The sequence below is a fragment of the Mesorhizobium sp. C120A genome (assembly GCF_030323105.1).
Lineage (GTDB): Bacteria > Pseudomonadota > Alphaproteobacteria > Rhizobiales > Rhizobiaceae > Mesorhizobium.
On sequence record NZ_CP100476.1, the window covers coordinates 115,343 to 172,059 of the forward strand.

At 63.4% G+C, this 56,717-nt stretch carries 53 protein-coding genes, 1 tRNA gene and 1 pseudogene (2 of these 55 running past the window's edge); 33 read left to right on the plus strand and 22 right to left on the minus strand.

Translation table 11 applies throughout. The features are described from left to right. The 3 genes from mutS to NL532_RS00585 all read left to right on the plus strand — a co-directional run. Window positions 1-1,322 carry the 3' end of a DNA mismatch repair protein MutS gene (gene mutS / locus NL532_RS00575; RefSeq protein WP_023752996.1) on the plus strand. It extends 1,408 nt beyond the left edge of the window, so the window shows 1,322 of its 2,730 coding nt (coding positions 1,409-2,730); its start codon lies off the left edge, out of view; the stop codon is at window positions 1,320-1,322. Between the two features lie 73 nt (window positions 1,323-1,395). Then, complete coding sequence (locus NL532_RS00580) at window positions 1,396-1,860, plus strand: nuclear transport factor 2 family protein (RefSeq protein WP_023685130.1); 465 nt, start codon at window positions 1,396-1,398, stop codon at window positions 1,858-1,860. 66 nt (window positions 1,861-1,926) lie between these two features. Then, complete coding sequence (locus NL532_RS00585; RefSeq protein WP_023685131.1) at window positions 1,927-2,481, plus strand: TetR/AcrR family transcriptional regulator; 555 nt, start codon at window positions 1,927-1,929, stop codon at window positions 2,479-2,481. 4 nt (window positions 2,482-2,485) lie between these two features. On the opposite strand, the gene NL532_RS00590 is transcribed toward NL532_RS00585, so the two are convergent. The 4 genes from NL532_RS00590 to NL532_RS00605 form a co-directional block, all read right to left on the minus strand. Further along, the gene (locus NL532_RS00590; protein ID WP_245270186.1) at window positions 2,486-3,244 is read right to left on the minus strand and encodes an MBL fold metallo-hydrolase; all 759 of its coding nucleotides are present in this window, start codon (window positions 3,242-3,244) and stop codon (window positions 2,486-2,488) included. 52 nt (window positions 3,245-3,296) lie between these two features. Further along, window positions 3,297-4,142 (minus strand): aldo/keto reductase, encoded by an 846-nt coding sequence (locus tag NL532_RS00595; protein WP_023685133.1) that lies wholly within the window; start codon window positions 4,140-4,142, stop codon window positions 3,297-3,299. Between the two features lie 92 nt (window positions 4,143-4,234). Beyond that, window positions 4,235-4,618, minus strand: coding sequence for a CopM family metallochaperone (gene copM, locus NL532_RS00600; protein ID WP_023685134.1), 384 nt, complete (start codon window positions 4,616-4,618; stop codon window positions 4,235-4,237). A gap of 43 nt (window positions 4,619-4,661) precedes the next feature. Continuing rightward, entirely contained in the window at window positions 4,662-7,175 is a 2,514-nt protein-coding gene (locus tag NL532_RS00605; protein WP_023828573.1) for a heavy metal translocating P-type ATPase, read from the minus strand. Between the two features lie 176 nt (window positions 7,176-7,351). On the opposite strand from NL532_RS00605, the gene NL532_RS00610 reads away from it, so the two are divergent. From NL532_RS00610 to NL532_RS00635, 6 genes are all read left to right on the plus strand, one after another. Then, the gene (locus NL532_RS00610) at window positions 7,352-8,194 is read left to right on the plus strand and encodes a glycosyltransferase family 25 protein (RefSeq protein WP_023690024.1); all 843 of its coding nucleotides are present in this window, start codon (window positions 7,352-7,354) and stop codon (window positions 8,192-8,194) included. 33 nt (window positions 8,195-8,227) lie between these two features. Further along, the gene (locus tag NL532_RS00615; RefSeq protein ID WP_023690023.1) at window positions 8,228-11,023 is read left to right on the plus strand and encodes a [protein-PII] uridylyltransferase; all 2,796 of its coding nucleotides are present in this window, start codon (window positions 8,228-8,230) and stop codon (window positions 11,021-11,023) included. Window positions 11,024-11,099: 76 nt separating this feature from the next. Beyond that, entirely contained in the window at window positions 11,100-12,707 is a 1,608-nt protein-coding gene (gene murJ, locus NL532_RS00620; protein ID WP_023712866.1) for a murein biosynthesis integral membrane protein MurJ, read from the plus strand. Window positions 12,708-12,879: 172 nt separating this feature from the next. Then, on the plus strand, window positions 12,880-13,947 hold the full coding sequence (trpS, locus tag NL532_RS00625) for a tryptophan--tRNA ligase (protein WP_023672858.1): 1,068 nt from the start codon (window positions 12,880-12,882) through the stop codon (window positions 13,945-13,947). A gap of 101 nt (window positions 13,948-14,048) precedes the next feature. Beyond that, the gene (locus NL532_RS00630) at window positions 14,049-14,540 is read left to right on the plus strand and encodes a universal stress protein (RefSeq protein WP_023672856.1); all 492 of its coding nucleotides are present in this window, start codon (window positions 14,049-14,051) and stop codon (window positions 14,538-14,540) included. Between the two features lie 201 nt (window positions 14,541-14,741). After that, window positions 14,742-15,311 carry a NifU family protein gene (locus NL532_RS00635; protein WP_023685140.1) on the plus strand — a complete coding sequence of 190 codons (570 nt, stop codon included), beginning with the start codon at window positions 14,742-14,744 and terminating at the stop codon, window positions 15,309-15,311. 182 nt (window positions 15,312-15,493) lie between these two features. Here the strand turns inward: NL532_RS00635 and NL532_RS00640 are convergent, their stop codons facing one another. Beyond that, entirely contained in the window at window positions 15,494-16,111 is a 618-nt protein-coding gene (locus tag NL532_RS00640; RefSeq protein ID WP_023692663.1) for a L,D-transpeptidase, read from the minus strand. A 238-nt stretch (window positions 16,112-16,349) separates the two neighbouring features. On the opposite strand from NL532_RS00640, the gene cueR reads away from it, so the two are divergent. Next, a complete protein-coding gene (gene cueR / locus NL532_RS00645; RefSeq protein WP_023703112.1) occupies window positions 16,350-16,769 on the plus strand; it encodes a Cu(I)-responsive transcriptional regulator in 420 nt (139 codons plus the stop codon). Between the two features lie 259 nt (window positions 16,770-17,028). Here the strand turns inward: cueR and NL532_RS00650 are convergent, their stop codons facing one another. Continuing rightward, window positions 17,029-17,457 carry a hypothetical protein gene (locus NL532_RS00650; RefSeq protein WP_023828574.1) on the minus strand — a complete coding sequence of 143 codons (429 nt, stop codon included), beginning with the start codon at window positions 17,455-17,457 and terminating at the stop codon, window positions 17,029-17,031. Here NL532_RS00650 and NL532_RS00655 point away from each other — a divergent pair. Beyond that, a complete protein-coding gene (locus NL532_RS00655; RefSeq protein WP_023828575.1) occupies window positions 17,456-18,409 on the plus strand; it encodes an IS1595 family transposase in 954 nt (317 codons plus the stop codon). The two genes, NL532_RS00650 and NL532_RS00655, sit on opposite strands and share 2 nt — an antisense overlap. A gap of 329 nt (window positions 18,410-18,738) precedes the next feature. On the opposite strand, the gene NL532_RS00660 is transcribed toward NL532_RS00655, so the two are convergent. Further along, window positions 18,739-18,828: transfer RNA gene (locus NL532_RS00660), tRNA-Phe, on the minus strand. A 133-nt stretch (window positions 18,829-18,961) separates the two neighbouring features. On the opposite strand from NL532_RS00660, the gene NL532_RS00665 reads away from it, so the two are divergent. From NL532_RS00665 to NL532_RS00680, 4 genes are all read left to right on the plus strand, one after another. After that, window positions 18,962-19,486 (plus strand): hypothetical protein, encoded by a 525-nt coding sequence (locus NL532_RS00665; RefSeq protein ID WP_023828576.1) that lies wholly within the window; start codon window positions 18,962-18,964, stop codon window positions 19,484-19,486. Window positions 19,487-19,667: 181 nt separating this feature from the next. Further along, on the plus strand, window positions 19,668-19,853 hold the full coding sequence (locus tag NL532_RS00670; RefSeq protein WP_023828577.1) for a hypothetical protein: 186 nt from the start codon (window positions 19,668-19,670) through the stop codon (window positions 19,851-19,853). Beyond that, the gene (locus tag NL532_RS00675) at window positions 19,846-20,037 is read left to right on the plus strand and encodes a hypothetical protein (RefSeq protein ID WP_023828578.1); all 192 of its coding nucleotides are present in this window, start codon (window positions 19,846-19,848) and stop codon (window positions 20,035-20,037) included. Before NL532_RS00670 ends, NL532_RS00675 begins: the two co-directional genes overlap by 8 nt. A gap of 404 nt (window positions 20,038-20,441) precedes the next feature. Further along, complete coding sequence (locus NL532_RS00680) at window positions 20,442-20,942, plus strand: MmcB family DNA repair protein (protein ID WP_023819518.1); 501 nt, start codon at window positions 20,442-20,444, stop codon at window positions 20,940-20,942. A gap of 51 nt (window positions 20,943-20,993) precedes the next feature. Here the strand turns inward: NL532_RS00680 and nhaA are convergent, their stop codons facing one another. The 5 genes from nhaA to NL532_RS00705 form a co-directional block, all read right to left on the minus strand. Continuing rightward, the gene (gene nhaA, locus NL532_RS00685) at window positions 20,994-22,181 is read right to left on the minus strand and encodes a Na+/H+ antiporter NhaA (protein ID WP_023828580.1); all 1,188 of its coding nucleotides are present in this window, start codon (window positions 22,179-22,181) and stop codon (window positions 20,994-20,996) included. Window positions 22,182-22,551: 370 nt separating this feature from the next. Next, the gene (locus tag NL532_RS00690) at window positions 22,552-23,115 is read right to left on the minus strand and encodes an ActR/PrrA/RegA family redox response regulator transcription factor (protein WP_023672848.1); all 564 of its coding nucleotides are present in this window, start codon (window positions 23,113-23,115) and stop codon (window positions 22,552-22,554) included. A gap of 86 nt (window positions 23,116-23,201) precedes the next feature. Further along, window positions 23,202-24,527, minus strand: a complete 1,326-nt coding sequence (locus tag NL532_RS00695; protein WP_023729620.1) for an ActS/PrrB/RegB family redox-sensitive histidine kinase — start codon at window positions 24,525-24,527, stop codon at window positions 23,202-23,204. 32 nt (window positions 24,528-24,559) lie between these two features. Further along, window positions 24,560-27,022 (minus strand): ATP-dependent helicase HrpB, encoded by a 2,463-nt coding sequence (gene hrpB / locus NL532_RS00700; protein ID WP_286487869.1) that lies wholly within the window; start codon window positions 27,020-27,022, stop codon window positions 24,560-24,562. 77 nt (window positions 27,023-27,099) lie between these two features. After that, window positions 27,100-27,990 (minus strand): DMT family transporter, encoded by an 891-nt coding sequence (locus NL532_RS00705; protein ID WP_023828582.1) that lies wholly within the window; start codon window positions 27,988-27,990, stop codon window positions 27,100-27,102. Between the two features lie 26 nt (window positions 27,991-28,016). Between NL532_RS00705 and NL532_RS00710 the strand changes: the two genes are divergently transcribed. The 15 genes from NL532_RS00710 (at window position 28,017) to NL532_RS00780 (ending at window position 42,541) form a co-directional block, all read left to right on the plus strand. Continuing rightward, the gene (locus NL532_RS00710; RefSeq protein ID WP_023828583.1) at window positions 28,017-28,715 is read left to right on the plus strand and encodes a PIG-L deacetylase family protein; all 699 of its coding nucleotides are present in this window, start codon (window positions 28,017-28,019) and stop codon (window positions 28,713-28,715) included. Window positions 28,716-28,970: 255 nt separating this feature from the next. Beyond that, on the plus strand, window positions 28,971-30,302 hold the full coding sequence (locus NL532_RS00715) for an ABC transporter substrate-binding protein (protein WP_023684201.1): 1,332 nt from the start codon (window positions 28,971-28,973) through the stop codon (window positions 30,300-30,302). A 229-nt stretch (window positions 30,303-30,531) separates the two neighbouring features. After that, window positions 30,532-31,479 carry a carbohydrate ABC transporter permease gene (locus NL532_RS00720; RefSeq protein WP_031202816.1) on the plus strand — a complete coding sequence of 316 codons (948 nt, stop codon included), beginning with the start codon at window positions 30,532-30,534 and terminating at the stop codon, window positions 31,477-31,479. Continuing rightward, window positions 31,476-32,426, plus strand: a complete 951-nt coding sequence (locus NL532_RS00725; protein ID WP_023694180.1) for a carbohydrate ABC transporter permease — start codon at window positions 31,476-31,478, stop codon at window positions 32,424-32,426. The genes NL532_RS00720 and NL532_RS00725 overlap by 4 nt, the downstream gene beginning before the upstream one ends. Window positions 32,427-32,639: 213 nt before the next feature. Beyond that, a complete protein-coding gene (locus NL532_RS00730; RefSeq protein ID WP_023668776.1) occupies window positions 32,640-32,843 on the plus strand; it encodes a hypothetical protein in 204 nt (67 codons plus the stop codon). 2 nt (window positions 32,844-32,845) lie between these two features. Then, a complete protein-coding gene (locus NL532_RS00735) occupies window positions 32,846-33,958 on the plus strand; it encodes an ABC transporter ATP-binding protein (protein ID WP_023707800.1) in 1,113 nt (370 codons plus the stop codon). Continuing rightward, entirely contained in the window at window positions 33,951-34,964 is a 1,014-nt protein-coding gene (locus NL532_RS00740; protein WP_023806151.1) for an ABC transporter ATP-binding protein, read from the plus strand. The genes NL532_RS00735 and NL532_RS00740 overlap by 8 nt, the downstream gene beginning before the upstream one ends. Before the next feature lie 64 nt (window positions 34,965-35,028). Continuing rightward, on the plus strand, window positions 35,029-36,669 hold the full coding sequence (locus NL532_RS00745; RefSeq protein ID WP_023828585.1) for a dihydroxyacetone kinase subunit DhaK: 1,641 nt from the start codon (window positions 35,029-35,031) through the stop codon (window positions 36,667-36,669). Window positions 36,670-36,739: 70 nt separating this feature from the next. Continuing rightward, complete coding sequence (dhaL, locus tag NL532_RS00750; RefSeq protein WP_023668780.1) at window positions 36,740-37,342, plus strand: dihydroxyacetone kinase subunit DhaL; 603 nt, start codon at window positions 36,740-36,742, stop codon at window positions 37,340-37,342. Further along, window positions 37,339-37,728: a dihydroxyacetone kinase phosphoryl donor subunit DhaM gene (dhaM, locus tag NL532_RS00755; RefSeq protein ID WP_023668781.1), complete on the plus strand. Its 390-nt coding sequence runs from the start codon at window positions 37,339-37,341 to the stop codon at window positions 37,726-37,728. Before dhaL ends, dhaM begins: the two co-directional genes overlap by 4 nt. A gap of 21 nt (window positions 37,729-37,749) precedes the next feature. Then, window positions 37,750-38,052 (plus strand): HPr family phosphocarrier protein, encoded by a 303-nt coding sequence (locus NL532_RS00760; protein ID WP_023729629.1) that lies wholly within the window; start codon window positions 37,750-37,752, stop codon window positions 38,050-38,052. Then, a complete protein-coding gene (gene ptsP / locus NL532_RS00765) occupies window positions 38,036-39,622 on the plus strand; it encodes a phosphoenolpyruvate--protein phosphotransferase (RefSeq protein ID WP_023702322.1) in 1,587 nt (528 codons plus the stop codon). Before NL532_RS00760 ends, ptsP begins: the two co-directional genes overlap by 17 nt. Window positions 39,623-39,632: 10 nt before the next feature. Next, window positions 39,633-40,058 (plus strand): hypothetical protein, encoded by a 426-nt coding sequence (locus tag NL532_RS00770; RefSeq protein WP_023668784.1) that lies wholly within the window; start codon window positions 39,633-39,635, stop codon window positions 40,056-40,058. Between the two features lie 22 nt (window positions 40,059-40,080). Then, window positions 40,081-41,067, plus strand: coding sequence for a dihydroxyacetone kinase subunit DhaK (dhaK, locus tag NL532_RS00775; protein WP_023694188.1), 987 nt, complete (start codon window positions 40,081-40,083; stop codon window positions 41,065-41,067). A gap of 448 nt (window positions 41,068-41,515) precedes the next feature. Next, complete coding sequence (locus NL532_RS00780; protein ID WP_023668787.1) at window positions 41,516-42,541, plus strand: nucleotidyltransferase family protein; 1,026 nt, start codon at window positions 41,516-41,518, stop codon at window positions 42,539-42,541. An 8-nt stretch (window positions 42,542-42,549) separates the two neighbouring features. Here NL532_RS00780 and NL532_RS00785 read toward each other — a convergent pair whose 3' ends face one another. The 4 genes from NL532_RS00785 to NL532_RS00800 form a co-directional block, all read right to left on the minus strand. Beyond that, window positions 42,550-43,545: a phosphoenolpyruvate carboxykinase (ATP) gene (locus NL532_RS00785; protein WP_023694189.1), complete on the minus strand. Its 996-nt coding sequence runs from the start codon at window positions 43,543-43,545 to the stop codon at window positions 42,550-42,552. After that, window positions 43,542-43,976 carry a lasso peptide biosynthesis B2 protein gene (locus tag NL532_RS00790; RefSeq protein WP_023668789.1) on the minus strand — a complete coding sequence of 145 codons (435 nt, stop codon included), beginning with the start codon at window positions 43,974-43,976 and terminating at the stop codon, window positions 43,542-43,544. The genes NL532_RS00785 and NL532_RS00790 overlap by 4 nt, the downstream gene beginning before the upstream one ends. Beyond that, the gene (locus tag NL532_RS00795; protein ID WP_023684213.1) at window positions 43,976-44,263 is read right to left on the minus strand and encodes a PqqD family protein; all 288 of its coding nucleotides are present in this window, start codon (window positions 44,261-44,263) and stop codon (window positions 43,976-43,978) included. Before NL532_RS00795 ends, NL532_RS00790 begins: the two co-directional genes overlap by 1 nt. A gap of 545 nt (window positions 44,264-44,808) precedes the next feature. Beyond that, window positions 44,809-45,606: a DUF2259 domain-containing protein gene (locus NL532_RS00800; RefSeq protein ID WP_023689998.1), complete on the minus strand. Its 798-nt coding sequence runs from the start codon at window positions 45,604-45,606 to the stop codon at window positions 44,809-44,811. Between the two features lie 218 nt (window positions 45,607-45,824). Between NL532_RS00800 and NL532_RS00805 the strand changes: the two genes are divergently transcribed. Both NL532_RS00805 and NL532_RS00810 read left to right on the plus strand, forming a co-directional pair. Then, window positions 45,825-47,732, plus strand: coding sequence for a propionyl-CoA synthetase (locus NL532_RS00805; protein ID WP_023828586.1), 1,908 nt, complete (start codon window positions 45,825-45,827; stop codon window positions 47,730-47,732). Window positions 47,733-47,803: 71 nt separating this feature from the next. Beyond that, a complete protein-coding gene (locus tag NL532_RS00810) occupies window positions 47,804-48,505 on the plus strand; it encodes a metallophosphoesterase family protein (protein ID WP_348524264.1) in 702 nt (233 codons plus the stop codon). Between the two features lie 89 nt (window positions 48,506-48,594). Here the strand turns inward: NL532_RS00810 and NL532_RS00815 are convergent, their stop codons facing one another. From NL532_RS00815 to NL532_RS00840, 6 genes are all read right to left on the minus strand, one after another. Then, window positions 48,595-50,973, minus strand: coding sequence for a polysaccharide biosynthesis tyrosine autokinase (locus tag NL532_RS00815; RefSeq protein WP_023668794.1), 2,379 nt, complete (start codon window positions 50,971-50,973; stop codon window positions 48,595-48,597). Window positions 50,974-51,163: 190 nt separating this feature from the next. After that, window positions 51,164-52,060 carry a UTP--glucose-1-phosphate uridylyltransferase GalU gene (gene galU / locus NL532_RS00820; protein WP_023668795.1) on the minus strand — a complete coding sequence of 299 codons (897 nt, stop codon included), beginning with the start codon at window positions 52,058-52,060 and terminating at the stop codon, window positions 51,164-51,166. Between the two features lie 75 nt (window positions 52,061-52,135). Beyond that, a complete protein-coding gene (locus NL532_RS00825; RefSeq protein ID WP_023668796.1) occupies window positions 52,136-53,086 on the minus strand; it encodes a glycosyltransferase family 2 protein in 951 nt (316 codons plus the stop codon). Next, the gene (locus tag NL532_RS00830; protein WP_196813830.1) at window positions 53,076-54,020 is read right to left on the minus strand and encodes a glycosyltransferase family 2 protein; all 945 of its coding nucleotides are present in this window, start codon (window positions 54,018-54,020) and stop codon (window positions 53,076-53,078) included. Before NL532_RS00830 ends, NL532_RS00825 begins: the two co-directional genes overlap by 11 nt. Then, entirely contained in the window at window positions 54,020-55,015 is a 996-nt protein-coding gene (locus tag NL532_RS00835; protein WP_023828588.1) for a glycosyltransferase family 2 protein, read from the minus strand. Before NL532_RS00835 ends, NL532_RS00830 begins: the two co-directional genes overlap by 1 nt. A gap of 44 nt (window positions 55,016-55,059) precedes the next feature. After that, a complete protein-coding gene (locus tag NL532_RS00840) occupies window positions 55,060-56,232 on the minus strand; it encodes a glycosyltransferase (protein WP_023684222.1) in 1,173 nt (390 codons plus the stop codon). Between the two features lie 295 nt (window positions 56,233-56,527). On the opposite strand from NL532_RS00840, the pseudogene NL532_RS00845 reads away from it, so the two are divergent. After that, a pseudogene (locus tag NL532_RS00845) lies at window positions 56,528-56,717 on the plus strand (polysaccharide pyruvyl transferase family protein); its annotated part runs 860 nt beyond the window's last position; the annotation flags it as partial.

Sequence of the window (56,717 nt, forward strand, 5' to 3'; positions counted from 1 at the left end):
TGCGCGATGAGTCTCGCAAGGTGATCGCCGGGCTGGAGCGCTCGCTGATCGAGGAGACTGGCATCCGCTCGCTGAAGATCCGCCACAACAATGTGCTGGGCTATTACATCGAGGTGACCGCCAACCATCATTCGATCATGACCGGCAGCGATGGCGCCAAGGCACGCTTCATCCACCGCCAGACCATGGCCAATGCCATGCGTTTCACCACGACGGAACTTGCCGAACTCGAGACCAAAATCGCCAATGCCGCTGACCGGGCGCTGAGCATCGAGCTTGCCGCTTTCGATACGCTGACGGCTGAGGCGGTCGGCGAGGCGCAGAAGATCCGCGCCGGCGCCGATGCGCTCGCCGTACTCGACGTGTCGGCGGCGCTCGCGCTGTTGTCGGAGAGCGAAGCCTGGTGCCGGCCGCTGGTCGATTCCAGCCTCGCCTTCGACATCTCGGGCGGACGCCATCCGGTGGTCGAACAGGCGCTTCGCCGTTCGGGCGAAGGGCCGTTCGTCGCCAATGATTGCGATCTGTCGCCGCAAGACGGTGCCAAGGCCGGCGCCATCTGGCTGCTCACCGGTCCGAATATGGGCGGTAAGTCGACCTTCCTGCGGCAAAACGCACTGATCGCCATCCTTGCCCAGACCGGCTCCTTCGTGCCGGCGACATCGGCCCATATCGGCGTCGTCGACAGGCTGTTCTCGCGCGTCGGCGCCTCGGACGATCTGGCGCGTGGCCGCTCCACCTTTATGGTCGAGATGGTAGAGACGGCCGCGATCCTCAACCAGGCCGGTGAGCGGGCGCTGGTGATCCTCGACGAAATCGGCCGCGGCACCGCCACCTTCGATGGCCTGTCGATCGCCTGGGCGGCGGTCGAGTATCTGCACGAGAAGAACCGCTGCCGGGCGATCTTCGCCACTCATTTCCACGAAATGACGGCACTCTCCGGCAAGCTGCCGCGACTGCACAATGTCACGATGCGGGTCAAGGAGTGGGAAGGCGACGTCGTCTTCCTGCACGAGGTCGGCAAGGGTGCCGCCGATCGCTCCTATGGCGTTCAGGTCGCTCGCCTTGCCGGTCTGCCGGAAGCGGTGGTCGGCCGCGCCAAAGAGGTGCTGCATCAGCTCGAGGAAGGCGATGTCTCCGGCAAGGCCAACCGACTGGTCGACGATCTGCCGCTGTTTTCGGTGGCAATGAAGCGGGAAGCGGCAAAGCCTGCGGAGAGCGACGCATTGGGCGCAGCGCTGGGTGAGATCAATCCAGACGAGATGACGCCGCGCGAGGCGCTGGAAGCGCTCTACCGGCTGAAGGGGCTGGCGGGGAAAACCTAGCCCGATTTCGGCCTTGACCAATTGTACCGATTGGTACAATGCTCGCCATCGCCTTTGCCGATGGGAGAATGACATGAGCCGTCCGCCGCTGCCGCCCTTCACCGCCGAGACCGCCGCGCAGAAGGCTCGGCTTGCCGAAGACGCCTGGAACAGCCGCGATCCCGAACGGGTTTCGCTCGCCTATACGCAGGACAGCACCTGGCGCAACCGCGCCGAGTTCGTCTCGGGCAGAAATGAGATCGTCTCCTTCCTCACGCGCAAATGGGCTCGCGAGCTCGACTACCGCCTGATCAAGGAGGTCTGGACCTGGAACGACAACCGCATCGCGGTGCGCTTTGCCTATGAATGGCGCGACGACAGTGGCCACTGGTTCCGCTCCTACGGCAATGAGAATTGGGAATTCGACGCGGCCGGGCTGATGCGTAGGCGCGTCGCCAGCATCAACGACCTGCCGATCGCCGAGGGTGAGCGCAAATATCACTGGCCGCTCGGCCGCCGACCGGACGACCATCCCGGCCTGTCCGAACTCGGATTTTAGAATATGATCCCTAGAGCTGTGTCGCGGTTTTCGGCAAAGATCATGCTCAAGCGGAAAAACTAGCGCATGCGCAGGATCGCGCCCGATCGCGCCGATTTGCTCTCCATCATCGGCGAGGTTTTCCGCGAACACGGCTATGAAGGGGCGAGCCTGGCGCGGATCGGTGCGGCGACCGGCCTAGGCAAAGGCAGCCTTTACCACTTCTTCCCCGGCGGCAAGGAAGAGATGGCGGCGGCTGTCATTGCCCATATAGATGGCTGGTTCGAGGAGAATGTCTTCGTGCCGTTGCAGGACAGGGCCTACCCTCGCACGGGTATCGATCGGATGTTCGAAGCGACCGACAGCTATTTCCGCTCGGGACGCCGGGTGTGCCTGATCGGCGCCTTCGCGCTGGACGAATCCCGCGACCTCTTCGCCATTGCGATCAAAAGCTATTTCGGCCGCTGGGTGGCGCATCTTGCCGAAGCGCTGACCCGAAGCGGGCACAGCGCTGCCAGGGCGGACGAACTCGCCGAAGAAACGGTCGGCGCCATCCAGGGCGCGCTCACGCTGGCGCGCGCCTTCGACGACACCGCAGTGTTTTCGCGCGCGTTGCGACGGGCGCGGGCGGCGCTCGGCTAGAGTGCTACAAGGGCTCGAAGCGGAAAGCCGTCTCGGTTCGAAAAACCCGGCCGACGCCGGGCGAATCAAGATGCGCGCCGGCGACGTAGCAGTCGTTGTTGGCCGCAAGCGCCAGCATTTGCAACCGGCTTGCCCTCGCCTGCTGCTGGTCTGCGTCGAATTCCCACGTGATCTCGGGTCGAGCGAATTGAAGCGACGGCACATGTACGATGTCGCCCCAGATCAACAGTGTTTCGCCTGCGCTCACAACGCGAAAGCAAGTGTGGCCGGCTTCATGGCCAGCGGAGCCGATCGTATCGATGTCAGCGCTGACGCGCTGTCCAGCATCGAGAGGCTGGGCGCGATCGTGGAAGCATTCCAGCCTCGCCACGTCGCGAAACATGCCGAGCTCAGCGCGCGGGACAAGCAGGCGAGAGAGCTGCGGGAAGCCGTCGCCACAATCGGCAAGGATGAGCCCGTGTATATGGTCAAGATGGGTGTGGGTGAAAGCAACAGTCCGAATCCGGTCGGTGGCGATCTTCGCCTCGCGCAGCGCCTCGGGCAGGTGCCCCATTGTCGGGTGCCAGGCGTTCGAAGCCCCTGTGTCGATCAGCGTGATGTCGTCGCCGTCATCGATGGCGAAGGCGTTGACCGACAGCCTGAGCGCACCGTCGACGAGCGGTACATGCGAGGGCAGGTTGTCACCGAATGTCCGGTCTCCGGGCTGGCGCAACCGCCTGATTGGCATGTCGACGTAACCGTCGCGCAGCGACGTGACCGTCATGGCTCCGACTCTATACGCCGTATGATGATACCCGGTCGAAACCCGTTCCAATCTAGATCATCTCCAGCCCGCGCTTGCGCGTCGGCGGTGGAAAGGCGCGGTCGAGTTCGGCGAGGTCTTCGGCCGTCAGCTCGATGTCGAGCGCGGCAACATTCTGGCGGACATGCTCCTGGCTGCTCGCCTTCGGGATGGCGATGACACCGGGCTGCGCCATCACCCAGGCAAGCGCGATCTGTGCTGCCGTGGCGTTGTGGCGGGCGGCGATGGTTTCCAGCCTGGAATTGCGCGCCAGCGCGCCCTGCTCGACCGGCGAATAGGCCATCAGCGGGATGCCGCGCTGCCGGCTCCACGGTGCGAGATCGAATTCGGGGCCGCGCCGCGACAGATTGTAGAGCACCTGGTTGGTCTGGACATGATTGCCAGACGACAGGCCGGTCAGCTCCTCCATTTCGTCGGTGTCGAAATTGCTGACACCCCAGTGGCGTATCTTGCCGGCCTCCTTCAGCGCCTCGAAAGCCTCGACGGTTTCAGATAGAGGCACACTGCCCGGCCAGTGCAGGAGATAGAGATCGATGCGGTCGGTGCGCAGGCGCTTCAAGCTGTTTTCGCAGGCCCGCGCCACGCCGGCGCGCGAGGCATTGGACGGCAATACCTTGGAGACAAGAAAGAGTTCGTCGCGGCGCCCGGCAATGGCTTCCGCTACCACCTCCTCGGCGCCGCCGCTGGCATACATTTCAGCGGTGTCGATCAACGTGATGCCGAGGTCCAGCCCGAGCTTCAGGGCATTGACCTCGCCGGCGCGGCGGCGGGAATCCTCGCCCATCTTCCATGTGCCCTGTCCCAGCACCTGGACGGCCTCGCCCGAAGGCAGTGTGGTGGCTCTTATCGTCGATGGCATGTGGGCTCCTGGCGCCGTGTAATCGATGCGAATGGCATCACAAGCACGGAGAGAAATCCAGAATGAATCTCTCCGGCATGGCCGTTGCTGCCTTACTTCGCCGGATGGGCGGCGAGCCAGGCCTGCATCTTGGCGATCTCGGCTTCCTGCGCGGCGATGACATCTTCGGCCAGCTTGCGGATTTCGGGATCCTTGCCATTGGCGAGTTCCACCTTGGCCATGTCGATCGCGCCCCGATGATGCGGGATCATGCCGCGCACGAAATCGACATCGGCATTGCCGGAATATTCGATCATCATGTCGGTGTGCATCTTGTCCATCGCCGCCTTGTAGCCGTCGGTCGAAGGACCTTGCGCGCCCATCGCGCCCATGTCGTGTTTCATCTCTTCGGATTGCGCCGGGACGCTTTCGAGGAAAACGGCAAGCAGCATTCCCGCCGCCATCATCAAAAGCACGATTTTCTTAGCCAAGGTCATCCATGATCTCCTGTTGATTGAAATTCGTATCTGGGGGCTTTGCTCAGAGTTTCAACGTCCGCAGCCGCAATGCGTTGGCGATGACCGAAACCGAAGACAGGCTCATGGCCGCCGCCGCCAGCATCGGCGACAAAAGCGTGCCGGTGAGCGGATAGAGCACGCCCGCAGCAACCGGCACGCCAAGCACATTGTAGAGGAAGGCGAAAAACAGATTCTGGCGGATGTTGCGGATCGTCCCCTGCGCGAGCGTTCGCGCCCTGACGATGCCGTTGAGATCGCCCTTGACCAGCGTAATGCCGGCGCTCTCGACAGCGACATCGGCGCCGGTGCCCATGGCGATGCCGACATCGGCGCTGGCCAGGGCCGGCGCATCGTTGACGCCGTCGCCGGCCATGGCGATGCCGGCACCTTTCGCACGCAACTCCTCGACAAGGGCTGCCTTTTGTTCCGGCAGCAGGCCGGCGCGCACCTCGTCAATGCCAAGGCTTTTGGCGATGGCGCGCGCCGTGCGCTCGTTGTCGCCGGTCGCCATGATGATCCGCAAGCCTCTGTCGTGCAGCGCCCTGATCGCCTCGGCTGTCGTTGCCTTGACCGGATCGGCGACCGCGACAATGCCGGCCAGTCTTTTGTCCACCGCAACGAACATCGCCGTCTTGCCCTCGGCCTGCAGCGCCTCAGCTTTCGCCGAAAGGGAAGCGGTGTCCATGCCCACGTCGGCCATCATGGCGGCGTTGCCGAGAGAAACCTTCCTGCCAGACACCGTGCCGGATACGCCCTTGCCGGTGACGGCGTCGAAGCCGCTGGCCTCGATGAGCGTCAGCCCGCGTTCGCCGGCGCCGCCGACAATGGCCTCGGCCAGCGGATGCTCCGAGCCTTTTTCCAGCCCGGCGGCGAGCGCCAGCAACTCATTCTCGGACAGGCCGTCGGCAGCGACGACATCGGTCAAGCGAGGCTTGCCTTCGGTCAAGGTGCCGGTCTTGTCGACGATCAACGTGTCGACCGAAGCGAAGCGCTCGAGCGCGGCCGCGTCCTTGATCAGCACGCCCGCGTGCGCCCCGCGCCCGGTGGCGGTCATGATCGACATCGGCGTCGCCAGGCCGAGCGCGCAGGGGCAGGCGATGATCAGCACCGAGACCGCCGAGACGATGGCAAAGATCAAGCTGGGTTCGGGACCGAAGATCGCCCAGGCGGCAAAGGCCGCGAGCGCGACCAGCACGACGGCCGGCACGAAGTAGAAGGAGACGCGATCGGCCAGACCTTGAATCGGCGCGCGCGAACGCTGCGCCTTTGCGACCAGCTCGACGATGCGCGAAAGCGTCGTTTCGGAGCCGACCTTTTCGGCGCGCATGATCAGCGAACCGTTCTTGTTGAGCGTGCCGCCGGTCAAGGCATCGCCTTTCGTTTTTTCGACCGGCAGCGGCTCGCCCGAGATCATCGATTCGTCAACGGCGGAACGGCCTTCCGTTACAGTGCCGTCGACCGGCACGGCGTCGCCCGGACGGATGCGTAGGTGGTCGCCGGTCTTGACCGCAACGAGCGGCACGTCGGTGTCGGAGCCGTCCTCCCCGATCAGCCTTGCCGTCTTCGGCGCCAGGTCGAGCAGCGCACGGATGGCCGAGCCGGTCTTTTCGCGCGCCCGCAATTCGAGCACCTGACCGAGGAATACCAGCGCGACGATGACGGCGGCTGCCTCGAAATAGACCGGCACTGTGCCGCCATGACCGCGGAACTGGTGTGGAAAAATGTCCGGGAACAGAGTGGCCGCCACGCTGTAGAGATAGGCAGCGCCGACACCGAGCGAAATCAGCGTCCACATATTGGGGCTGCGGTTGACCAGCGACTCCCAGCCTCGGTGGAAGAACGGGAAGGCCGCCCACAGCACGACGGGGCTGGCCAGCGCCAATTCCAGCCAGACCATCGTTCGCCCGTCGACAAACGCCTGGAACGTCAGGCCGAGCATCGGCGCCATGGCAACGATCAGCAGCGGCAGGGACAGCACCGCGCTGACCCAGAACCGTCTGGTGAAGTCTACCAGTTCGGGGTTCGGGCCCTCATCGCCAGTGGGAACGCCCATCGGCTCAAGCGCCATGCCGCAGATCGGGCAGGAGCCGGGCTTGTCTCTTACCACTTCGGGATGCATCGGGCAGGTGTATTGCGTGCCTTTCCGCACTGGCGACGGCGTCGGCCTGTCACCGAGATAGTTTTGCGGCTCGGCCTCGAACTTCGCCCGGCAGCCGGCCGAGCAGAAATAGAAACCCTGGCCTTCGTGGCGGAAAAAATGCCTGGCGGTAGCGCGGTCGACACTCATGCCACAGACGGGGTCGGTGGCGGTCAGGTATTTTTCGGGCCCGGCGACGAATTTCGTACGGCAACCCTCGCTGCAGAAGTGAAAGAGACGGCCGCCATGCTCGGCCGTCGGCTTGCCCGCTGCCGGATCGACGCTCATGCCGCAGACCGGATCGCGCACCACTGCTTCGGCGGCCGGCTCAGCAGCCTTTGCCGTACAGCAGTTGCCATCGGCCGCGTGCGCGTGGTGGTGATGCTCGGAATGCGCCATCGAAAAGTGCCTTATATCTGTCTGGGTGAGGAGGTAGTGCTTCCAGTAACTGGAAGGTCAAGGGGCGATTTCCACTTTTCGATCGTGGCCGTCATCGCGCACATCGAGGGAAAATCGCTTACGCAACTTTGTTCCCATGCTATGGACGCGCGTCCCACTGCATCGATCCCACCCAAATGAAATGCCTGATTATCAATCTCGATCGGTCCCGCGATCGCCTCGCCCATGTAACGGCGGAGTTCGCGCGCATCGGCATCGCCTTCGAGCGGGTCGCCGCCATCGATGCGCGAGATCGGCCGGATCTGGCCGAAATGCCGCAGGGCAAGAAGCATTTGCGCCTGGCCGACGCCGAGATTGCCTGCCTGCTCAGCCACCAACAGTGTTGGTCGACGATCGCTGCAGGTGAGGATGCTTACGCGGCGATTTTCGAGGACGATGTCGTTTTCCCGGACAAAGCCGGCGCTTTGCTTGCCGATGCGGGCTGGATTCCCGCCGATGCGGACATCGTCAAGTTGGAAACGTTCTTCAACCGGACCGTAATTTCACGCAAGCAAGTTGCCTGCGGCCACGGTTTTTCTGCGAGCAGACTGCACGGGCTCCATATCGGTACGGCGGGATACATCCTGTCCAGACAGGCCGCGCGGGACCTTCTTGCGGCAACGAATGAGATCAGCATTCCCGTCGATCACCTCATCTTCAATCCGCGTTTTGCTACCTCGTCCGACAAGGTCATTTACCAACTCGTCCCAGCATTGTGCCTGCAGGCACAATTCCTCGGCGACAGTCCGGTGAGATTGCCAAGCCTGCTCAAGCAGGAGCGAACAGAGGAATGGGTGGCAAGCGGGATAGGTAAACGGCGCCCCAGGCCAATCACCGCCAAGGTAAGGATCGAGACCAGGCGGTTGACGCGGCAGATCGCCGATCTCTTCCGGCTCCGGCGCGAGATGATCATCCCTTTCTGGTATCGCGGCCGACGCGTCCGTCCGCCCCATACACAGCGCCGTGAAAACGCGCTATAGACGCCGCGCAAAGGCGAGGCCCACCGGCAATCCATGGCAAAAATCTCCCTCAAGCTCGACGCGCTGATCGACAGCGAGGCTTTGCGCCGCGACATGACGGCGCTGATCTCGGCCGCCAGCGGCATCGAGCCCGGCGCGCGCGTCGGTGCGCTCCGGCTGCTGAAGGATCGGCTGACCGAGGGCCGCAAGGTTGCCGAGCGCATGCTGATGGACGATGGCAGCGGCACGGCCTGCGCCGCCCGGCTGTCGCATCTGATGGACGAGATCATCCGCGCCCTCTACGAGTTCGCCGCGACCCACGTCTACCGGGTGAAAAGCCCCTCGACCGCAGAGCGCATGGCGGTCGTTGCCGTCGGCGGCTATGGCCGCGGCACGCTGGCGCCGGGCTCCGACATCGACCTGTTGTTCCTGCTGCCCTACAAGCAGACGCCGTGGGGCGAACAGATCGTCGAATATATGCTCTATATGCTGTGGGACCTCGGGTTGAAGGTTGGCCACGCCACCCGCAACATCGACGAGTGTCTCAGGCTGTCGCGCAGCGATATCACCATCCGCACCACGATCCTGGAAGCGCGGTTCCTGTGGGGCGAACAGAAGCTCTTCGACGAATTGCTCACCCGCTTCGACCATGAAGTGGTGCGCACCACCGGACCGGAATATGTGCAGGCCAAGCTCGCCGAACGCGACGATCGCCATGCCAAGGCCGGCGAAAGCCGCTATCTGGTCGAGCCCAACGTCAAGGACGGCAAGGGCGGCCTGCGCGATTTGCAGACGCTGTTCTGGATCGCCAAGTATTTTTATCGCGTGCGCACCGGCGAGGAATTGGTCGAGAAAGGTGTCTTCACCGAGGCCGAGTACCGCGAATTCCAGAAGGCCGAAGACTTCCTGTGGGCGGTGCGCTGCCACATGCATTTCCTCACCGGCAAGCCAGAGGAACGGCTGCATTTCGATATCCAGCGCGAGATCGCCGAACGGCTGGGCTACACCACCCATCCCGGTCTGTCGGCGGTCGAGCGCTTCATGAAGCATTACTTCCTCGTCGCCAAGGATGTCGGCGACCTCACCCGCATCTTCTGCGCCGCGCTCGAGGAAGAGCAGGCCAAGCATGTGCCCGGCTTCAACCGCATCTTCCTCACCTTCCAGCGCCGCAAGCGCAAGCTGGCAGGCACGTCGGACTTCATTGTCGACAATCACCGCATCAACGTCGCCGACGACAGCGTGTTCGAGCGCGACCCGGTCAATCTGCTCAGGCTGTTCTGGTTCGCCGACAAGCACGGGCTGGAGTTCCATCCCGATGCGCTGAAGCTGCTCACCCGCTCGCTCGGTCTGGTCAACAAGTCGCTGCGGCGCGACGAGGAGGCCAACCGGCTGTTCCTCGACATCCTGACCTCGGACCGCAATGCCGAGCTTAATTTGCGGCGCATGAACGAGGCCGGCCTGCTCGGCAGGCTGATCCCCGATTTCGGCAGAATAGTCGCCATGATGCAGTTCTCGATGTACCACCACTATACGGTGGACGAGCACCTGATCCGCTGCATCGGCGTCTTGGCCGAGATCGAGCGCGGCGACGGCGAAAAGGTGCATCCGCTCTCGCACACGCTGATGCCGGGGCTAGAGAAGAGCCGCGAGGCGCTCTATGTCGCGGTGCTGCTGCACGACATCGCCAAGGGCCGGCCGGAGGATCACTCAGAGGCCGGCGCCCGGATCGCGCGCCGCATCTGCCCGCATATGGGGCTGTCGGCGGCCGACACCGAGACAGTCGCCTGGCTGGTCGAGAACCATCTGGTGATGTCGATGACGGCGCAGACGCGCGACCTCAACGACCGCAAGACGATCGAGGATTTCGCCTCGATCGTGCAATCGGTTGAGCGGCTAAAAATGCTGTTGATCCTGACCGTCTGCGACATCAGGGGTGTCGGGCCGGGCGTGTGGAACGGCTGGAAGGGCCAGCTCCTGCGCACGCTCTACTACGAGACCGAACTGCTTTTGACCGGCGGCTTCTCGGAAGTGTCGCGCGCCAAGCGGACGGCGGCGGCGCGCGAGCGGCTGGCCGAGGCGCTGGCCGATTGGCCGGACAAGGCCCGCAAGCGCTATGTCGGCCTGCATTACGAGAACTATCTGCTGACGGTCGACCTCCCCGATCAGCTGCGCCATGCCGAATTCATTCGCGAAGCCGACGCGGCAGGCAAGAAGCTCGCCACCGTGGTCAGGACCCACCAATTCGAGGCGGTGACCGAGATCACCGTGTTGGCGCAGGATCATCCGCGCCTGCTTTCGGTCATTGCCGGCGCCTGCGCGGGAGCCGGCGGCAACATCGTCGACGCGCAGATCTTCACCACGTCCGACGGCCGCGCGCTGGACATCATCCTGATCTCACGGGAATTCGACCGCGATGAGGATGAGCGCCGTCGCGCCGAGCGCGTCGGCCGGCTGATCGAGGACGTGCTGTCGGGCAAGAGCTGGCTGCCGGAGATGATCGAGAAGCGCACCCGGCCGCGGCGCGGCGCCAAGGTGTTCAAGATTCCGCCGCGCGCCGAAATCCGCAACACGCTGTCGAACCGGTTTTCGGTGATCGAGGTCGAGGGACTGGACCGGCCTGGGCTGTTGTCGGAAATCACCAGTGCGTTGTCCGATCTCTCGCTCGACATCGCCTCGGCTCACATCACCACCTTCGGCGAGAAGGTGATCGACACTTTCTATGTCACCGACCTTACGGGGCAGAAGATCGACAACCCGGCACGCACCGCCACCATCCACGCCAGGCTGATCGCGGCGCTTGAAGGCGTTGTCCCAGAGCGCGGCGGCAAGGCCAAGGCGGCGGCCGAGTGACCATCACTTTGTCCCAATCACCCCCTTTGTCCCAATCATCCCCTTTGTCCCAACCATCCAGGCAATCTCCCCGCGCATGAGCCTCGTCAAGAAATTCGCCACGGTTGCGTCCGGCACGCTGATGAGCCGCGCCCTTGGCTTTGGCCGCGAGATGCTGATGGCTGCCGCACTCGGCACCGGGCCGGTGGCGGACGCCTTCAACGCCGCCTTCCAGTTTCCAAACACGTTTCGCCGGCTGTTTGCCGAAGGCGCTTTCAACGCCGCCTTCGTGCCGCTGTTTGCCAAGGAGATCGAGACCCACGGCACCGACGGCGCCAAGCGCTTTTCGGAGGAAGTGTTCGGCGTCCTGTTCACCGCACTTCTGGCGCTGACCATCGTCATGGAATTGGCGATGCCGCTGATCGTGCGCTATCTCGTGGCGCCGGGCTTTGCCGACACGCCGGGCAAATTCGAGACGACCGTCCTGCTGGCGACGATCATGTTCCCGTATCTCATCTGCATGTCGCTCGCAGCGATGATGGCCGGCATGCTAAATTCGCTGCGCCGCTATTTCGCGGCTGCCGTGGCGCCGGCTTTCCTCAACATCATCCTGATCAGCGTGCTCGGCTACGCCTGGTACCACGGCATGGATGCCCGTGAGGTCGGTTTCAGCCTGTCCTGGGGCGTGCTGGCGGCGGGGCTGGTGCAGCTTGCCATCGTCTGGGTGGCGGTGCGCAATGCCGGCATCGCCATCGGCTTTCGCCGGCCGAAGATGACGCCCAACGTCAAGCGCCTGCTGATCCTGGCGCTGCCGGCGGCGATCACCGGCGGCATCACCCAGATCAACCAGCTGATCGGCACGGCGATCGCGTCGGCGCAGGACAGCGCCGTGTCCTCGCTTGCTTACGCCGACCGCATCTACCAGCTGCCGCTCGGCGTCGTCGGCGTTGCCGTCGCCATCGTGCTGTTGCCGGAGCTGTCGCGGGCGCTGAAATCGGGCAATCTGGTCGAGGCGGCCAATCTGCAGAACCGCTCGGTCGAGTTCACGCTGTTCATGACCTTGCCGGCGGCGGCGGCCCTTTGGGTAATGGCGGAGCCGATCGTGCGGCTGGTCTATGAGCGCGGCGCCTTCGCCGCCAACGGCTCGACGCCGACCGTGGCCGCGATCCTGGCGATTTTCGGCCTCGGCCTGCCGGCCTTCGTGCTGATCAAGGCCTTCACTCCCGGCTATTTCGCCCGCGAGGATACGCGCACGCCGATGATGTTCGCCGCCATTTCGGTCGGCGTGAACGTGATCACGGCACTGACGCTGTTCCCGAGCATGGGCGCGCCCGGCATTGCGGTGGCCTCGGCCGTGGCCGGCTGGGTCAACGCTGTGATGCTGCTCGCCGTGCTGATCCGACGCGGCCATTGGGGCCGCGACGTGCCATTGCTGAAGCGCATTCCGCGCCTGGTGCTGTCGGCTGCGGTGATGGCGGTGGCGCTCTATTTCGCCGAGCACTGGCTGGCCGTCAGGCTCGGCCCCGGCTCGCCACTGGTGATCAAGGCCGTGACGCTTCTCTCATTGGTAGCCGGCGGGGCGCTGCTCTACTTCGTCACGGCTTTCGCCACCGGCGGCGCCGATTTCGGAATGATCCGGCGCAATGTGAAACGCGGCTCGGGCAAGGCAGCGGCGCCAGCGCCAAAGGCCGATCTGGACGAATAGTCCGGGCGAGCTAACAGCAACATCGGTCTTGATCCTCTCCGCCCCTTCGTCCATAAGCGCGCCGTCGCAAGACTTTCGCCGCGCGTGGTTTCCAGCCGCGTGATTGGCTCCGAAAAGTCTGCAACTTTTCGGAATCACGCTTATACGGCCCTCCACAAGCCATGAGGAACCCATGACCGCCTTCAAACAGCTCGTCTTTTCCGGGGTACAGCCGACCGGCAATCTGCATCTCGGCAACTATCTCGGCGCCATCAAGAAATTCGTCGCCCTGCAGGACACGTCAGACTGCATCTATTGCGTCGTCGACCTGCATTCGCTGACGGCACAACTCGTCCATGACGACCTCGCCGACCAGACCCGCTCGATTACCGCGGCCTTCCTTGCCTCCGGCATCGACCCGAAGAAGCACATCGTCTTCAACCAGTCGCGGGTGATGCAGCATGCCGAGCTTGCCTGGATCTTCAATTGCGTGGCGCGCATCGGCTGGATGAACAAGATGACGCAGTTCAAGGACAAGGCCGGCAAGGACCGCGAGAACGCCTCGCTGGGCCTGCTTGCCTATCCCTCGCTGATGGCGGCCGACATCCTGCTCTACCGCGCGACCCATGTGCCGGTGGGCGAGGACCAAAAGCAGCATCTGGAGCTGACCCGCGACATCGCGCAAAAGTTCAATAATGATTTTTCGAGCCGCATCGCCAGTCTTGGCGTCGGCGTCGAGATGCAGGTTGGCGAGGAGACGGTAAACGGGTTCTTCCCGATAACCGAACCGGTGATCGGCGGGCCGGCGGCGCGCATCATGAGCCTGCGCGACGGTTCGAAGAAAATGTCGAAGTCGGACCCGTCCGACCTGTCGCGCATCAATTTGACCGACGATGCCGACACCATCTCGAAGAAGATCCGCAAGGCCAAGACCGACCCGGAAGCGTTGCCAAGCGAAGTCGACGGACTGGAAAGCCGCCCGGAAGCGGAAAACCTGGTCGGCATCTATGCCGGGCTGGCCGAGATGTCGAAGGCGGACGTGCTGAAGGAATTCGGCGGCCAGCAGTTTTCCGTGTTCAAGCCGGCGCTCGCCGACCTTGCCGTGGAAAAACTGGCGCCGATCGCCGGCGAGATGCGCCGTATCGAGGGCGACCGCGCCTATGTCGACGCGGTGCTGAGAGACGGCGGCGAACGCGCCGGCGCGCTGGCTGAGACCACCATGAAGACGGTACGCGACATTATCGGCCTGTTGCAGGGCTGATCCTACCGTCAGTGCACCGCACCATTCTGGCCCAAGGCCGGCGGCTTGCCGCCGGTCTGTCGCGGTGGCAGATTGCGGCCGAAAACATCGAGTAGATAGACATGGTCTCCAAACGCCTCAGTCGCGAAGCCGGCCATCGCAGGAAATTCCTGACGATCATCGACGACACGCCGGAGTGCGAGCGCGCCGTCGCGTACGCCTCCAAGCGGGCGCAGAGCACCAGCGGCACGCTGGTGCTGCTCTACATCATCACACCGGACGACTTTCAGCACTGGCTGGGCGTCGAGAAGATCATGCGCGAGGAAGCCAACGCCACGGCGCGCGCGGCACTCGACGGCTACGCCAACAAGGTGCGCCAGAAGCTCGGCATCGAGCCCGAGATGGTGGTGCGCGAAGGCAAGCCGACCGAAGAGATCCACAAGCTGATCGAGGAAGACCAGGACATCGCCATCCTGGTGCTGGCGGCAGGTGCCGGCAAGGAAGGACCTGGGCCGCTGGTCGGGGCTGTTGCCGGCAAGGGCGCCGCCTTCCCTATTCCCGTCACAGTGGTGCCGCAGAACCTTTCCGACGAGGAGATCGACAGCCTCGCATAGAGAGTGATGCCGGAAAGTGTGAAGCGGTTCGGATAACATCACGATCCTGGATTTATAGCCCGCGCGGGATTCATCCCCAGCCAGCAAAGACATTCCGCCAGCCAGCCGTTTTGAGCGACGCGTTTCGCTTGAATGTCCAGCAGATTGAGCCTATTTAGAACTATTCCAAACTAGCTGCCCGACTGGGGCACGGAGACGGCCATGTTCATCCAGACCGAATCGACGCCGAACCCGGCAACGCTGAAGTTCCTGCCCGGCAAGGAAGTCCTTGTTGAAGGCACCGCCGATTTCCGCGACGCCGACAGTGCAGCCAGCGCCTCGCCGCTGGCCGGCCGGCTGTTCGAGATCCCCGGCGTGACCGGCGTCTTCTTCGGCTATGACTTCATCACCGTGACCAAGGACGGCCCGGACTGGCAGCACCTGAAGCCGGCGATCCTGGGCGCCATCATGGAGCATTTCATGTCGGGCGCGCCCGTGATGGTCAACGCCGGCCCCGCCGCCGAGACCAGCCAGACCGGCGAATTCTACGACAAGGCTGACGAGCAACTGGTCATCACCATCAAGGAACTGCTCGACACCAGGGTGCGCCCGGCGGTTGCCCAGGATGGCGGCGACATCACCTTCCGCGGCTTCGAGAACGGCACCGTGTTCCTGCACATGAAGGGCGCCTGCGCCGGCTGCCCGTCCTCGACGGCGACGCTGAAGCACGGCATCCAGAACCTGCTCCGCCACTTCGTGCCGGAAGTACAGCAGGTCGAGCAGGTCTCCTAAGACCCCTTCACGCATTCGAGCGAGCAACAAAAAACCGGGCCAGATTGCCCGGTTTTCTGTTTTGGACGTCCGTTGTTGCCTAGACGGTCCGCGTACGAAGGGTAACGCCTACTTTGACCATGATCTTCCCGAAAACCGGTTCCACTTTTCGCTTTCGTGGACCTCGGTTCCGGATCATGGTCCTACATCACGATGACCTTGGCGCCGACCGACGTGCGGTCGTAGAGGTCGATGATGTCCTGGTTCATCAGCCGGATGCAGCCTGACGACATCGCCTTGCCGATCGAATTCCATTCCGGACTGCCGTGCAGGCGGTAGCCCATATCACCGCCCTTGTTGAACAGATACATGGCGCGCGCGCCGAGCGGGTTCTTCAGGCCCGGCTCCATGCCGCTCGCGAACTTCGCTAGCTCCGGCTGGCGCTGGATCATCTGCCGCGGCGGCGTCCAGGTCGGCCATTCGCGCTTCAGCGCGATATGGGCGGTCCCGTGCCATTCAAAGCCTTCGCGGCCGACGCCGATGCCGTAGCGGATCGCCCGGCCGTCGCCTTCGACGAAGTAGAGAAACTTGTTCTGAGTATCGACGACAATGGTGCCCGGCTTTTCCGAGGTGTCGTAGTTTACCTCTTGCCGGTGGTACTTCAGCGGCACCCTCTCGATCGGGATGCGCGGCAGTTGGTAGCCTGCATCGTTCACCGAACCGTAGTTGTTGGTGAACAGCTGAGAGCCGATCGTGCTGCAACCCGAGATCGCGGCCGACAACGCAAGTGCGGCGACGATTGCAAATGACTTCATGCGCATGAAATGGTCCGATGCCCCACCAAGATGTCGCGACACGTTACGGCCGCTTTTCCTGAAATCATTCATGCTGGCATTTGCTTTGCTTGCCAAGCGCGCGATGCCTATATGCAGGAGCTTACGTGCCGGTAAGCCGGCAACTATGGCATTTCGGCAACAGGACTCACGGGATTGTGAAGGAAAAACAATGGTCGGTCCTGTCGGATAGCCTAGAATCAGGGAACCACATCGAGGAATAACAATGAATGTAGGCGATGCCGCGGCGCGGTCCGGACTGCCGGCCAAGACCATCCGCTACTATGAAGAGATCGGCCTGATCGCCCCGGCGCGCGCCGGCAATGGCTATCGCGATTATTCCAGCGACGACATCCATCGGCTAGCCTTCCTGCGCCGCGCTCGCAACCTCGGCTTTTCAATCGACGATTGCCGGCAGCTGATGGCGCTCTACCGGGACCGCAGCCGCGCCAGCCACGATGTGCGCGAGATCGCCGCCGCCCATGTCAGCGCCATCGAGGAAAAGGTGCGCGAGCTGCAGTCGATGCGCACGACCTTGCAGACGCTGATCCAGGCCTGCCATGGTGACGACCGGCCGGATTGCCCGATTTTGGATGACATTGCGGGGGCTGCGCTGCTCGAGAACAGGCCGGCTTCGGCCATATAGGTAGTATCTCGACTGACTAAAATACGGGAACGTCCAAGGCACAAGAACGGAACCAAAGCGGTTACATCAGACCTTTGCGTTCCCGGCGCAAGACTTTAGTCCGGCCGCCTTATAGCTAAGAACGGAAGTTGATCGGCGGACGCAGGGGCGTTCCGGAGCAATACCAGACCGCGCCGATACAGATATGGTGCGATCGCGGAAGGCGCTCGGATCAAGTCGTAGCCTCAGTTCTGTCAACCGTATAATTGCCGCCATTCCCCTACGGCTGGGTAGCGCTCGTGAGCAGTGGGTCATCTAGCTCTGCCTTTGTCTTCAGGACGGCATCAACGAGGGAACCGAACTCCTCGACGCTGAATGTGTAGCTATCCTGGACCGCTCCCATATGGCTGAGGCGGAAGCGTACGAATTTCCGGTTTTCGGCTGGGATGCGCTTCACCAGAAACATGAATGAATAGGGACCCGCGATCGCTGAGTACCGGCGCAACTCTTCGGTCGCGGGGAAAAGCCGGTTGATGAATCCCAAAAACCCCATGGTGTCTCCCCTCGTGCCAAGGACCGTGCTTCTTATCATTGCGAGAGAAAATTCGCCTATGGGTTTGTCAACCATACGATCGCCATGGTCACAGGCGATTATCCGGTTGACAAACCCAAAGTGATTACGTGGGGTAAGGGCATAGGAGATTTCCATGTCCGTTCTGTCCCGCCCCGAGTTCCACGACGAAGCCAAGGCTTTCGAGCATGTGGAAGGCATCTTGTGGCCGAATGGTCCGGTTTGCCCCAAGTGCGGCTCTGTTGATCGCCACTACGCATTGAAGGGCGTTCGCACCAAGCCGTCCAAGAAGAACCCCAATGGTGTCGAGCGTCACGGCCTGTACAAGTGCAGCGCTTGCCGCTCGCAGTTCACCGTCCGTATGGGTTCGATCTTTGAGGAAAGCCATATGCCGCTCACCAAGTGGCTTCAGGCTATCCACCTTATGTGTGCCTCTAAGAAGGGCATCAGCGCTCACCAGATGCACCGCATACTCGAATGCAAGTATGAGACCGCTTGGTTCCTGTGCCACCGCATTCGCCTTGCAATGGCATCTGGCGACTTCTCCCCGCTTGGCGGCAACGGCAAGACCGTAGAAGTTGACGAGACCTACATTGGCCGTCTCGCTAACGCTCCCGTCAAACGTGGCGGTGGCGCTCACAAGAACACGGTCGTTACGCTGGTAGAGCGTGGTGGCCGCGCCCGTTCCTTCCACGTCGATACGGCCCGCATGGGCAACGTGATGCCGATCGTTCGCGCCAACATCGCTCGCGAGAGCGCATTGATGAGCGACGAAAGCGGCATCTATCGCCGTGCCAGCCAGGATTTCGCCTCGCACGATGTCGTCACGCATACTAAGGACGAATACGTCCGCTACGAAGGCGAAAAGACCATCCACACGAACACAGTGGAAGGCTTCTATTCGATTTTCAAGCGCGGCATGAAGGGCGTCTATCAGCATTGCGGCGAACACCACCTGCATCGCTACCTTGCCGAGTTCGATTTCCGCTACAGCAACCGCATTGCCATGGGTGTTGATGACGGCACCCGCGCTTTCATCGCGTTGAAGGGTGCCGCTGGCAAGCGCCTCACCTATCATAGACCTGCTTGACGAGAAGCGGACGCACTTCCGAAAGCCGGTGCAGCTAGAACTCCCACTCTGGCGATATGCGCGCCACAAGCGACACCCAAACAAAAAGAGCTGACCGTGAGGCCAGCTCTTTCCGTTTTGGATCACTTACCGCCACCCAGCCTTGCGGCTGAGAAGATGCGAATCACCGCATCTATCCACAGAGTCCTCCTAGGAGGTTTGCGTACCCTGTAGGAACTTGAACAACATAATGCATAAAAGGTTGCGATTCAATTGAAATAGGCGGGCCGAGTTTGCGTGCCCGCCTATCTTGTAACCCTCCTTCGCAACGCGCCTTTCGTTGCAATCAGTGGCGGTAAGTGAGGGATTCGAACCCTCGGGAGACGCAAACCTCCGGTCGCTTTTCAGGCGACTGCCTTAAACCGCTCAGCCAACCTACCTGTCGTCATAATGGCGAGTCGTGGCCAAGAGTCAAGGCAGCCAAGAGAACAGAGAAGAACATTTCGTATCAGGAATGCCTTCCCATCCCATATCTCTTGCAATCGAGGCTTCCGGGTGCTAAACGCCTTTGCCATGAGCGAGACCATCGACATCGAGACGATTCGGCGCAAACGGGCCGACCTTGCAGACCTGCGCGAAAAGCTGGTGACCAAGATCGCGCGACTAGAGACAGAGATCGCGGAACTCAACGTGACTGAGCGCACAGTGGCGAAGCTATTGGGAATTGCCGCCCCGCTCGAAATTGATCATATCCTGCCGGCGAATATCGCTCGAACCCCTAAGCCGGACGACCTTCCAGCAATGCCGGAAATGATCACAGACGCCCTTGCCAAATACTATCGTCAAGGGCGTCGCGGTTTGACGCCGAAAGAGATAAGGGAAGAAATTGCTAGGGCGTTTTGGCCCGATGTGCCGAATGAGGCTGTAGGCCCGATCGCGTGGCGCATGTTCAAACGTGGGGAATTGGAAAAGACCCCGGATAACCTTTACGCGCTACCAAAAGATAAGGCCCCTGCCGTTGATGCAGAGGCCTCAAAAGTCACCGACGAACTGCCAGGTTCGTCAATCGAGAGCCAGTCAGATCTTCTGAAAAGCTGAACTTCCGCTGGTCGACGGCCAGACCCGGCACTGGACAGTTGCCGGGAGACTGGAGCTACCCATGCTCCACTTACCGCGCGCGGCGGGCTATTCCCAACCGCGCCTCATAAGATAGAGTTTGGGCGGGGAGTGATCCCCGCCCATTCGTTTAGCATACGCACGAATCGGAGTCTATATTCCTATGCCCAAGCCATCGGATATGCCGCAGATTGACAAATTTCGGGAAGCGTCTAAGGAACTTATGATCAACCAAACCGACGCCGCCTTTGAAGCCGTGGTGAATAAGATCGCCCACGCGCCGAAGCTTACTAAGCAGCAGATAAAGGAACTCGTGCGGCGGAAGCGCGAAGAGGCCAAGCGTGGCTGATGCAAACGAAGACAAAAGCAGCCAAGACGGAGCTGGACGATTTGCGATAGCCATCGGGGCAGGCACGCTGTTCGTAGATCGGATCATCACCTTCGAGAATAGCGACGCGGTGTTTTTTACGGCGCTGGCCTTGGTGATAGGTGGTGTTTGTATTATCCCGCTCTACCGCCGGCCCAAGACCTAGAAAGCCATGCCCCTACGGCTGGGTAGCTTTCGGAAATTGCGCACGGTATGGTTCGCGTTCCATATTCTTTGAGGCGCTCCGTGCCACTTCCGATGTTTCTTTTTGCTGCAACGCCAGTCTTGATATTTATATATTTCAGTCTTTTAGATAACAGAGCAAATAGGTGGGAAAAGAGCGAGAGGAAACCCCTGCTATACGTCTACATGGCACTTCATCTCGCCGTAATTATTGGAATAATTGTGTCCTTTTTGAGTTATATATTAAAGATTGATAGCGGGGCCTGAAGCTTCCCCTGTGCCGCCCTGTCAGGCATGTAATCCTATTTGACTTTGGGTTTGTCAACCGGATAATCGCCGTCCAAGCACGGGTTCAAACCATGAACAAAATCTGGCATGGTGGCTGCCATGCCGATCATCTCCCCGATTCTCCTCAATCCTCTCATCGACGGCCGCCAGTCCGAACGCGCCATGCTGGTGCGGCGTGGCGTGCAGCGGCTGCTGACGCAAATGGGCATGCATGTGCTGCCCGAACTGTCGCTGGCCACCGGGCGGCGCGCCGACCTTGTGGCGCTGACCCGGCAGGGCGGCATCTGGATCATCGAGATCAAATCCTCGATCGAGGATTTTCGCGTCGACCGCAAATGGCCGGATTATCGGCTGCACTCCGACCGCTTCTTCTTCGCCACCCATCCGGGCGTGCCCTCGGAGATCTTCCCGGAGGAATGCGGCTTCATCCTTTCCGACGGCTATGGCGCGGAGATCCTGCGCGATGCGCCGGAGCACCGGATGGCGGCGGCAACGCGCAAGGCGCTGATGCTGCGAATCGCGCGGGCGGGTGCGGCGCGGCTGCTGGCGGCGGAGCTGGCGGGTGTGGCGGTGCCGGCGCTGGCGGGGGAGAGCGAGTAGACGAAGCTCAAGTTCCTCGCCCACGAAGTGGGGAGAGGAACCCAAGAACACCTACTCCACCACCTCCTCCACCCCTGCCGCCGGCGCCATCAGGAGCACGGCGGCACCCAGCAGCGCTGCAACGAAGGACCCCGCCAGGATGCCGACCTTGACGGCGTCCTGCAGCGCCATGTCGTTGGCGAAGGCGAGCAGGCCGATGAACAGGCTCATGGTGAAGCCGATGCCGCAGAGCAGCGAAATGCCGATCATGTGCAGCCAGCCGGCATTGACCGGCAGGTCGGCGAAGCCGAGCCGGATGGCAAGCGCGGACGAGCCGAAGACGCCGACCAGCTTGCCCAGCACCAGGCCAGCGGCAACGCCGAGCGTCAGCGGCTCGACCAGGGCAGAGGCGCTGAGGCCGGCCAGCGACACGCCGGCATTGGCAAAGCCGAAGATCGGGATGACGAAGAAGGGCACGATCTTGTGCAGGCCGTGTTCGAGCCGGTGCAACGGCGAATGGTCGAGATCGTGGCCGCTACCGGCAGAGATTTTCAGCGGAATGGTGAGCGCCAGCGCGACGCCGGCCAGCGTGGCATGCACGCCCGATTTCAGAACCAGCACCCACAGCACGGCGCCGAGCACTAGGTAGGGCGTCAGCCTCGTCACCCGCATGCGGTTGAGCACGATGAGCACCGCGATGACGGCGAAGGCCGCACCGAGATAGGCCAGCGACAGGCCGCTTGTGTAGAAGATGGCGATGATGATGACGGCGCCGAGATCGTCGATGATGGCGAGCGCGGTGAGAAAGATCTTGAGCGACGCCGGCACGCGGTTGCCGAGCAGCGACAGTACGCCGAGCGCAAAGGCGATATCGGTGGCGGTCGGGATCGCCCAGCCGGAGAGCGCGGCGGCGTTGTTGCGGTTGATGGCGACATAGACCAGCGCGGGAACCAGCATGCCGCCGGCGGCGGCGACGCCCGGCAGCACGCGGCGCGGCCAGGTCGAGAGCTGACCGTCGAGCATCTCGCGCTTGATCTCGAGGCCGACCAGCAGGAAGAACACCGCCATCAGCCCATCGTTGATCCAGTGCGACACGCTGAGCGGGCCGAGATAGGCGTGGAGAGCGGCGAAATAGGTTTCGGCCAATGGTGAATTGGCGACGATCAGCGCAAGGGCTGCCGCAACCATCAGGATGATGCCGCCCGCCGCCTCGCCGTCGAGGAATTCGCGAAGGATGGATTTCGGCTGCTTGTCGCGCATGTGTGCTCCGTTGCCGGGTTTTCCGGCGGCGTTATTGCCGATGATGGGCAAAGGTCGATGGCACGGCAAGCGCAACTGTTTCCAGCGTTGGCGCCGCCCCTCATTGTCCTGCCGGACGCTCGTCATTCGAAAAGCCAAGCAGTTGGCTTTTCGTCCGCTTCGCGGACCATTCCTCAACTCCCCGCATAGCGACGGGGAGAAAGAGGCAGCTACAGCCTCGCCGTCGTCTCCTGCAACGCCGGCGATTGGCGAAACCGGCGATGAGAGCGCCCCTCTCCCCGTCTCTATACGGGGAGAGGATGCCGGCAGGCAGGTGAGGGGCAGCGCTGAGGTTCGGCAATTGGCGGCCGGCGCCGCCGGCGCGTGAACCTCAGCGTGGTGCGCGCTTGGCGAGTATGCGCTGCAGCGTGCGGCGATGCATGTTGAGCCGGCGCGCGGTTTCCGACACGTTGCGGTCGCACATTTCGTAGACGCGCTGGATGTGTTCCCAGCGCACGCGGTCGGCCGACATCGGATTTTCCGGGGGGGCGGCGCGCTCGCCGGCGGTGCGGGTGAGCGCTGCAAACACGTCGTCGGCGTCAGCCGGCTTCGACAGATAGTCGATGGCGCCGAGCTTCACCGCGGTCACCGCGGTGGCGATGTTGCCGTAGCCGGTCAGGATGACGGTGCGGGCATCGTCGCGCTTCTCGCGGATGGCGGCGACGACGTCGAGGCCGTTGCCGTCGCCAAGCCGCATGTCAACCACCGCATAGGCTGGCGGGTGGGCGCGCGCCTTGGCCACTGCCTCCTCGACGCTCTCGGCCGTCTCGACCACGAAACCCCTGGTTTCCATGGCGCGGGCCAGCCGCGTCAGGAACGGCTTGTCGTCGTCGACGATGAGCAGCGAGGTGTCCTCGCCTTCGACCATTGCGCCAATTGCTTCTTCGCCAGTCATTATCTTAAAAAATCCTGCTGCCTTAATTTTACGCAGATATAGTTCCTGAACGCCATTGTCCAATTTTGCCGCCTCCGCCAAGGCTTTTACGCGGTGTCGAACATCGAGATCCCCACCGATTCCGGGTTGAGGAAGACCGTGCGCGGCCACGATATCTGCACGATCGCGCCTTCGCCCAGTCCGCTCGAATTGCGGAAATCGAGCGTGGCGCCGGAGCGTTCGAGCAAGGTCTTGGCGATGAACAGCCCGAGACCCAGGCCACCGCCGGCCTCGTTGCCCTGGCGCGTCGACATATAGGGCTCGCCGATGCGGTCGATGATTTCGGGCGGAAAGCCCGGCCCGTCGTCGATGATCGAGAAGGTGACGTCGAGCTCGTCCCAGCTCCAGCGCACCGTCACACTGTTGCGGGCGAAGTCGACCGCGTTCTCGACGAGATTGCCGAGGCCGTAGATGACGCCGGGGTTGCGCCGTCCCACCGGTTCGGGGCCGACGCGCTCGCCCGGCCGAAGCTTGATCGAGATGCCGAAATCGCGGTGCGGCGCCGTCACCTCCTCGACCAGCGAGGTCAGCGGCAGACGCGACAGATGCGCCTCGCCCTCGGAGGACAGGCTGGTCAGCCGCTTCAGGATCTCGCGGCAGCGCTCGCTCTGCGAGCGCAACAGCTTCACATCCTCACCATATTTCGGATCGTTACCCAGCGCCTTCTCCATTTCCTTGGAGACAAGCGCGATGGTGGCGAGCGGCGTGCCGAGTTCGTGCGCGGCGGCGGCGGCGAGGCCATCGAGCGCCGACAGATGCTGCTCGCGCTGCAACACCAGTTCGGTGGCGGCAAGCGCATTGGCGAGCAGGCGGGCTTCCTCGGCAACGCGGAAGGCATAGATGGCAGTGAAGGCGATCGAGGAAAACACCGCCATCCATATGCCGGCGACATAGATGAATGGCATGGGCAGCGGCGCGCCCTCGTACCATGGCAGCGGCTGGTGGAAGAAGACCAGCAACGTGGCCGCCGCCATGACCAGCGCGCCGAGCACCGCAGTTAACCGCAGCGGCAGCGACGCCGCCGAGATGACGACGGGCACGGTCATCAGCACCGAGAACGGGTTGGTGAGGCCGCCAGTCAAAAAGAGCAGGCCGGCAAGCTGCAGGCTGTCGAAGGTCAGGATGAAAAAGGCTGAGAACGGGGTCAGCCGGTGCGCTGCCGGATAGCGGAAGGTCAGCACCAGGTTAAGCCAGGCCGAGCAGGCGACCAGCGCGAAGCAGAGGCTGACCGGCAGCGGGAATTTGAGCCCATAGGCGACGACCAGCACCGCCAGGCTCTGGCCCACGATGGCCAGCCAGCGCAGCCGGATCAGCGTGTTGAGGCGCAGCCGCTGGCTTTGCTGGAAGTCTGGCGCGTGCACGATGTTGATCATGGCCAAGGATTATAGCCGGGAAAGGACGAGCGCTAGGTCCCTCGCGGTTTGGCGCGGGCGGTGGCTGCAGCGAGCAGCGGATTTTCGGGCCAGACATGGCGGGGATAGCGGCCGCGCATGTCGGTGCGCACATCGGCCCAGGAGCCGCGCCAGAAGCCGGGCAGGTCGCGCGTCGTCTGGATCAGCCGGTGCGCCGGCGACAACAGCTCGAGCGTCAGCGGCACGGTGCCGTTGGCGATTGCCGGATGGCGGTCAAGGCCGAACAGTTCCTGCACGCGGATCGCCAGCACCGGCCATTCGCCGTCATAGCGGATCGGCACATGGCTGCCGGACGGCGCGTCGAAATGGGTCGGCGCCAGTGTGCCGATCTTGCGCTGCAAATCATGCGGCACCAGCGCCATCAGGCCCGACGACAGCGTGCCGGGGTCGATGGCGGCGAAGGACGCCTTGCCCGACAGGAACGGCAGCAGCCAGTCGTCGAGGCGTTCGAGCAGGGCGGCTTCCGAAACATCGGGCCAGGGCGCGCCGAGGCCGCGATGCAGCCAGCCTAGGCGCTGGCGCAGCGTCTCGCCGTCCTTGCCCCATTCCAGCAGCGACAGGCCGTGCTCGCGCAAGGCATCCAGGATGGCGCGGTCGGCGTCTGTTCCAGTTGGTGCGGGCAGCATGCGCTCCGACAAAGTGATGGCGCCGAGCCTGGCGGTCTCGCGCACGCGCACCGCGCGCCGCTCGCGGTCGAAGCTTGTCTCGCGGCGCGTCTCGATCCTGTCGGAGAGTGCGGCGCGGATGTCGGCCTCGTCAACGGCTGCCGCCGCCGTGATGCGGGCATTTTGCGCCTTACCATGCAGATCGGCGACGACCAGCCAGGTCTCACCGGCCAGCGGATCGGCGGCGTCGAGCATGGCGCCGGAGCCGTTGGCGAGCACGAAACGCCCGCGCTCGCCCCGCGCTCTGGCGACACGGTCCGGCCAGGCGTGGATGAGGAGAAGACCGGCAGAAGCGGCTTCGCTGCTCTTGGAGCCGCCCGCCTGCTTCCCCAATCGCCCGGCAAGCTGCCTTGCCGCAACGGCGCGCGGCGACTTTTCGGTGCGGAAGCGCATCAGGCGCCATTCGAGGTCGGCGCCGTCGCCGCCGAGACCACGCTCGGTGAGCAGGACGGCTAGCATCGCAGCTTCGAGCGCGTGGCCGCCGCCAGCGGCTTCAGCGACCATGTGTGCGAGGCGCACGGGCAGCGCCAGCTTGCGCATCGCGCCGCCCGCCTCCGTCAGCCGGCCGGCCGCGTCGATGGCGTGCAGCGCCAGGAGCAGGGCCTGCGCCTCGTTGAGCGCGGGAATGGGCGGCGGATCGAGGAAGGACAGGCTTGCGGGATCGGCGACGCCGAAGGCGGCGCAATCGAGCAGCAGGGCGGACAGGTCGGCTTCGAGAATCTCGGGTGGGGTGAAGGCGGGAAGGGCCGCCGTCTGCTCGGCCCGCCAGAGGCGGATGGCGACGCCTGGCTGTGTACGCCCGGCGCGGCCGGCGCGCTGATCGGCGGACGCCCTGGAAACGCGCACCGTCTCCAGCCGGGTCAGACCGCTTGCCGGCTCGTAGCGCGGCAGCCTCGACAGGCCGGAATCGATGACGACGCGCACGCCGTCGATGGTGATCGAGGTCTCGGCGATCGACGTCGCCAGCACCACCTTGCGGCGGCCCGGCAGCGCCGGTTTGATGGCGGCATCCTGCGCCCTGTTGTCGAGCTGGCCGTAGAGCGGCACGATGTCGGTGTCGGCGCCGAGCCGGCCCTGCAGCCGCTCGGCGGTGCGCTCGATCTCGCGCTGTCCCGGCAGGAAGGCGAGCACGCTGCCGCTCTCGCCGGCAAGAGCGGAGCGGATCGCCTTGGCCATGGCGTCTTCGATGGGAACGCCGGCTGGCCGCTCGTCGTATCTGACATCTACTGGGAACGCACGGCCTTGGCTTTCGATCACCGGGGCGCCGGACAGGAGTTTCGCGACGCGCGCGCCATCGAGCGTTGCCGACATCACCAGCAGCCGCAAATCCGGCCGCAGCGCGCCCTGCACGTCGAGCGCCAGCGCCAGGCCGAAATCGCCGTCGAGCGAGCGCTCGTGGAATTCGTCGAAAATCACCGCCGAGACGCCGGGCAGCTCGGGATCGTCTAGGATCATGCGCGCCAGGACGCCTTCGGTGACGACCAGGATTTTTGTCCGGGCCGATGTGCGGTTTTCCATGCGCATGGCATAGCCGACAGTGGCGCCGGGCTCTTCATCAAGCAATTGGGCCATGCGGCGGGCGGCGGCGCGGGCGGCGAGCCGGCGCGGTTCGAGCAGGACGATCTTGCCGGCGACCAGCCAGGGCGCATCGAGCAGCGCCAGCGGCACCAGCGTCGTCTTGCCGGCGCCGGGCGGCGCCACCAGGACGGCGCTGTTCTGCCTAGTCAGCGCTTCGCCAAGCGCCGGCAGCACGGCGGTAACAGGAAGCTCCGGCAGGGTTCTTTTGCTCATCGTCTCAACGGTATGCAGCCAGGTGACCGCATATCAGCCGCGGATGCCGCCGCGCAACCTCGCGCGTTGCGGCCAGTTCAAAGCCTCGTGCGCGCAAACGGGTTCCAGCGCACCGTGCCCAGCCGCACCTCCTCGCGCACCATGGTGAGCAGGCCAGACGCGCCAACGACGGCCAAGCCGACCAGCGATATCCAGTCCGGATACTCCTGGAAGAACAGCGCGCCGAGGATGACCGCCCAGACGATCTGCGAATAATGCGTCGGCGCCATGCGGTTGGCCGGCGCGTATTTGGCGGCCAGCAGCTGCAGCAATTGGCCGCCGGCGGTAAAGGCGCCGCCCAGCACCAGCCACAGCAGTTGCATGGCGTTGGAGAGGGTGAACGATGTAGCGATGGTGCCGGCCCCGTTGAACAGCAGCCCGTAACCGATGAGCACGCCGAGCATGGTGGTGCGCTTTTCCTGCTGGGCGAGCGACCGCATCAGGATGACGCTGGCCGCGGCGAGGAAGGCCACCGTGAAGGCGGCAAGGTGTCCGAGATGCAACTCGCGAAAACCTGGCCGCACCACCAGCATGACACCTGCAAAGCCGGCAACCACCGCCAGCCAGCGCCATGGACCGACCTTTTCTTTCAGGATGACGGTCGAGAGAATGGTAACGCAAAGCGGCGCCAGGAAGATCAGTGCATAGGTCTCGGCCAGCGGAATGGTGGTGAAGGCGTAGACGCTGAGCACGCCCGAGGCGATGCCGGCCCAGGCGCGGGCCTGCACCGCCCATGGCCGCCCGGTGCGCCAGAAGTCGCGCCAGCGCTCATCGACTGGGCGGCTGAAAAACAGGAAGCAGCCGGCAAACAGCGTGATGAAGAAGCCGATCTCGAAGACGGTGAACTGTCCGCCAAGGCTCTTGATAACGGCATCGCTGCACGAATAGCTTGCATAGGCGATGAGGGCGAGCAGGATTCCGTTCGTCACGTTTTTCCATTTCCGGGGAGAGTGCAGTGAAGGTATTGGCGCTCGGCGCGCATCCCGACGACATCGAGATATTCATGTTCGGTACGCTGGCTGCCTATGCCACGCAAGGCGCAGAACTGACTTTTGCCGTGGCCACGGATGGCGCCAGGGGCGGCATGGGCGACCCGAGCGTTTTGGCTAGTGTCCGCCGCGACGAGGCGGCGGCCGCTGCGGCGCTGCTCGGCGCAACCCTTCGCTTTCTCGACTTTCCCGACGGCGAACTGGTGGCTGATGCGGCACTGATCGCTTCGCTGAAAGCGCTGATACGCGAGACCGCGGCGGATCTGGTTATCACGCATGCCCCCAACGACTATCACGCCGACCATCGCGCTTTGTCGGACGGCGTGCGCATCGCGGCCTCGTTCGGCGTCCCCGTGCTGCATGCCGACACGATGGGCGGCACCGGCTTTGCGCCGACGCATTATGTCGACATTTCCGCCTACGGCGATATCAAGACGCAGGCGATCCGCGCGCACCAGTCGCAGTGGCCGGAGCAATATGTCGACAGAGCGCGCGTCCAGAATGAGTTTCGCGCCGGGCAATGCAACAGCGTTCCCGGCGCCCTGGCCGAGGCCTTCCGATTCGAGCCGACATTTCCCTTCGCCGATATCCGCGCGCTGCTGCCGCCCGCGCCCCCTGTTCGGCCGGTGACGCCGCAGACGAAAAATATAGGCGACCCCGGCTAAGCAACTTCCGGGCGAGCCGTCCGGCAATCATTTCCCAACGATTTCAATTCGCGGTTTCGCCATGTTGCGGCGCAGCGACGAATTCGCTTGCCTTGTTTAGTAAAAATTGCATCACTAAACAAATTACTAAACATCTGCGGTGCACCGCGCCGCCCTGGCGACGCATAGCGCGCCGTGTTTAGGCCCTCGGAGGAGCGAGGGTTGAGGGGTTCTTGAAACGGCCATCCGGGCGCGTTTCGCAAATGGGAGGAAGGCATGAAATCGAGCTTGAAACTGGCGTTGGGGCTGGCCTCGGCGATTACCGCGTCGACAGCCGTCTCGAACGCGGCGCACGCTGAAGACCTGACGCTTTGCTGGGCCGCCTGGGATCCGGCAAACGCGCTGGTCGAACTGTCCAAGGATTTTACCAAGGAAACTGGCATCGGCATGAAATTCGAATTCGTGCCGTGGACCAACTATGCCGACCGCTTCCTCAACGAGCTCAACTCGCACGGCAAACTTTGCGACCTGATCATCGGCGACAGCCAGTGGATCGGCGGCTCGGCCGAGAACGGCCACTACGTCAAGCTGAACGACTTCTTCGACAAGGAGAAGATCAGCATGGACGACTTCGTGCCGGCAACCGTCGTCGGCTATTCCGAATGGCCGAAGAACACGCCGAACTACTGGGCGCTGCCGGCCATGGGCGACGTCGTCGGCTGGACCTACCGCAAGGACTGGTTCTCCAAGCCGGAACTGCAGAAGGAATTCAAGGAAAAGTATGGTTGGGACCTCGGCCCACCGACCACCTTCGACCAGCTGAAGCAGGTCGCCGAGTTCTTCCAGAAGCGCGAGATCGACGGCAAGACCGTCTATGGCGCTTCGATCTACACCGAGCGTGGCTCGGAAGGCATCACCATGGGCGCCATGGACGTGCTCTACAGCTACGGCTTCCAGTATGAAAACCCCAAGAAGCCCTACGAGATGGAAGGCTTCGTCAATTCGCCAGACGCGGTCAAAGGCCTGGAGTTCTACAAGTCGCTCTACGATTGCTGCACGCCTCCGGGTGCCTCGAACAGCTATATGGGCGAAGGCGTCGACGCCTTCAAATCCGGTCAGGTGGCCATGCACATGAACTTCGCCTTCACTTGGCCCGGCCTGCAGAAGGACGAGAATGTCGGCGGTGACAAGATCGGCTACTTCGTCAATCCGAAGGGTCCCGGCGGCGCCCAGTTTGCGCAGCTTGGCGGCCAGGGCATTTCGGTCGTGTCCTATTCAGACAAGCAGGAATCGGCGCTGAAATACATCAAGTGGTTCGCCAACAAGGATGTGCAGGCCAAATGGTGGTCGCTCGGCGGCTATTCCTGCCTGAACGCGGTGGTCAAGGACCCGGCCTTCCCGTCCAGCCAGCCCTATGCACAGACCTTCCTCGACTCGATGGCGATCGTGAAGGACTTCTGGGCCGAGCCGAGCTACGCACCGCTGCTGCAGGCGTCGCAGAAGCGCTTCCACGACTATGTCGTTGCCGGCCAGGGTTCGGCCAAGGACGCGCTTGACGGCCTGGTCAAGGACTGGACGCAAGTGTTCCAGGACGACGGCAAGATGTAACCGGACCAACGGCTCCTCCCGAGCCTGACCCCAGAGGCGGATGATTTTCAGGCCGAATCGATCAGAAATCATCCGCCTCAGGGCTAAAAAGAGAGAGAGCATGATGTCGTCCGAAAACCGCTTCACACTTTTCGGCTTCATGCTCTTGGTCCCGTGCCGCCCTTGGCACGGGACGCAGTTCAGATAAATTCCAGTGTCGAGACTTGACGTGACCGAAGCAGGACTCACCATGCTCAATCGGACTGCGGAGAACGTTGCCCGGGCGACCCCGGAGCCGTTGGCCCGCAAGGTCCGGGGCATCAGCGACAGGGGCCTCGCCTGGCTGTTCATCTCGCCGACGATCCTGTTGCTCTTGGCCATCAACATCTTCCCGCTGTTCTGGGCGATCTACCTGTCCTTCACCAACTTCCGCGCGAACCGCCCGAACGAGGTGGTGAAAAACCTCGGCTTCGCCAACTACCAGCGCATCCTCGGCGACCAGGACATCTGGATCGCCATGCAGACGACGGCGCATTTCGTGTTCTGGACGATCCTGCTGCAGACGCTGATCGGTTTCACGCTGGCATGGCTGATCGACAGGAAGTTTCGCGGCCACGCCTTCTGGACGACCATCATCCTGGTGCCGATGATGCTGTCGCCGGCGGTGGTCGGCAATTTCTGGCGTTTCCTCTACGAGCCGCAGATCGGCCTGTTCGCCTACGCCATCTCGTTCGTCACCCGGATACCACCGACCGACATCCAGATGCTGTCCAACGTGTCGCTGGCGCCGTGGTCGATCATCATCGTCGACACCTGGATGTGGACGCCCTATGTCATGCTGATCTGTCTCGCCGGCCTGCGCTCCATCCCCGAATACATCTATGAAGCCGCCGAGGTCGACCGCGCGTCCAACTGGCGGCAGTTCTGGTCGATCACGCTGCCCATGGCGCTGCCCTTCATCATGCTGGCGGTGCTGTTTCGCGGCATCGAGAACTTCAAGATGTTCGACATGGTCAACCTGCTGACCGGTGGCGGGCCGGGCTCGACCACCGAGGTCGCCTCGATCACGCTGAAGCGGCAGGCCTTCGAGAGCTGGCGCACCGGATATTCCTCGGCCTTCGCCATCATCCTGTTCGTCGCGGTGTTTGGGCTGGCCAACATCTACGTCAAGGCGCTGAACAAGGTGAAGCAGAGATGAGCCTGACCACCGCCCACTCCGTCGTCGCCCCCTCGGCCAATTCGAAGCGGATCGCCGGCACGATCATCGTGCTCTACGCGCTGATCTCGATCGTGCCGTTGCTGTGGATCTTCGCCACCAGCTTCAAGACGCCGCCGGATTCGATCGCCTATCCGCCCAAGATTCTGTTCCAGCCGAGCATCGAGGGCTATTGCAACCTGTTCACGACGCGCACCAGGCAAACGCCCGACTACATCAACTCGCTCGGACCCGCGACCGGTTTCTGCGACGAGACCTCGCGCAAGCGCAACATGGTGATTGCCGGCCCGTCCAACTTCCTGCCGCGCTTCGTCAACTCACTGATCATCGCCTTCGGTTCCACCTTCTGCGCCGTATTCCTCGGCACGCTCTCGGCCTACGGTTTCTCGCGCTTCAAGGTGCCGCTGGCCGATGACCTTCTGTTCTTCATCCTGTCGACGCGCTTCATGCCACCGATCGCGGTCGCCATTCCCATCTACCTGATGTACCGCGAGCTCGGCCTGTCCGACACCGCGCTCGGCATGATCCTGCTCTACACCGCGGTCAACGTGTCGCTCGCGGTGTGGCTGCTGAAAGGCTTCATCGACGAGATCCCGCGCGAGTATGAAGAAGCGGCGATGATCGACGGCTATACCAGGCTGCAGGCCTTCTGGCGCACCGTGCTGCCGCAAGCGACCACCGGCATCGCCGCGACCGCCATCTTCTGCCTGATCTTTGCCTGGAACGAATATGCATTCGCGGCCCTGCTGACCTCCGGCACGGCGCAGACCGCACCGCCCTTCATCCCGACCATTATCGGTGAAGGCGGCCAGGACTGGCCGGCGGTGGCGGCGGGCACGACGATCTTCCTGGTGCCGATCCTGGTCTTCACCATCCTGCTACGCAAGCAGTTGCTGCGCGGCATCACTTTCGGCGCGGTTCGCAAATGAGTGGTGTGCCAGGTCGACCCCCACTCCGTCGAGCTTCGCTCGACACCTCCCCCCCGATCGACGGGGGAGAGGAAGGGCGCGAACTTCATTCAACCAGACTCCCTTCCTCTCCCTCCGGAGGGGGAGAGGTGGCGCTGCGAAGCAGCGACGGAGTGGGGGAACCACCTGGCAACCGTCTCGCCCCGTTGCCGGGCAGAAGGAAGGAAGCTGCGCATGACGCGCCCAGCCATCTCCAAAAAGTCATCCTGGCCTCGCTGGGCCCGGCGCGGCCTGATGGAAAACATCGCCACGACGCTGATCGCCATTGGATTCCTGATGCTGTTCCAGCCCTTCGCGCTGGCGCTCTACACCTACTCCTTCATCACCATGCTCGCCGGCACGGTGATGTTCATCATCGTCTCGAAGTTCCCGGAATAATCATGGCCGAAATCCGCGTCCAACATTTGAGAAAGGCCTTCGGCGATTTCGTCGCGGTGCAGGATTCCAGCTTCGTCGTCGAAGATGGTGAGTTCTTCGTCATGCTTGGTCCCTCGGGCTGCGGCAAGACGACGACGCTGCGCATGGTCGCCGGCCTCGAATTGCCGACCGGCGGCCAGATCCTGCTCGGCGGCGAGGACGTCACCATGCGCCGGGCGCGTGAACGCGACATCGCCTTCGTCTTCCAGCTGTTCGCGCTCTATCCGCATATGAACGTGCGCAAGAACATCGGCTTCCCGCTTCTCGCGCAAGGCATGCCCTCGGCCGAGATTCGAAGCCGTGTCGAGGAAACGGCGAAGCTGCTGCGCATCGACCATCTGCTCAACAAATCGGTCTCGGGCCTTGCCGGCGGTGACCGCCAGCGCGTGGCGCTCGGTCGCGCCATCGTGCGACGGCCAAAATGCTTCCTGATGGACGAGCCGCTCGGCACGCTCGACACCGAATTCCGCGATCTGATGGTGCATGAGCTGCGCGAGCTGCACAACCGCATCCACGCCACCACCGTCTATGTCACGCACGACCAGATGGAAGCGATGTCGATGGCCGACAAGATCGCCGTCATGAACCATGGCGTCATCGAACAGTTCGGCAGCCCGCGCGAAATCTACGACCGCCCGGCAACCATGTTCGTCGCCGACTTCATCGGCTCGCCGCCGATGAATTTCCTGGGCTTCGGTGGCGGGCTGGCGAAGGGGGCGAAGGAAATCGTCGTCCAGGGCGCCAAGGTGGCGGTGCCGGAAGTGCGCGAGGAAATTGCGCCCGCCGACATGGCGCTCGGCATCCGTCCCGAGCACATCCGTTTCGACGATGCGTCGAAACTGCGCGGCACCATCTACGGCACCGAATATCTCGGCACGACGCAGATCGTGGCGGTGGAGACGGCGGACGGCATCATCAAGGCGCGGGTGCCGGCCGAAATCCGGCTCGCTGCCGGCGATCATGTCGGGCTGACGTTGAACAGCGCGCGGCTGTCGCTGTTCGACAAGGGCTCGGGTCGGGCGGTGCGCACCGCGATCCACGATACCGCCTCTCAAGGGAGAGCGCAGCATGGCTGACGTGCACATCAAGGGCGTGACCAAAAGCTTCGGCGACCATGTCGCCGTCGATGGCCTCGACCTTAACATCGCCGATGGCGAATTCGTCGTGCTGCTCGGCCCGACCGGCGCCGGCAAGACGACGACGCTGAGATTGATCGCCGGACTGGAGCGGCCGGATGGCGGCACGATCCATATTGGCGACCACGATGCGACGACGCTGTCGCCGGCCGAGCGCGACACCGCTTTCGTCTTCCAGCAATATTCGCTCTACCCGCATCTGTCAGTCTACGACAACCTCGCCTTCCCGCTGCGCTCGCCGGCGCGGAAAGTACCGGAGGACCAGATTCGCCGCCGCGTCGAAGAGGTGGCAAAGATGGTGCGCATCCACCACAAGCTCGCCAACCGCTCGACCAAGCTTTCGGGTGGCGAAATGCAGCGCGTCGCCATTGGGCGCGCGCTGGTGCGCAAGCCGTCGATCTATTTGATGGACGAGCCGCTGTCGTCGCTCGACGCCAAATTGCGCGCCGATCTCAGGCTCGAACTCAAGCGCATCCAAGCCGAGCTCGGCGCCACCATGCTCTATGTCACGCACGACCAGATCGAGGCGATGACCATGGCGGACCGCATCGGCATCCTCAACAATGGCGTGCTGGTGCAGATCGGCACGCCGCGCACCATCTATTCCGAGCCGGCAAACCTTCATGTCGCCGCACGGCTCGGCCAGCCGGCGATCAATCTGCTGCCAGCGGGACTGCTGCCTGATGGTGGGGCGCCGACCGGAACCAAGACCATCGGCGCGCGCACCGAGCATCTGTCGATCGAGAAGACCGCAAACGGCCATGCCGACGGCGTCGTCGACTGGGTCGAACATCTCGGGGACCAGAACCATCTGCATGTTACGGTCGGCCCGAAGAAACTGGTGACGCTCACCGACCCCGATACGGATCTGGCCGAGGGCGACAAAGTGGTGATCCGCTACCGCTCGCCACTTTATTTCGGCGCCGACGGACAAAGACTGATGTGAGGTTTTCGGTGTCTCGCCAAGGGCACGGCACCGGCTTCTGATTGACGAATACAGGACGAATTCGATGAAGCACTTTTTCAACCGCAGGGAAACGATCGTCACCGAGGCGCTGGACGGGCTGTTGCGGACTATCGGTTCCGGCGATCTCGCGCGCCTCGACGGTTACCCCGAGATCAAGGTCGTGCTGCGCGCCGACTGGGACAAGGCGAAAGTTGCCGTCGTCTCCGGTGGCGGCGCCGGACACGAACCGTCCCATGCCGGCTTTGTCGGCAAGGGCATGCTGACGGCGGCGGTTTCGGGCGAGATCTTTGCCTCGCCCAGCGTCGAGGCGGTGCTGGCGGCCATCCGCGCGGTGACCGGCCCCGCCGGCTGCCTGCTGATCGTCAAGAACTACACCGGCGACCGGCTCAATTTCGGCCTGGCGGCCGAGAAGGCGCGCGCCGAGGGGTTTCGCGTCGAGATGGCGATCGTTGCCGACGACATCGCCCTACCGGGTATCAACCAGCCGCGCGGCGTCGCCGGCACCTTGTTCGTGCACAAGATCGCCGGCCATTTGTCGGAGACCGGTCAGGACTTGGCAGCCGTTGCTACAGCCGCTCGCGCGGCGGCGAAGGACATCGTCTCGCTCGGCATGTCGCTGTCGTCCTGCTCGATCCCCGGCCAGCCACATGAAGAGCGGTTCGGCGAAAATGACGGCGAACTCGGCCTCGGCATCCATGGCGAGCCGGGCGTCGAGCGCATCGCCGTGCAGAGCGCCGACAGACTTGTGGCGATCATGGCGGAGCGGCTGGCCGCGCGGCTCGACCCGAACGCCAGCCACGCGTTGCTCATCAACAATCTCGGCTCGGTGCCGCCGCTCGAAATGTCGCTGGTCGCCAATGCCGTGCTGGCCTCGCCGCTGGCCAAGACCGTGAAGCTTGCGATCGGCCCCGGACCGCTGATGACGGCGCTCAACATGAACGGTTTTTCGCTGTCGCTGATCAAGCTCGATGCGGCGCGCGAGGCAGCCTTGCTGGCGCCTGTCGGCCCACATGCCTGGATGCCGGCCAAAACCGTCGTCGCGCCGGCTATCGTGCCTATGGCGAAAGCGGCTGGAAACAGCGCAGCCCAAAGGGCCAGCCAGGATTCCGGCACCAGGCGTTTGATCATCACGGTCTGCGAACGGCTGATCGCGCTCGAAGAGACACTGAACGGGCTCGACGCCAAGGCGGGCGATGGCGATACCGGTTCGACGGTTGCGACCGGCGCGCGCAGCGTGCTGGAACGGCTCGATGCGCTGCCGCTGGCCGACCCTGCCGCCACGCTTGCGGCTATAGGCGATAGTCTGGGCGTCGCAATGGGCGGCTCCTCAGGCGTCTTGCTGTCGATCTTCTTCACGGCGGCGGCTCAGGCTTCGAACGGCGGAGCAACCCTGTCCAAGGCGCTGCTTGCCGGGCTTGACCGGATGACCTTCTATGGCGGCGCCAGGGTCGGCGACCGCACCATGGTCGATGCCTTGGAGCCGGGGCTGAAGGCGCTCGATGCCAAGGGGCTGGATGCCGCGGCTACAGCGGCACGGCACGGCGCCGAGGCGACCGCGGCCATGGAGAAGGCGAAGGCCGGGCGCTCCGCCTATGTCGGCACCAAATTGCAGGGCGTAGTCGACCCTGGCGCCCATGCCGTGGCCGAAGTGTTCGCGGCCGCCGCGCTGCATGCAACGGCCTGACGGCATGCTTAGATTGTCGAATGAAAACTCTTGCGATACTGCCGGCAGGATCGAAACCGGGAATCTGGACATGGCAGCGTTCGACCTTGCCAGGCTGATCACCGCCGCCGCGGACACGATCGCCGCTCACTCGGAAGAGTTGACCGCGCTCGACCAGGCGATCGGCGACGGTGACCATGGGCTGAACATGAAGCGCGGGTTTGAGGCCTTGCGTGCCGATGCCGAGGCGTTTTCGGCCAAGCCGCTGCCCGAGGCGCTGAAGGCGATCGGCACCAAGCTGGTGATGACGGTTGGCGGTGCATCCGGGCCGCTCTTCGGTACATTGTTCCTGGCGCTGGGCAAGGAGATTTCGGGAGAGCCGGATCGTGCCAATCTGGCGGCTGCTTTCGGCAAGGCAATCGAAGCTGTGGCCGCCAGAGGCAAATCCCAGGTCGGTCAAAAGACCATGCTCGATGTGCTGCAACCTGTGCAGGACGCGTTGGTCGAAGGAAAGACGGCCATGGAAATTGCAGATATCGCCGACATGGCTGCCGAGGCGACCGTGCCGATGAAGGCAACACGCGGTCGCGCCTCATTCCTCGGCGACCGCTCAATCGGTCATATGGATGCCGGCGGACGCTCTGTGGCGCTGCTGGTGCGGACCGTCGCCGAAACCGTCGAGGGCCAAGCATGAGCAATGTCGGCATCGTCATCGTCTCGCATTCCCCGCTGGTTGCCGAAGGCACGGCCGACATGGTGCGGCAGATGGTGGGCGACGAAGTGCCGCTTGCATGGTGCGGCGGAAACGGCCATGGCGGGCTCGGCACCAGCGTCGAAGCGATCATAGGCGCCATCGACAAGGCGTGGTCGGAGGCGGGCGTCGCCATACTGGTCGATCTCGGCGGCGCCGAGACCAATTCGGAAATGGCGGTGGAAATGATCGGCGAGCCGCGGGCGCAGAAGATCATCGTCTGCAACGCGCCGATCGTCGAAGGCGCGGTGATGGCGGCGACCGAGTCCTCCGGCGGCGCCTCGCTGAAGGAAGTGGTGGCGACGGCGCATGAATTGTCGCCGTCGTGAGTGAACGGGAATTTTGACCTGATGTCCGCCTTTGCCGAAGCGACCGTCCTGATCACCCACGAGGTGGGTCTGCATGCGCGCCCTTCGGTGAAGTTCACCAAGCTTGCCAAGAGCTTTGCGGCCGAGGTGGAGATTGCGCTTTCTGCCAACGGCCCATGGTTCGACGCCAAGAGCATCGTCAAGGTGATGGCGGCCAGGGCGCCGAAAGGCACCATGCTGCACATCCGGGCCACAGGCGACGGCGCCGATGATGCCGTGAGAGCGCTGGTCGAGCTGGTGCGGCGCGATTTCGACGAAGGCGCGGGCCATGCCCGAACCGCTTAGGCTGCAAGGCATTTCGGCCTCCGCCGGCTACGCCGAGGGGCCGCTGTTCAATCTCGACAACGGCACCGCGCACTACTCACGGAAGGCGACAGCCGGCGAGGAAAAGGCTGCATTGGAAGCAGCTATCGCCAGTTCGGCTGACCGGCTCGCGACCCTGATTGAAACCGCCGATGAGGAGGCCGCCGGCATTCTCGAATTCCAGCTCGCCATGCTTGAGGACGATGCCCTGACCGGCCCGGCTTTTGCCGCGATCGCGTCCGGCATGCCGGCTGACATGGCCTGGCGACAGGCGCTGGACGCCGAGATCTCCGGCTACGAAACGTCAGACCAGGACTATTTCCGGGCTCGCGCCGCCGATATCAGCGATATCCGCGACCGCGTGCTGCGCGCCCTTACCGAGGAGCAGGAGAGCGCTCCACCAGCGGGCGCCATTCTCTATGGCGAGGACATCGCGCCGACGCGCTTTCTCGAGACCGACTGGAGCACCGGCGGCGGCATCGCGCTGAGGGCCGGCAGCGCCGCCAGCCACGTCGCCATGCTGGCGCGCTCGCGCGGCGTGCCGATGGTGGTGGGGCTTGGCGCTTCGCCGGCTAATCCCGTCGGTCTGGCTCTGCTCGATGCGGAGCATGGCGGTATCGTGCTTTCGCCGACCACGACCGAGATCGAAGCGTTCCACCGGTCCTCGTCCTCGTTTGTGGCACATCGAGACAAGGCCGGAGTCTATCTCGCGAAACCGGCGGTAACCCGGGCCGGGACGACAGTGCGCGTGCAGGTCAACATCGCCGATCCGTCCGAGGTCGACGGCATCGACATTTCGACCTGCGACGGGGTCGGGCTGATGCGCACCGAATTCCTGTTCGGCAAGGCGCCGCCGGACGAGGAGACGCAATACCAGGCCTATCGCAAGGTGCTGGAATGGGCAGGCGACAAGCCGGTGACCATCCGTACCGTCGACGCCGGCGGCGACAAGCCGGTGCCGGGCTTCACCGTCGAGGAGAGCAACCCGTTCCTCGGGCTGCGTGGCATCAGGCTGTCGCTGGCAAGGCCGGAGGTGTTTCGCGTACAGATCCGGGCGCTGCTGCGCGCGGCGGTGCACGGCAATCTGAAGGTGATGTTTCCGATGATCGCCGTCGCGGAGGAATACCAACGCGCCGCCGCTCTGTTCGTGGAGGAGCAGGCCGGGCTTGCCGCGCGCGGCATCGCGCAAAAAATGCCGCCGCTCGGCATCATGGTCGAGGTGCCTTCGGTGGCGATCGCGCCGGAGGCGTTCGCCGATGTCGCCTTCTTCTCGATCGGTTCGAACGATCTGACCCAATATGTAATGGCGGCTGCCCGCGATAACGCAGCCGTGGCGCATCTTAATTCTGTCCGCCATCCCGCCGTGTTGCGGCTGATCGGCTCGGTTGCCGCTTTTGGCCTGCGCGCGAAAATCCCAGTCAGCCTGTGCGGCGATGCCGGCGGCGATCCGGCATCGATCCCGGCACTGCTCGAGGCCGGCCTGCGGGATCTCTCGGTGGCTCCCGCCCAACTCGCCATGGCCAAGGCGGCCATCTCGGATGCATCGGTCTAGGATGACTGAGATGGCCGACAAGACACCAGAAGCCGGCTCCGAAGAGGCGATCCGCGCCTACAAGACGATCCTGTCGCAGGTCATCGACCAGCGACCGTCGGGTATGCGACAACGCCTTGCCGACGCGCTTGGCAAGCACCGCAGCTTCGTCACCCAGATTTCCAGCGCGGCCTATTCGACCCCGATCCCGTCAAAACATCTGCCGGCTATTTTTTCGGTCTGCCATTTCAGTCCGGCCGAGCGCGATCAGTTTCTGGCTGCCTATCATCTGGCGCATCCCGGCAAGATGTCGGTTGCGGCAGGCATGCGCAAGACCCGGCATGTCTCGCTGATCGTGCCCGATTTCGGCGACGACAAGCAGAATGCAGCGCTCGACAAGGCGATCAACGAATTCATCCAGAAGATCACCAGCATCACCGGCAGGAGTGGTGGCTGATCGTGTTGTGTCGGGAGGACACATGAAGAAGTTTATGAATTCCGTCGACACGGTGCTGACCGAAAGCCTCAACGGCTTCGTTGCAGCTCATGCCGACATCCTGGTGCTGGGCGAGGAGCACAAATTCATTCGCCGCAAGGTGATGAAGCCGGGGAAGGTGGCGCTGATCTCGGGCGGCGGTTCCGGCCACGAGCCGTTGCATGCCGGCTTTGTCGGTCACGGCATGCTGGACGCCGCCTGCCCCGGCCAGGTCTTCACCTCGCCAACGCCGGACCAGATACTGGCGGCGGCCGCCGCCGTCGATACCGGCGCCGGCTGCCTGTTCATCGTCAAGAACTATGAAGGCGACGTGATGAATTTCGACATGGCCGGCGAAATGGCCGACGGCGTCCTGCAGGTGGTGATCAATGATGACGTCGCCGTCGAGAATTCGTCCTTTACGACCGGCCGGCGCGGCGTCGCCGGCACGCTGGTGGTGGAGAAGATCGTCGGCGCCGCCGCCGAGCAAGGCATGGCGCTGGCGGATCTCAAGGCGCTCGGCGGTCGCATCAACAGCGCGACGCGTTCGATGGGCGTGGCGCTGACCAGTTGCACGGTGCCGGCGGCCGGCAGGCCGACCTTCGAGATTGGTGATGGCGAGATGGAATTCGGCGTCGGCATTCATGGCGAGCCCGGCCGGCGTCGCGACACGTTGAAAAGCGCCGATGCGATCGCCGAAGAGATTTGCGCCGCGATCCTGGGCGATCTCGGCGACAGGGCGAAAGGCCCGGCACTGTTGTTCATCAACGGCTTTGGCGGCACGCCGCTGATGGAGCTCTATCTGATGTACAACAGCGCCCGAAACATCTTCGAAAAACAGGGCGTGACGGTGACCCGCTCGCTGGTCGGGTCCTACGTGACATCGCTCGACATGGCCGGCTGCTCGATCACGCTGACCATGCTGGATGACGAGGTAACGTCAATGTGGGACGCGCCGGTGCACACAGCCGCGCTGCGCTGGGGACTGTAACGGAGGGGCCTTGCCCATATCCCGAACAGGCGGCTTATGAACTTGCCTTAGCCTGCGGGACCGGACGGACCGTTACCCGCAGTCACGCCGACAGATTGCCCGCCTGCAGCGCGGCTTGCCTTGCGGCCGACCGCTCCGGCTTCATCCAAACCGAAGCCGTAGAAGTCTTATCGCGGTATCGGCAGCGACGGCCCGGCCACCACGCTGGACAACTTTCCTGCCTTGCGCAGCACGGGCGCTTCATACTTTTTCTTGGCCATTCCAAACACCCTTTTCAGTCAAGTGCAAAAGAATGGACCGAAACCGTGGAAAGTCAATTCATGAGCTGGTTCTGCCACCACACGCTGGCTTCATGCATGCTTTTCTGCAACATACGCTCCTCTGAGTTGGTTGTTTGACGCAATTCCGGACGGGAATTGCTGATGTGGGCGAACGCAATCCGGGTTTGATGCTGCCATCTCTTGCGCCTGCCGATGAAAAACTGCTGCTGACCTTCGCCGACCCGGAGGCGACGGTTGCCATTGGCCGTGACGTTGCTGCCGAAAGCTTGCTGGCACTGCTCGCCAATGCCGAGTTCCACGGCGTGCTGCCGATCATGCTGCGCAAGCTCAGCGAGATCGGCGACGCCCAACTGCCTGCGGACGCAGCCTTGCGGCAAAAGCTGTCGGAACTGCGTGATCGCTCGACGCTGGCGACCGGCCAATCGATGCTGCTGCAATATCATGGCGACCGCATCATGAAGGCATTGGCGGCGAAAAATGTTCCGGCCCGCATCGTCAAGGGTCCGGTCTTCGCACGCAAACTTTACCGCCACGCCGCTGACCGGCCGTTCACCGACATCGACATTCTGGTCGAGCCGGCCAGCATCATTGAAGCCAACACGGTGATTGCCGGATGCGGCTTCGAGCTCTGGAGCGGCGAGGCGCAGTCGCAGGATCTGCAGGAGTTCAAGTGGCTGGAGAAGGAGAATACCAGCCTGCTGATCGAACTGCACGGCAACCTGGTGCATGATTCCGGCATGCGGCGGCGGCTGTCGCTGGGCTTTCGCGAATTGCAGATCATCGACGGCAGCGAGGCCGACACGCCGGCCGCGCTGCTGACCATCGCCATTGTCCACGCCGCCGGCGGGCACAAGTTCCACCGGCTGCAGCTTTGCGTCGATGTGCTGCAGGGCGTGCGCGCGCTGCGGTCGCCCGCGGATGAAGACCGGCTTTTCGAGGCGGCGCGCATCAGCGGCATCGAGCTCGAACTGGCGACGGTTCTCAATGTGACGGGGCGGCTGTTTGATGCACCGCGCGCGATCGAACTGGCCGACCGCATCAAGCCCGACCTCTCGATATTTTTGGCCAAATGGCTGATCACCGGCGATACGCTGCTCGGCGTCAATTCCAGGGACAAGATGCATTCGCGCCTGCGCCGCGACGCCTTCCGCTGGATCCAGCGCCTCGCCAGGCCAAAGCCGCATTCTGCCTGAAGTGTGCTTTAGTCCCGCGCCGCCAGCGCCGAGCGGATCAGCGGGGCCGCCTCGGCCGGGTTCGCGCCGACTTCCAGGGTAAATGTCGGGACGGCTTTGACCAGCGTTGCGATGGTTGCCATGCGGCGCTTCTGCGCCGGCAAAAGGCCGGTCATGCCGGTCCTGACATTGTCGGTGGCAAGCGCCACCATGGCGTCTGTCCTGGTCATGGGCACGAGCCGGGTTTGCGCGTCCGCCGAGCGGGCGAGATGAAACAGTGCCGCAACCGGTCTGCCGACAGTTTCCTCGATGCGGATGATCTCGGCGAGACGTTCCAGCGAGACGGCCTGCTCGCCATTGGCGTCCCATTTGTCGCCAAGGCAAGGCGCCACGAAGGGCAGCATTGCCGCGGTGTGGCGGTGGACCTTCACCTTGCGCGGCAAGCCCCAGGCCGTGATGCCGCCACCGGCCAAAACCTTGAGGATCATGGCGTCATCCGAGCACAGGCCGAAACCTTGCGACGCCAGCGCCAGCGACGTCGTTGACTTGCCGGTGCCGCTCGGCGCATGGATCAGCACGAGCGCCTCGCGGCCGGGCAATGTCAGGCCGGCGGTGTGCAGCATGTGCTGGTCGCCGGCATCAAGTGCTGCATCCAGCACCATCATCAGCACCGTCCATTTGACCTTGGCATCGGGATGGACTCGTATCTCGGCCCAGCCTCCATCGGCATTGATCGAGACGGTCTGCAGGCCGGGAAAGACCAGATGAACGGTGCCGCCACCGTCGATCAGCCGGCAATGGCCGTCCTCCGGCACCTCGCCGTCGAAAGCGAGTTTTCCGGCAGGCGATTCCGGTAACTCCCGCGTCTCGACGATGTCGACGCGGAAATCGGGCTCGACCGGCCCGCTCACGCGCAACGTGCCGAGCAAGAGGTCGAAGCTCGGCCAGAGATCGGCCCGCGAGGCCGATATGCTGATGACCTGGCCCTGGAGATCATAGCAGAAGGTGGTCGCCGGACCGGTCAAGCAGCGTGCGCCTTTCCGGCATCGGCGTGATGGCGATAGATCTGCACCATGCCGGGGAGGCTGTCCGAGACCACCGGGCGGCCATCGAGACAGACCCAGCAATGGGCAGACATACGCGGCGCCTGCATCGACTTCGGATCGACGCCGAAGCGCAGATCCGGATCGAAGCCGGCAAAGCGCAGGAAGCGGTGGGCGAGCAGGCCCTCGCGCAGGCATCTGCGGTCGCGCATCAGCCAGGGGTGCCGGACGGTCCGGTTGACGGCAGCGACGATGTAGGCTGACGACAGGCCGCGATAAGGGGTGGGTGCGCTGAGCGGCGCCCATTTCAGCACCGATTCGAAGCTGCGGCGGCCGATCAGGGTCGGCATCAGCCGCGCGCTTGCCCATAAATGGACACGAAACAAAGCGCGCAGGAGAACGCCGTCCACCATCAGGGAGCCGGGTCGGCGAGAATGCCTTCGCTCACCAGTTCGGCGGCCAGCGCCGCCATGTCCTGGTCGAGCGTGCCCTTGTCGACCTCGAACTCGTCAGACAACAGGACGACGATCTGGTCAAGGCTGCGGGCGCCGTCCACCTTGTCGAGAAAGGCTTCGGTGGTGCCGTTGCAGGTGTAAAGCTGGCCGCTGCGCGCCAAGAGCACGACGGCGCCATCGCCGACATGCTGGACCGAGGCGTCGTCCGCCAGCCGCAGAACCATTTCAGAACCGATTTGGGCCATGGAGCCCCTCCACCATTTTCCTGGAGAGCAGATAGCGCGGCGATGCGGGTCTGTCCATTGCGCGGACGAGAGGGAGAACAAGCCGGCCTGACCGTTCTGTGGCAATCCGGCAACGCCACCATCCTCACGACACAGGCAACCGAAGCCTAATGGAGACATCCAATTTCAGATTGTGGTAACTTCCACATCATTCAGAGCCTGAGAACGGGGAAGCACCCCAGAAATAGTCGGTGATTGCGGCTGGGAATCACCGCCGCAAACGGTCAAGCCAGCTATCTCGCAGGGTCAAGGTGTTGCTTTTCTTACCTAAAGTAAGCTATGGAGTCGCGGGGTTTTGGGAGAGCATTGGGTATGCGTTACAACTGGGAGCGGGCGCCGACCGCGTTCGAACGTCATCGAAAAGCGTTGGCAGCCGCCATATTGATTGCGGGTGGCGTCGGGCTGATGCTGGCGGCCTTGCCGCTTTAAGACTGATATCCGACACGAACGCCCTGCTTTCTCCGGGCGCATGAGCTTTTTCTGCCTGCCACAAGACGGGCCGCGGCTTAGCGTGCATGGCCGGTTACGGCGATGAAGCGGCGGTCGCGTCCTTCGAAGCCCTGGCTGAAGCGCTGCACCAGCACCGCCACTACCGCCGGCCTGCCGGGCGGGGTGTATTCGTAGGATTCCGACAGGCTGTAGGAAGTCGGGCAGTTGCGCGAGCCCGGCACGGCCTTGTCCTCGTGCAGCACCTTGAACGGCTTGCCGTCCTGCCCCTGCAGCGACAGGCGGAAGCCGCGCGCCTTGCCCGTCTTGGCGCCTTGAAGTTTCTTTTCGCCCTGAAGTGTCTTGTCGCTCGGAAGAGCCTGGTCGCTTGGCTTGGCGTCATCGAAGCTTGCCGAGCAGTCCGTCTTGCTGTCGGCCAAAATCTCATCGAGCTGGATGGTCGAAATCTGTGTTTCGCCATAGAACGGCGACAGCCATTTCTGCGCGGCCTGCTCGAGGCGGGAAATGTCGTTGTACTCGACCGTGTCGTCCGGGAAGGTGAACCTGTCGGAGGCCGTGCGCGTGCCGCGCTCGGCGATGCCGTATTTGGCCAGGATTGGCGCGGCCTGCTTTGCGGCCTGCGCCCGTGCCTGCTCCACCGTCGTGGTCGCCTCTTCCGATTCGTCGAGGACAAGGATCGGCTTGCCGCCGACGAACTCGTCTGTGCTTGTGTCGATGATGTCGATCTGCGACCAGCCGGAAACGGCAGCGTCGAGCTCGCCATATTGCTCGAAGGCGAAATATTTGCCGTCGGGGGAAAAGCCGATGATGCGCCGCGCGGCGGCATCGCCGGCCTGGGCGGCGGAAACGATCGTCAACAGCAGCGCTGCTCCAACGGCAGATCCAACCCCGTATCGTACCGTCATTGCGCGCCCTGCCCCGATTTCAAACCCGGCCATGGTGCCTGCAATTTATGGCCAAGGCGAGATCGGCCAAGCGCCAAATTTCGGGAAAGACATGGCATTTGGGGAAAGACGTGGCCGGGAAAACCCGCATAGGCTATTGCAAGATAGAGAGTTTTCCCGAGGAGGGATGAATGGCGTCACGCTACCACGAGGTCTATGACGGCTGGAAACGCGACCCAGAACAATTCTGGGCCGATGCGGCCGAGGCGATCGACTGGTATTCGCCGTGGACCAGCGTCTTCGATGCCAAGGCCGGCGTTTACGGGCGCTGGTTCAACGGCGCCAGCTGCAACACCTGCTTCAACGCTCTCGATCGCCATGTCGCAGGCGGCCGTGCCGACCAGATCGCACTTATCTACGACAGCGCGATCACCGGCACGGTCAAGAAATTCACCTATGCCGAATTGAAGCGCGAAGTGGTAGCGCTGACTTCGGTGCTCAAGAACCGCGGCATTCGCAAAGGCGACCGCGTCATCATCTACATGCCGATGGTGGCCGAAGCGGCGGTCGCGATGCTTGCCTGTGCCCGCATCGGCGCGGTGCATTCGGTGGTGTTCGGCGGCTTTGCCTCGCACGAGCTCGCCACCCGCATCGACGACGCCAAGCCGAAGCTGGTCATCTCCGCGTCCTGCGGCCTGGAGCCTGGACGTGTCGTGGCCTACAAGCCGCTGCTCGACAAGGCGATCGAAATGTCCCGCCACAAGCCGGACGCCTGCCTGATCCTGCAGCGCGACCAGCTGCGCTGCGATCTGAGGGAGCATTACGATATCGATTTTGCCGACGCCGTTGCCCGCGAGCGCGCCGCGGGCGCCAACGTCGATTGCGTTCCGGTGCTCGCCACCGACCCGCTCTACATCATCTACACCTCCGGCACGACCGGCCAGCCGAAGGGCATCGTGCGCGACAATGGCGGCCACATGGTCGCGCTCAAATGGACGATGGAAAACGAGTTCGGCGTCAGACCGGGCGAAGTATTCTGGGCGGCCTCTGATGTCGGCTGGGTGGTCGGCCATTCCTACATCGTTTACGGACCGCTGCTGCATGGTGCGACAAGCGTGCTGTTCGAGGGCAAGCCGATCGGCACACCCGACGCCGGCACCTATTGGCGGGTGATCGCAGAACACGGCGTGGTCGCGCTGTTCACCGCGCCGACGGCCTTCCGCGCCATCAAGGGGCAGGACCCCAAGGGCGAATTCGTGCCGAAATACGATCTGTCGAAATTCCGCACTCTGTTCCTGGCCGGCGAACGCGCAGACCCGGAAACCATCAAATGGGCGGAGCAGAAACTCAACGTGCCGGTGGTCGATCATTGGTGGCAGACCGAGACCGGCTCGCCGATGACCATCAACCCGGCGGGCCTCGGCCTGCTGCCGGTGAAATACGGCTCGCCCGGCGTGCCGATGCCGGGCTACGACATTCGCGTGCTCGACGATGCCGGCCATGAAGTGCCGCGCGGCACACTTGGCAATGTGGTGGTGAAACTGCCGCTGCCGGCCGGCTGCCTGCCGACGCTGTGGAATGCCGACGAGCGTTTCCGGCAAGCCTATCTCGAGGAATTTCCCGGCTTCTACAAGACGGCCGATGCCGGCATGATCGACGAGGACGGCTACCTCTATGTCATGGCGCGCACAGACGACATCATCAATGTCGCCGGACACCGGCTGTCGACCGGGGCCATGGAGGAGGTGCTTTCAGCGCATCCCGATGTTGCCGAATGCGCCGTCATCGGCGTCGCCGATGTGATGAAGGGCCAAGTTCCGCTCGGCTTCGTCGTGCTCAATGCCGATGTGTCGCGCGATACCGCCGTCATCGAAGGCGAAGTGGTGGGGCTGGTGCGCGAACGGATCGGCCCGGTCGCGGCCTTCAAGACCGTGGTGACGATCAAGCGCCTGCCCAAGACGCGCTCCGGCAAGATCCTGCGCGGCACCATCCAGAAGATCGCCGACAAGGAAGAATGGACGATGCCGGCGACCATCGACGATCCCGCCATTCTTGACGAGATCACCGCGGCGCTCAAAGCCCGCGGCATCGGGCTCTGACGGCCCCAGTGGCGTTGTTTCAGCGGTCCAGACCTCCCCGGCCGGCGCCGCGCGAGCGCCTGGAAATGGATATGGACGACACCGTCGTCTACGCGATCGGCGACGTGCATGGCTGCTACAAGGAATTGCTGTCGCTGGAGCAGAAGATCCAGCTCGACGCGCTGCAATTTCGCGGCCGCAAGATTATCGTCATGCTCGGCGACTATATCGATCGCGGGCCGCAATCGGCGCGCGTGCTCGACCACCTCTTGGCTCTGCCGCCAACAGGGTTCCTGCGCGTCTGCCTGGCGGGAAACCACGAAGTGGCGATGCTGAACTATCTCGACGGCTATCTGTCGCGGGACCGCTGGCTGGCGGTCGGCGGCCTCGAGACGCTGTTTTCCTATGGGGTCGATCCGGCGCGGCTTGCCAGCCTCTATGCCTCAAGCGACGCGGTCGACCGGCGCGTGAAGGAAGTCATTCCGGCCAGCCATATCGACTTCCTGCGCAGCCTGCCGGTGCTGCTCTGTTCGGATAAATTCGTTTTCGTCCATGCCGGCATCAGGCCGGGCATCGACCTGGTCGCACAGGATGAGCAGGATCTGCTCAACATCCGCGACGAGTTCTTCAACGCCGCCTATCTGCTCGACCGCTTTGTGGTGCATGGGCACACGCCGGTCGATATCCCCAGGATTGACGGGCGAAGGCTCGGCATCGACACCGGCGCCTTTCAAAGCGGCCGGCTGACAGCGCTCAGGATCGCCGGTAAATTCGGCAAGCTGATCTTTTCCTGACCTGCCGTGCTTCTTCGTTTGAGCGTGATCTTTTCCGAAAACCGGATCTGCTTTTCCGGATCACGCTCCTTTTCAGGATCGCGCTCCGTTCAGGCGGCGGTCTTGGCCCGCACGTCCGATTTCTCCAGATAGTAGGTCGAATAGCGGTCGAAGAACTTTTCCGAGCCGCCGAGCGAGCCGTATTTCGGCAGCTTCTTCAGATCGACCTTGTTGAGCACGGCGCCGACGACCTTGCTTGCGACGTAGGGTTCCTGCTCCAGCAGCGAGCGCACCATGGCGCGCGGCGTGCGGCCCCATTCGGCAACCAGCACGAAGCCGTCGACCAGCGGCGCAAACGCCTTGGCGTCGACCACGGGGCCGAGCGGCGGCAGGTCGACGATGATGTACTCGAACGTCTCCTTGGCGTTGTCGATGAAGCGCCGCATGCCGGCCGACGACAGCAGCTCGCTGGTATGCGAGAACTGCCCACGCAGCACGGCCGGGATGATCGCCAGCTTGGTCTGGCGGTCGACTTTGCCGACCGACTGCCAGGTCTGGCCGTTGACCACGGCCTCCATCAGCCCCTGCTCGGCCTCCATGCCGAGGTTGCGGCTGAGGCCAGGATTGCGCAGATCGGCGTCGATCAAAAGCGTCTTCGAGCCGTTGGCGGCCAGCAATCCGGCGAGATTGGCGGCGACCGTAGACTTGCCCTCGCCGGGCAGGACCGAGACCACGCCTATGACCCGGCTGCCTTGCCCTTCCATGACGACGTCGAAGGCGATCTTGGCGTTGCGCAGCGTTTCGGAGAACATCGATGCCGGCGCATCGACGCTGACCCGCATGCGCGCCCGTTTCTCGGCCGCCGACAATGTGTTGGCGCCTTTGGCATCCGCCGCACCGCCGTCGGCGTCCTTGCCGAGCCTGCCGCCGATCATCGGCAAATAGCCGAGGAATTTGAGGCCGACGCGATCGCGAATGTCCTCGCCGGTCCTGAAGAAGCGCTCGTTGAACTCATTCAGGCCACCGAAGCCGGCGCCAAGCAGCACGCCAAGCACCAGCGACAGCGCCAGCACCCTGGAGGTGCGCGGGCTTGAGGCGGAAAGCGGCGTTGAGGCATCCGAGATGATGCGGACCTTGCCGACCGGGAAGGATTGCTGCTGCGAGGCCTCCTCGTAGCGGCTAAGGAAGGTCTGGTAGAGCGTGGTCAGCGCCTGCGCCTGCTGGTCGAGTTCGCGCAATTTGACCTGGCTCTGGTTGTCGATGGAGCTCTTGCCGGCCGCGTCGGCGATCTTCTGCCTCAGTGAGGTCTCGCGTGAAAGCGCGACTTCATATTCATTGCGATAGCTTTCGGTCAGTTGCTTCAACTCGCCGAAAATCTGGGTCGACAGATCGGCCTTTTCCTTGGCCAGCGCCACCGCCTGCGGATGGTCGGCGCCGAAATTGGCCGTCACGTCCTGCAGCCGCTTGGCGACTGTGAGATAGCGGGTCTTGAGCGTTGCAATGACCGAGCTTGCCGGCTGATCGCTTGAGATGGCGGAATCGTTGAAGGCATTGTCCGAGCCGCTTTCGACGATGGTCTTGTATTGCTGATAGCGGGCGCTGGCGCGCGCCGTATCGGCCTGCGCGACGATCAGTTGCGCGGTGAGATCGGCAATCTGCTTGTCGCTGATCAGCTGGCCGTCGCTGTTGGCGGCCAGACCATGCTCGGCCCTGAATTTCTCGACCGCCATAGCGGCCGCCTGTGAGTTCTGACGAAGCTCGGTCAGCCGGCCCTGCAGCCAGACCGCAGCGCGTTCGGTGGCGTCGAAACTGGCGTTGAGCTGGTCGGCGAGATAGGCGTCGGCATAGGCCTTGGTGATGGCGGTGGCGAGCGCCGGATTGGTCGACTGGTAACCGATGGCGAGCACATAGGAGCGGCCGTTGCGCTGCGCCAGCACCTCGCTCTGCAGCTTCAGCACGGCATAGTCGTGGCGCGCCGTCTGCATCATGGCCTGGCGTGTCGCCTCATCGACGTTTTCCATGCCGGGAATCTGCTCGGCGGAACTTGAGCGGAAATAGCCGATCACGCCGCGCACGAAGCCGATGCCCTTGACCAGCGCCGATTGCGGCGGGTTCATGAACTCTGCGTTCTGGTCGAGTTTCAGCTTGTCGACCACCACCGAGGCCAGCCGCGCCGAGGTGATGATTTCGATCTGGCTGAGCAGGGCGGCGTCGGTCTGCATGGTGACGGATGCAGCCGAGATGTCGTCGATGACCTTGTTCAGGCCTTCGTCGATCAGCACGCTGGCGACCGACATGTATTGCTTGGGCGTGGTCTGCAGATAGAGCAACCCCAGGAACAGGCCGATGATGGCGCAGACCGCCACCACCTTGACCTGACGCGCCGCCATGCCAAGCAGGCGCTCGACGTCGATGAAGTCTTCACCCTTTTCCTGATCGGGGTTGGGCAATGGCATCCTCTTGTCGAGAGGAAAGCTGGCATAATTCATCTTCGATCCAATTCTAGGTTACAGGCGCCGGAGCGAGACGGGTCAGGTCCCACCTCGTCCGAAGCTGCGGAGATCGGGGGCAAGATATGCAACGCAAGCTTCATGCCATCCGGCGCCGGGCCTGAGCGGCCAGGCGTGCAGGCATAAGCCGCGCCATCGTCCAAACGCATATGCCCTCGAAAGATGGGCATTATGCGGCCACTTCCTGACGCTCATGCGACCGCACGAACGCCTGCAGCATTTCCAGCACAGGTCCCTTCATGTCGTCGCGCGCCAGCGCGAAGGCGATGGTCGCCTCTATGAAGCCTTCCTTGGAGCCGCAGTCGAACATGCGGCCATTGAAAGGCTGGGCAAAGAAAGACTGGCTTTTCGCCAGCCGCACCATGGCATCGGTAAGCTGGATTTCGTTGCCGGCGCCGCGCTGCTGGTTGCCCAGCAGCGAGAAGATCTCGGGCTGCAGGATGTAGCGGCCGTTGATGTAATAGTTCGACGGCGCATTGGCCGGCGCCGGCTTTTCGACCATGGCCGTCACCTCGAAGCCGCTGCCTGTCTCGGCGCCGCGCCCGACGATGCCGTATTTGCTGGTCTCGCTGGGATCACAGCGCTCGACGGCGATCACATTGCCGCCGGTCTGCTGATAGAGATCGACTGTTTCAGCCAGGCAACCTCGGCGACCGAACGACACCATATCGGGGAGCAGCAGGGCGAAGGGCTCGTCGCCGATGACTTCGCGTGCGCACCACACCGCATGGCCGAGACCATGTGGCGACTGCTGGCGGATGAAGCTGGTGGCGCCGGCCACGGGCAGCATGCTTTCGAGCGCCTCCAGCTGGGTCTTCTTGCCGGTTTGTTCGAGCGTTCCAATCAGTTCGGGGTGCAGGTCGAAGTAGTCCTCGATGACAGCCTTGTTGCGGCCGGTGACGAACACGATGTGCTCGATGCCGGCTTCGAAGGCCTCGTCCACCGCATATTGGACGACCGGCCGGTCGACCACGGGCAGCATCTCCTTCGGAATCGACTTGGTTGCCGGCAGGAACCGTGTTCCAAGCCCCGCCACAGGGATGACTGCCTTCCTGATTTTCTTCATCGCAAATTCCTTCTGAGCAGATCGATTTCAGCCTGTTGCAGGCCACGAACAAACGTCTTCATGTACTCGCCCTCCTTACCTCTCCGCGCCGACGGCAAACTGCGCCGCCACCCTTTTGAGGCGGACGGCGATCGGCATCGACATGTGCCTGACAGCCGCCGGATCACTTAGCGCGGTGCGTATCGCTTTCAACGGCGAACGCGCCTTGATGTGCTGGACCAGCGACAGGAACGATGCCGCCTTGCGCAGGCTGCGGGCGCGTTTGGCGAAGGCGGCCGCAGCAGCAGCGTCCATGGAATTGGTCTCGGCGAAGACCGCGTCGGCCTTGCGCATCGCCTCGATATGGTGAAGCTCGAGCACGCGCGAGATCGAGCCCGTGCGGATGTGGTAGATATAGCCGGTCGTCGGCTCGACGACGCATTTTCCGCTCTTGGCCAGCGCGTTGGCGAGCAGGATGTAATCCTCGCCTATGCTCAGACTTTCATCATAGCGAAGCCCGTTTTCGATCAGGAAACGGCGCTGGAAGATCGGCTTGAGATAGCCAAGGTTGAACGTGGATTCGAAAACGATGTTGCCAGCGATGTAGTCGGCGAGCGTGATTTCACGCAGGCCCTCCAGATATTTGGCGGGAAACATCGTCGCTTCGGCAATGCCGTCCTCGCGCACCACCTGGAGGTTGTCGACGGCGATTACAGCGCCCGCACTTTCGGCTCGCGCGATCATGGCGGCGAGCCGCCCGGGCAGGACGGCATCGTCGGAATCGAGCACCGCGACCCAGCGGCCTGTGGCGAGGTCGAGGCCGGCATTCCTGGCGCCGCCAGGGCCACGATTTGCCGGCAGCGCAACCACTTTGACGACATCTTTTGGATAGGCTCTTGCGACGTCGAGCGTGTTGTCGCGCGACTGGTCATCGGCGACGATGATTTCGACGCTGACATCGCGCTGGGCCATGGCGCTTGCGATCGCCCGGTCGAGCGTGGCCGCGGCATTGTGGGCTGCGATGACAAAGGAGACGTCAGGCTGCACGCTTGCCTCCTTGCTGCGGGGAAGACAGTCCGTATTGGCGAATTTCGCTGATACCGACCAGGCCGCTGACGACGCCGACATGCATGATGCCGCGCAGCACGCTGCGGTTGCGGCGGACCGGGCTAATCACAGTCAACGCCGCCATGCCGAAGCAATAGGCGGCCTTGGCCGAGGCAAGGCCGACAGCCTTCGCACGCTGTATCACGCCTGCGTCATGGCCGATGAGGTGGCCGTGCGTCTGGCCGAAGCGGAAGCGGCGGCGGCGCAGCCAGTCGAAAGCGGCTCGCGAACGCGGCACGACTTCCTCGACCCACGCCTCCGGCGCAAAGGCGATGCGACCGCCTGCCTTGACCATGCGGTCGAAGAATTCGGTGTCTTCGCCGCCGCTCTGGCCGCGCGCCAGGCTGAAACGACGGTCGCGCAAGCTGTCGGCGCTCATCCTCAAAAGGACGTTGCAGGTGTAGCCGGTGCGGATTTCGCCCTGCACCCAGACCGGCAAGGTCGAATGGAAATCGCCCTTGCGCATCCAGTCCGGCGCATCCGGGCGGTAGAGCGCCCGCACCGGACCGAGCACGGCCTCGGCGCCGCTTGTCTCCGCGATAGCAATCAGTTCGGCCAGCCATTGCCGGGAAGCGGTTTCATCGTCGTCGATGAAGGCGAGAAAATCGGCCGTGCTGGCATCAAGACAGGCGTTGCGGGCGACCGAGATGTTGCGCGCCGGGGCGTGCCGGTAGCGGACCAGGAGCTTCAATTCGCTCGCCAGCGCGGTCACCAGCGGCTCGGCGGTCGGCTCGTCGTCATTGTCGGCGACGATGACGCCGATGCCGAAACCGGCAGGCATATCCATGGCAGCGAGCGACCGCAGCGTGTCGGCCAGTTCCGGCCGCCGGAACGTGCAGACGCAGATGTCGATTCGGCGGCTGTCGGCGACCATCATGCCACCCCGCGCTGCGATCGCGAGCCGAGCAGTTGCAGCCAAAACCCGAGCGACCAGCCGAAATGCATGACCATCGCCGAAATGCCCGCCAGCACATTGTTGGGATTGCGCTGGCTGATGGCGGTCACAGCGCCGTAGCCCAGACAGACCGAAGCCCAGACCAGCAGCGGCACCGCCGCCAGCCAGTGGATAAAGGAAAATACCGCGAGAAGGACGACCGGCGCCACCAGCAGCGGGATCATCTGCCGAACTTTCGGGATCATGCGGTGCTTGAGCACATTCTTGGCGCGGCCGCGGCCATAGCCGAGATATTGGAAATACAGGCCCTTCAGCGACGAACGCGGATAGTAGACCATCTGCGTCTTGCCGCTCATCCAGATCCGGTAGCCTGCCCGGCGCAGGCGGTAGTCGAGTTCGGCATCCTCATTGTGGCTGAAGGTCTCGTCATAGCCGCCGACCGCGGTGAAGGCCGAGATCCGGATCAGCGCGTGATGGCCATGGTCCACCCATTCGCCGGCCGAGAAGTGCCGATGCTTGGAGCCGCCGGTGCCGAGCTTGGAATTCTGCGCCGCCGCGACCGCTTTCTGCACCGCGCCGCTGCCGCTGGTCAGCATCGAGACGACGACCGAATCGGCTGAAGTGGCGAGCGCCTCCTCGACCAGCCGGTCGCAATAATCGGCGGGATAGCCGCCATGGGCATCGATGCGGATCAGGTATTCGGCGCCGTCACCGAGGCTGGCGACGGCGAGATTGATCGCCGCGCTCTGGATACGTTTTGGGTTGTGCAGGAGGACGACCTGAGGGTCCTTGGCCGCAACCGCTTCGACAATGGCCAAAGTGCCGTCGGTGCTGCCGCCATCGGCAACGACGATGCGGGCGCCGAGCCTTAGCGCTGCCGGCCTGAGCTGCTCGAGCAGCGCGCCGATATGGGCTGCCTCATTCAGGCACGGAATGACGATCAGGCTCGACGGAAGCGCTTCGGTTTGCGTCATCGGCGCCTTCCCATACTCTGTATTTTTCCCATCATCAGCCATCGCTAAGCCAGCGCTTCGGTCACGAAGGGACCGGGGACCGCCGCCAGACCGCGCAGCCTGTCGACAAAGGCGCGGCAGTCGCTGCGGTCGTAGCTCCAGGTTCGTGGGTTGCGGGCCAGCACACGCGCCTTGGCCTTGCCGAAGTGCTCCTGGTCCATGCGGCCGAGCGCGGTTTCCAGGATTTCGGGCGTGGCATCGGAAAGCAGGACGCCAATGTCCTGCTGGTCGAGAAAGCGCCCGGTCTCGGTATTGCCCATCGAGATCGGCACGGCGCCGAAGCGGCAGCCTTCATAGAGGCGGTTGGGCAGCAGCCATTCCGAATTCTGCCCTTCCTCGAAGAAATCGATCGCCCAGGAAAAATGCACTTCGCCGTAGATCGCGGCCATGTCTTCCGGGTTGCGGTAGGGGCCACGAAAGGAGAGATAGGGTTCGGCCTCGACAAAAGCGTGGAAATCCGGGAATTCCGAGAGTGCCGGACGGCCCCGGAGGACGACCTCGAAGCGCCCGCCCTGACGGCGCGTAAAGTCGGCCAGCAGCTCCAGCGAGCGGCGGCAGCGCAGCGCGCCGAACCAGCCGATGCGCCACGGGGGTGCTGCAGGGTTTTCGGCCTTTGACCTGTCATCCAAGGCGATCGGCGCGGTTTCGAAGTATTTGTTTTCGACCAGTTCCACCGGTGCGGCGACCTGCCCGAACGGCTTGAAATAATTGGCGATGAAGGCCGGTGAGCTCGTCACCAGAAGCTTCACGTCGCGGGCGAGATAACGCTCCGCTGTGCGCAGTGCTTTGCCCAGCATGTCATTGCGCAGCACCAGGCGATGGATGTCGAGGCATTCGTAGACGATCGGCACGCCGCCGCGAAAGGCGGCCTTGGCGCGCCTGGCCAGCGCCAGCATTTCCAGATTGCGCGCGATGATGAGGTCGGGCTTCGGCATCGCCGCAAGCTTCGAGCCTATCGACAGCGCCGCCTTGGCGACCGCCGCCAGACGCTGGCCGAATCGGCCGTCACGCGTCGCGCCGAGGTCGACCGGCTGCAGCCCCTCGACGTCGGGAACAGCATTTGTGGTCCGACGGAAGCCGGCCAACGTGACCCGCGCGCCGCCTGCCTTGAGCATTATGATCCGCCGGCGCACCGCCGGGTCGGAAACATCGTGCACAAGGTACAAGACATGCAGCATGAAAACTCGACCGCTGTTGGCCCACCCACGGGAATGCTAACCCAGCTTTTGCTGCATCGCAACATTTTTGGTGCGCCGTAGCATAAGTGCACGTTTTTTTGTTGCACTGCAAAATTGATGCGTTACCCTCCGTCGGGCTTGAGCGCCGCTCTGGCTGGTCACCCAGCCCGATGCAGCGATGGATTGTGACGCGAGCCGCATCGGGATCGTCCTGGCGTGGGTATTTTCGGTCACCATGCCCGTCCTAGGCACCGCAGGCCACGCCGCGGAATCTGCTGACGAAATGAGGTATCCCATGAAGATCGTCGTTGAAAACACAGTCTGCCTGAATACCGGGGATGCGGCGATTCTGCTGGCGATCCGCCACATTCTCAAGACGATCGTGCAAGGCGACGTGCGGTTTGCCGTCTTCGACAGCCAGCCCGAGGTTGCGGAACGACTCTATCCGAAGACGGATTATCCCGACCTCGAATTTCATAAGCTGC

Excerpts from the sequence above, each read along its gene's own strand:
- NL532_RS00580 (WP_023685130.1), top strand. The coding sequence starts at position 1,396 with ATGAGCCGTCCGCCGCTGCCGCCCTTCACCGCCGAGACCGCCGCGCAG.
- NL532_RS00585 (WP_023685131.1), top strand. The coding sequence starts at position 1,927 with ATGCGCAGGATCGCGCCCGATCGCGCCGATTTGCTCTCCATCATCGGC.
- NL532_RS00590 (WP_245270186.1), bottom strand. The coding sequence starts at position 3,244 with ATGACGGTCACGTCGCTGCGCGACGGTTACGTCGACATGCCAATCAGG.
- NL532_RS00595 (WP_023685133.1), bottom strand. The coding sequence starts at position 4,142 with ATGCCATCGACGATAAGAGCCACCACACTGCCTTCGGGCGAGGCCGTC.
- copM (WP_023685134.1), bottom strand. The coding sequence starts at position 4,618 with ATGACCTTGGCTAAGAAAATCGTGCTTTTGATGATGGCGGCGGGAATG.
- NL532_RS00605 (WP_023828573.1), bottom strand. The coding sequence starts at position 7,175 with ATGGCGCATTCCGAGCATCACCACCACGCGCACGCGGCCGATGGCAAC.
- NL532_RS00610 (WP_023690024.1), top strand. The coding sequence starts at position 7,352 with ATGAAATGCCTGATTATCAATCTCGATCGGTCCCGCGATCGCCTCGCC.
- NL532_RS00615 (WP_023690023.1), top strand. The coding sequence starts at position 8,228 with ATGGCAAAAATCTCCCTCAAGCTCGACGCGCTGATCGACAGCGAGGCT.
- murJ (WP_023712866.1), top strand. The coding sequence starts at position 11,100 with ATGAGCCTCGTCAAGAAATTCGCCACGGTTGCGTCCGGCACGCTGATG.
- trpS (WP_023672858.1), top strand. The coding sequence starts at position 12,880 with ATGACCGCCTTCAAACAGCTCGTCTTTTCCGGGGTACAGCCGACCGGC.
- NL532_RS00630 (WP_023672856.1), top strand. The coding sequence starts at position 14,049 with ATGGTCTCCAAACGCCTCAGTCGCGAAGCCGGCCATCGCAGGAAATTC.
- NL532_RS00635 (WP_023685140.1), top strand. The coding sequence starts at position 14,742 with ATGTTCATCCAGACCGAATCGACGCCGAACCCGGCAACGCTGAAGTTC.
- NL532_RS00640 (WP_023692663.1), bottom strand. The coding sequence starts at position 16,111 with ATGCGCATGAAGTCATTTGCAATCGTCGCCGCACTTGCGTTGTCGGCC.
- cueR (WP_023703112.1), top strand. The coding sequence starts at position 16,350 with ATGAATGTAGGCGATGCCGCGGCGCGGTCCGGACTGCCGGCCAAGACC.
- NL532_RS00655 (WP_023828575.1), top strand. The coding sequence starts at position 17,456 with ATGTCCGTTCTGTCCCGCCCCGAGTTCCACGACGAAGCCAAGGCTTTC.
- NL532_RS00650 (WP_023828574.1), bottom strand. The coding sequence starts at position 17,457 with ATGGAAATCTCCTATGCCCTTACCCCACGTAATCACTTTGGGTTTGTC.
- NL532_RS00665 (WP_023828576.1), top strand. The coding sequence starts at position 18,962 with ATGAGCGAGACCATCGACATCGAGACGATTCGGCGCAAACGGGCCGAC.
- NL532_RS00670 (WP_023828577.1), top strand. The coding sequence starts at position 19,668 with ATGCCCAAGCCATCGGATATGCCGCAGATTGACAAATTTCGGGAAGCG.
- NL532_RS00680 (WP_023819518.1), top strand. The coding sequence starts at position 20,442 with ATGCCGATCATCTCCCCGATTCTCCTCAATCCTCTCATCGACGGCCGC.
- nhaA (WP_023828580.1), bottom strand. The coding sequence starts at position 22,181 with ATGCGCGACAAGCAGCCGAAATCCATCCTTCGCGAATTCCTCGACGGC.
- NL532_RS00690 (WP_023672848.1), bottom strand. The coding sequence starts at position 23,115 with ATGACTGGCGAAGAAGCAATTGGCGCAATGGTCGAAGGCGAGGACACC.
- NL532_RS00695 (WP_023729620.1), bottom strand. The coding sequence starts at position 24,527 with ATGATCAACATCGTGCACGCGCCAGACTTCCAGCAAAGCCAGCGGCTG.
- hrpB (WP_286487869.1), bottom strand. The coding sequence starts at position 27,022 with ATGAGCAAAAGAACCCTGCCGGAGCTTCCTGTTACCGCCGTGCTGCCG.
- NL532_RS00715 (WP_023684201.1), top strand. The coding sequence starts at position 28,971 with ATGAAATCGAGCTTGAAACTGGCGTTGGGGCTGGCCTCGGCGATTACC.
- NL532_RS00720 (WP_031202816.1), top strand. The coding sequence starts at position 30,532 with ATGCTCAATCGGACTGCGGAGAACGTTGCCCGGGCGACCCCGGAGCCG.
- NL532_RS00725 (WP_023694180.1), top strand. The coding sequence starts at position 31,476 with ATGAGCCTGACCACCGCCCACTCCGTCGTCGCCCCCTCGGCCAATTCG.
- NL532_RS00730 (WP_023668776.1), top strand. The coding sequence starts at position 32,640 with ATGACGCGCCCAGCCATCTCCAAAAAGTCATCCTGGCCTCGCTGGGCC.
- NL532_RS00735 (WP_023707800.1), top strand. The coding sequence starts at position 32,846 with ATGGCCGAAATCCGCGTCCAACATTTGAGAAAGGCCTTCGGCGATTTC.
- NL532_RS00740 (WP_023806151.1), top strand. The coding sequence starts at position 33,951 with ATGGCTGACGTGCACATCAAGGGCGTGACCAAAAGCTTCGGCGACCAT.
- NL532_RS00745 (WP_023828585.1), top strand. The coding sequence starts at position 35,029 with ATGAAGCACTTTTTCAACCGCAGGGAAACGATCGTCACCGAGGCGCTG.
- dhaL (WP_023668780.1), top strand. The coding sequence starts at position 36,740 with ATGGCAGCGTTCGACCTTGCCAGGCTGATCACCGCCGCCGCGGACACG.
- dhaM (WP_023668781.1), top strand. The coding sequence starts at position 37,339 with ATGAGCAATGTCGGCATCGTCATCGTCTCGCATTCCCCGCTGGTTGCC.
- NL532_RS00760 (WP_023729629.1), top strand. The coding sequence starts at position 37,750 with ATGTCCGCCTTTGCCGAAGCGACCGTCCTGATCACCCACGAGGTGGGT.
- ptsP (WP_023702322.1), top strand. The coding sequence starts at position 38,036 with ATGCCCGAACCGCTTAGGCTGCAAGGCATTTCGGCCTCCGCCGGCTAC.
- NL532_RS00770 (WP_023668784.1), top strand. The coding sequence starts at position 39,633 with ATGGCCGACAAGACACCAGAAGCCGGCTCCGAAGAGGCGATCCGCGCC.
- dhaK (WP_023694188.1), top strand. The coding sequence starts at position 40,081 with ATGAAGAAGTTTATGAATTCCGTCGACACGGTGCTGACCGAAAGCCTC.
- NL532_RS00780 (WP_023668787.1), top strand. The coding sequence starts at position 41,516 with ATGCTGCCATCTCTTGCGCCTGCCGATGAAAAACTGCTGCTGACCTTC.
- NL532_RS00790 (WP_023668789.1), bottom strand. The coding sequence starts at position 43,976 with ATGGTGGACGGCGTTCTCCTGCGCGCTTTGTTTCGTGTCCATTTATGG.
- NL532_RS00795 (WP_023684213.1), bottom strand. The coding sequence starts at position 44,263 with ATGGCCCAAATCGGTTCTGAAATGGTTCTGCGGCTGGCGGACGACGCC.
- NL532_RS00805 (WP_023828586.1), top strand. The coding sequence starts at position 45,825 with ATGGCGTCACGCTACCACGAGGTCTATGACGGCTGGAAACGCGACCCA.
- NL532_RS00810 (WP_348524264.1), top strand. The coding sequence starts at position 47,804 with ATGGACGACACCGTCGTCTACGCGATCGGCGACGTGCATGGCTGCTAC.
- NL532_RS00815 (WP_023668794.1), bottom strand. The coding sequence starts at position 50,973 with ATGAATTATGCCAGCTTTCCTCTCGACAAGAGGATGCCATTGCCCAAC.
- galU (WP_023668795.1), bottom strand. The coding sequence starts at position 52,060 with ATGAAGAAAATCAGGAAGGCAGTCATCCCTGTGGCGGGGCTTGGAACA.
- NL532_RS00830 (WP_196813830.1), bottom strand. The coding sequence starts at position 54,020 with ATGGTCGCCGACAGCCGCCGAATCGACATCTGCGTCTGCACGTTCCGG.
- NL532_RS00835 (WP_023828588.1), bottom strand. The coding sequence starts at position 55,015 with ATGACGCAAACCGAAGCGCTTCCGTCGAGCCTGATCGTCATTCCGTGC.
- NL532_RS00840 (WP_023684222.1), bottom strand. The coding sequence starts at position 56,232 with ATGCTGCATGTCTTGTACCTTGTGCACGATGTTTCCGACCCGGCGGTG.